Source organism: Pseudomonas sp. NPDC089530 (genome assembly GCF_050280705.1).
GTDB lineage: Bacteria > Pseudomonadota > Gammaproteobacteria > Pseudomonadales > Pseudomonadaceae > Aquipseudomonas.
This window is the reverse complement of record NZ_JBNNVU010000033.1, coordinates 1-55,713: the sequence shown is the minus strand read 5'-3', so window position 1 is coordinate 55,713 and position 55,713 is coordinate 1. Positions and strand designations below refer to the sequence as shown.

The 55,713-nt window shown below is 64.8% G+C and carries 50 protein-coding genes, 4 tRNA genes and 1 pseudogene (1 of these 55 only partly in view); 38 read left to right on the top strand and 17 right to left on the bottom strand.

What is annotated here, in order from left to right:
- The 3 genes in view from ACQKQA_RS14875 to ACQKQA_RS14865 are tightly spaced (at most 1 nt apart) and all read right to left on the bottom strand, a layout consistent with a single transcriptional unit that may run on beyond the window.
- Window positions 1-921, bottom strand: the start of a protein-coding gene (locus ACQKQA_RS14875; RefSeq protein ID WP_427558680.1) for an ATP-binding protein. 981 nt of this gene lie to the left of the window's left edge; 921 of the gene's 1,902 nt are visible here — the first part of the coding sequence; the start codon lies at window positions 919-921; the stop codon falls past the left edge of the window.
- Window positions 918-1,814, bottom strand: coding sequence for an ABC transporter substrate-binding protein (locus tag ACQKQA_RS14870; RefSeq protein WP_427558677.1), 897 nt, complete (start codon window positions 1,812-1,814; stop codon window positions 918-920). The genes ACQKQA_RS14875 and ACQKQA_RS14870 overlap by 4 nt, the downstream gene beginning before the upstream one ends.
- Before the next feature lies 1 nt (window position 1,815).
- Window positions 1,816-3,939, bottom strand: coding sequence for a TonB-dependent receptor plug domain-containing protein (locus ACQKQA_RS14865; protein WP_427558674.1), 2,124 nt, complete (start codon window positions 3,937-3,939; stop codon window positions 1,816-1,818).
- A gap of 194 nt (window positions 3,940-4,133) precedes the next feature.
- On the opposite strand from ACQKQA_RS14865, the gene ACQKQA_RS14860 reads away from it, so the two are divergent.
- The 10 genes from ACQKQA_RS14860 to ACQKQA_RS14815 all read left to right on the top strand — a co-directional run bounded on the left by ACQKQA_RS14860 (window position 4,134) and on the right by ACQKQA_RS14815 (window position 12,784).
- The gene (locus ACQKQA_RS14860) at window positions 4,134-5,159 is read left to right on the top strand and encodes an NAD(P)H-dependent glycerol-3-phosphate dehydrogenase (protein ID WP_427558671.1); all 1,026 of its coding nucleotides are present in this window, start codon (window positions 4,134-4,136) and stop codon (window positions 5,157-5,159) included.
- Between the two features lie 18 nt (window positions 5,160-5,177).
- Window positions 5,178-5,525 carry a DUF4389 domain-containing protein gene (locus ACQKQA_RS14855; RefSeq protein WP_007931570.1) on the top strand — a complete coding sequence of 116 codons (348 nt, stop codon included), beginning with the start codon at window positions 5,178-5,180 and terminating at the stop codon, window positions 5,523-5,525.
- Window positions 5,522-5,974 (top strand): phosphohistidine phosphatase SixA, encoded by a 453-nt coding sequence (gene sixA, locus ACQKQA_RS14850; protein WP_427558667.1) that lies wholly within the window; start codon window positions 5,522-5,524, stop codon window positions 5,972-5,974. The genes ACQKQA_RS14855 and sixA overlap by 4 nt, the downstream gene beginning before the upstream one ends.
- A 239-nt stretch (window positions 5,975-6,213) precedes the next feature.
- The gene (locus tag ACQKQA_RS14845) at window positions 6,214-7,881 is read left to right on the top strand and encodes an AMP-binding protein (RefSeq protein WP_427558664.1); all 1,668 of its coding nucleotides are present in this window, start codon (window positions 6,214-6,216) and stop codon (window positions 7,879-7,881) included.
- A 30-nt stretch (window positions 7,882-7,911) separates the two neighbouring features.
- A complete protein-coding gene (locus ACQKQA_RS14840; protein ID WP_427558661.1) occupies window positions 7,912-8,355 on the top strand; it encodes a hotdog fold thioesterase in 444 nt (147 codons plus the stop codon).
- A gap of 113 nt (window positions 8,356-8,468) precedes the next feature.
- Complete coding sequence (locus tag ACQKQA_RS14835; RefSeq protein WP_427558658.1) at window positions 8,469-9,275, top strand: alpha/beta fold hydrolase; 807 nt, start codon at window positions 8,469-8,471, stop codon at window positions 9,273-9,275.
- Complete coding sequence (locus ACQKQA_RS14830) at window positions 9,272-10,126, top strand: alpha/beta fold hydrolase (RefSeq protein ID WP_427558655.1); 855 nt, start codon at window positions 9,272-9,274, stop codon at window positions 10,124-10,126. Before ACQKQA_RS14835 ends, ACQKQA_RS14830 begins: the two co-directional genes overlap by 4 nt.
- Before the next feature lie 50 nt (window positions 10,127-10,176).
- A complete protein-coding gene (locus ACQKQA_RS14825) occupies window positions 10,177-10,836 on the top strand; it encodes a glutathione S-transferase family protein (protein ID WP_427558653.1) in 660 nt (219 codons plus the stop codon).
- 8 nt (window positions 10,837-10,844) lie between these two features.
- Window positions 10,845-11,651: a DUF4892 domain-containing protein gene (locus ACQKQA_RS14820; protein WP_427558650.1), complete on the top strand. Its 807-nt coding sequence runs from the start codon at window positions 10,845-10,847 to the stop codon at window positions 11,649-11,651.
- 80 nt (window positions 11,652-11,731) lie between these two features.
- The gene (locus ACQKQA_RS14815) at window positions 11,732-12,784 is read left to right on the top strand and encodes an AI-2E family transporter (RefSeq protein ID WP_427558647.1); all 1,053 of its coding nucleotides are present in this window, start codon (window positions 11,732-11,734) and stop codon (window positions 12,782-12,784) included.
- A 223-nt stretch (window positions 12,785-13,007) separates the two neighbouring features.
- On the opposite strand, the gene xopAW is transcribed toward ACQKQA_RS14815, so the two are convergent.
- The 3 genes from xopAW to ACQKQA_RS14800 all read right to left on the bottom strand — a co-directional run bounded on the left by xopAW (window position 13,008) and on the right by ACQKQA_RS14800 (window position 15,772).
- Window positions 13,008-13,847 (bottom strand): XopAW family type III secretion system calcium-binding effector, encoded by an 840-nt coding sequence (gene xopAW / locus ACQKQA_RS14810; RefSeq protein ID WP_427558644.1) that lies wholly within the window; start codon window positions 13,845-13,847, stop codon window positions 13,008-13,010.
- A gap of 114 nt (window positions 13,848-13,961) precedes the next feature.
- Entirely contained in the window at window positions 13,962-15,005 is a 1,044-nt protein-coding gene (locus tag ACQKQA_RS14805) for a sensor histidine kinase (RefSeq protein ID WP_427558642.1), read from the bottom strand.
- Window positions 15,005-15,772, bottom strand: coding sequence for a response regulator (locus ACQKQA_RS14800; RefSeq protein WP_427558639.1), 768 nt, complete (start codon window positions 15,770-15,772; stop codon window positions 15,005-15,007). The genes ACQKQA_RS14805 and ACQKQA_RS14800 overlap by 1 nt, the downstream gene beginning before the upstream one ends.
- Before the next feature lie 314 nt (window positions 15,773-16,086).
- Between ACQKQA_RS14800 and pyrF the strand changes: the two genes are divergently transcribed.
- Window positions 16,087-16,785: an orotidine-5'-phosphate decarboxylase gene (pyrF, locus tag ACQKQA_RS14795; protein ID WP_162237386.1), complete on the top strand. Its 699-nt coding sequence runs from the start codon at window positions 16,087-16,089 to the stop codon at window positions 16,783-16,785.
- A gap of 114 nt (window positions 16,786-16,899) precedes the next feature.
- On the opposite strand, the gene ACQKQA_RS14790 is transcribed toward pyrF, so the two are convergent.
- Window positions 16,900-17,907: an NADP-dependent oxidoreductase gene (locus ACQKQA_RS14790; RefSeq protein ID WP_427558634.1), complete on the bottom strand. Its 1,008-nt coding sequence runs from the start codon at window positions 17,905-17,907 to the stop codon at window positions 16,900-16,902.
- 233 nt (window positions 17,908-18,140) lie between these two features.
- Here ACQKQA_RS14790 and ACQKQA_RS14785 point away from each other — a divergent pair, with 233 nt between their 5' ends.
- The 3 genes and pseudogenes from ACQKQA_RS14785 (at window position 18,141) to ACQKQA_RS14775 (ending at window position 21,075) form a co-directional block, all read left to right on the top strand.
- Window positions 18,141-18,902, top strand: a complete 762-nt coding sequence (locus ACQKQA_RS14785) for an SDR family oxidoreductase (RefSeq protein WP_427558692.1) — start codon at window positions 18,141-18,143, stop codon at window positions 18,900-18,902.
- A 166-nt stretch (window positions 18,903-19,068) separates the two neighbouring features.
- A pseudogene (locus tag ACQKQA_RS14780) lies at window positions 19,069-20,211 on the top strand (HAMP domain-containing protein); the annotation flags it as partial.
- Window positions 20,194-21,075, top strand: coding sequence for a methyl-accepting chemotaxis protein (locus ACQKQA_RS14775; RefSeq protein WP_427558689.1), 882 nt, complete (start codon window positions 20,194-20,196; stop codon window positions 21,073-21,075). The pseudogene ACQKQA_RS14780 and the gene ACQKQA_RS14775, both read left to right, overlap by 18 nt.
- Before the next feature lie 103 nt (window positions 21,076-21,178).
- Here ACQKQA_RS14775 and ACQKQA_RS14770 read toward each other — a convergent pair whose 3' ends face one another.
- Entirely contained in the window at window positions 21,179-21,937 is a 759-nt protein-coding gene (locus ACQKQA_RS14770) for a hypothetical protein (protein WP_427558631.1), read from the bottom strand.
- 377 nt (window positions 21,938-22,314) lie between these two features.
- Here ACQKQA_RS14770 and ACQKQA_RS14765 point away from each other — a divergent pair.
- The 4 genes from ACQKQA_RS14765 to ACQKQA_RS14750 all read left to right on the top strand — a co-directional run bounded on the left by ACQKQA_RS14765 (window position 22,315) and on the right by ACQKQA_RS14750 (window position 22,725).
- A tRNA-Glu gene (locus ACQKQA_RS14765) sits at window positions 22,315-22,390 on the top strand.
- Window positions 22,391-22,392: 2 nt separating this feature from the next.
- Window positions 22,393-22,468 (top strand) — tRNA-Gly (locus tag ACQKQA_RS14760).
- A gap of 102 nt (window positions 22,469-22,570) precedes the next feature.
- A tRNA-Glu gene (locus tag ACQKQA_RS14755) sits at window positions 22,571-22,646 on the top strand.
- Window positions 22,647-22,649: 3 nt separating this feature from the next.
- Window positions 22,650-22,725: transfer RNA gene (locus ACQKQA_RS14750), tRNA-Gly, on the top strand.
- A gap of 167 nt (window positions 22,726-22,892) precedes the next feature.
- Here the strand turns inward: ACQKQA_RS14750 and ACQKQA_RS14745 are convergent.
- The gene (locus ACQKQA_RS14745; protein ID WP_427558628.1) at window positions 22,893-23,366 is read right to left on the bottom strand and encodes an RICIN domain-containing protein; all 474 of its coding nucleotides are present in this window, start codon (window positions 23,364-23,366) and stop codon (window positions 22,893-22,895) included.
- 466 nt (window positions 23,367-23,832) lie between these two features.
- The gene (locus ACQKQA_RS14740; protein WP_427558625.1) at window positions 23,833-27,036 is read right to left on the bottom strand and encodes an autotransporter outer membrane beta-barrel domain-containing protein; all 3,204 of its coding nucleotides are present in this window, start codon (window positions 27,034-27,036) and stop codon (window positions 23,833-23,835) included.
- A gap of 350 nt (window positions 27,037-27,386) precedes the next feature.
- Here ACQKQA_RS14740 and ACQKQA_RS14735 point away from each other — a divergent pair, with 350 nt between their 5' ends.
- From ACQKQA_RS14735 to ACQKQA_RS14725, 3 genes are all read left to right on the top strand, one after another.
- The gene (locus ACQKQA_RS14735) at window positions 27,387-27,839 is read left to right on the top strand and encodes a fimbrial biogenesis chaperone (protein WP_427558622.1); all 453 of its coding nucleotides are present in this window, start codon (window positions 27,387-27,389) and stop codon (window positions 27,837-27,839) included.
- 20 nt (window positions 27,840-27,859) lie between these two features.
- Window positions 27,860-28,072 carry a hypothetical protein gene (locus tag ACQKQA_RS14730; protein ID WP_427558619.1) on the top strand — a complete coding sequence of 71 codons (213 nt, stop codon included), beginning with the start codon at window positions 27,860-27,862 and terminating at the stop codon, window positions 28,070-28,072.
- A 247-nt stretch (window positions 28,073-28,319) separates the two neighbouring features.
- A complete protein-coding gene (locus ACQKQA_RS14725) occupies window positions 28,320-31,169 on the top strand; it encodes an ATP-binding protein (RefSeq protein WP_427558616.1) in 2,850 nt (949 codons plus the stop codon).
- A gap of 38 nt (window positions 31,170-31,207) precedes the next feature.
- Here the strand turns inward: ACQKQA_RS14725 and ACQKQA_RS14720 are convergent, their stop codons facing one another.
- From ACQKQA_RS14720 to ACQKQA_RS14710, 3 genes are all read right to left on the bottom strand, one after another.
- Complete coding sequence (locus ACQKQA_RS14720) at window positions 31,208-31,846, bottom strand: LysE family translocator (RefSeq protein ID WP_427558613.1); 639 nt, start codon at window positions 31,844-31,846, stop codon at window positions 31,208-31,210.
- Between the two features lies 1 nt (window position 31,847).
- Entirely contained in the window at window positions 31,848-32,618 is a 771-nt protein-coding gene (locus tag ACQKQA_RS14715) for a 2OG-Fe(II) oxygenase (protein ID WP_427558610.1), read from the bottom strand.
- A gap of 101 nt (window positions 32,619-32,719) precedes the next feature.
- Complete coding sequence (locus ACQKQA_RS14710) at window positions 32,720-33,346, bottom strand: alanyl-tRNA editing protein (protein ID WP_427558607.1); 627 nt, start codon at window positions 33,344-33,346, stop codon at window positions 32,720-32,722.
- Window positions 33,347-33,437: 91 nt separating this feature from the next.
- Here ACQKQA_RS14710 and ACQKQA_RS14705 point away from each other — a divergent pair, with 91 nt between their 5' ends.
- Window positions 33,438-34,421: a LysR substrate-binding domain-containing protein gene (locus ACQKQA_RS14705; RefSeq protein ID WP_427558604.1), complete on the top strand. Its 984-nt coding sequence runs from the start codon at window positions 33,438-33,440 to the stop codon at window positions 34,419-34,421.
- A gap of 75 nt (window positions 34,422-34,496) precedes the next feature.
- Here the strand turns inward: ACQKQA_RS14705 and ACQKQA_RS14700 are convergent, their stop codons facing one another.
- Both ACQKQA_RS14700 and ACQKQA_RS14695 read right to left on the bottom strand, forming a co-directional pair.
- The gene (locus ACQKQA_RS14700; RefSeq protein WP_007931642.1) at window positions 34,497-34,904 is read right to left on the bottom strand and encodes a PA2817 family protein; all 408 of its coding nucleotides are present in this window, start codon (window positions 34,902-34,904) and stop codon (window positions 34,497-34,499) included.
- Window positions 34,905-34,988: 84 nt separating this feature from the next.
- Window positions 34,989-37,436 (bottom strand): acyl-CoA dehydrogenase, encoded by a 2,448-nt coding sequence (locus tag ACQKQA_RS14695; RefSeq protein ID WP_427558601.1) that lies wholly within the window; start codon window positions 37,434-37,436, stop codon window positions 34,989-34,991.
- A 246-nt stretch (window positions 37,437-37,682) separates the two neighbouring features.
- Here ACQKQA_RS14695 and ACQKQA_RS14690 point away from each other — a divergent pair, with 246 nt between their 5' ends.
- The 4 genes from ACQKQA_RS14690 (at window position 37,683) to ACQKQA_RS14675 (ending at window position 40,849) form a co-directional block, all read left to right on the top strand.
- Window positions 37,683-38,342, top strand: a complete 660-nt coding sequence (locus ACQKQA_RS14690) for a transglutaminase-like domain-containing protein (RefSeq protein ID WP_427558598.1) — start codon at window positions 37,683-37,685, stop codon at window positions 38,340-38,342.
- Between the two features lie 42 nt (window positions 38,343-38,384).
- Window positions 38,385-39,008: a glutathione S-transferase family protein gene (locus ACQKQA_RS14685; protein ID WP_427558595.1), complete on the top strand. Its 624-nt coding sequence runs from the start codon at window positions 38,385-38,387 to the stop codon at window positions 39,006-39,008.
- 132 nt (window positions 39,009-39,140) lie between these two features.
- Entirely contained in the window at window positions 39,141-40,073 is a 933-nt protein-coding gene (locus tag ACQKQA_RS14680) for an ABC transporter ATP-binding protein (protein WP_427558592.1), read from the top strand.
- The gene (locus tag ACQKQA_RS14675) at window positions 40,070-40,849 is read left to right on the top strand and encodes an ABC transporter permease (RefSeq protein ID WP_427558589.1); all 780 of its coding nucleotides are present in this window, start codon (window positions 40,070-40,072) and stop codon (window positions 40,847-40,849) included. The genes ACQKQA_RS14680 and ACQKQA_RS14675 overlap by 4 nt, the downstream gene beginning before the upstream one ends.
- Before the next feature lie 48 nt (window positions 40,850-40,897).
- Here ACQKQA_RS14675 and ACQKQA_RS14670 read toward each other — a convergent pair whose 3' ends face one another.
- On the bottom strand, window positions 40,898-41,413 hold the full coding sequence (locus ACQKQA_RS14670; RefSeq protein WP_427558586.1) for a DUF2062 domain-containing protein: 516 nt from the start codon (window positions 41,411-41,413) through the stop codon (window positions 40,898-40,900).
- Between the two features lie 147 nt (window positions 41,414-41,560).
- On the opposite strand from ACQKQA_RS14670, the gene ACQKQA_RS14665 reads away from it, so the two are divergent.
- The 12 genes from ACQKQA_RS14665 (at window position 41,561) to ACQKQA_RS14610 (ending at window position 53,032) form a co-directional block, all read left to right on the top strand.
- The gene (locus tag ACQKQA_RS14665) at window positions 41,561-43,792 is read left to right on the top strand and encodes a DNA internalization-related competence protein ComEC/Rec2 (protein WP_427558583.1); all 2,232 of its coding nucleotides are present in this window, start codon (window positions 41,561-41,563) and stop codon (window positions 43,790-43,792) included.
- Window positions 43,793-43,894: 102 nt separating this feature from the next.
- Window positions 43,895-44,530, top strand: coding sequence for a MotA/TolQ/ExbB proton channel family protein (locus ACQKQA_RS14660; protein WP_427558580.1), 636 nt, complete (start codon window positions 43,895-43,897; stop codon window positions 44,528-44,530).
- Window positions 44,527-44,955 carry an ExbD/TolR family protein gene (locus tag ACQKQA_RS14655; RefSeq protein WP_427558577.1) on the top strand — a complete coding sequence of 143 codons (429 nt, stop codon included), beginning with the start codon at window positions 44,527-44,529 and terminating at the stop codon, window positions 44,953-44,955. The genes ACQKQA_RS14660 and ACQKQA_RS14655 overlap by 4 nt, the downstream gene beginning before the upstream one ends.
- Window positions 44,955-45,965 (top strand): tetraacyldisaccharide 4'-kinase, encoded by a 1,011-nt coding sequence (gene lpxK, locus ACQKQA_RS14650; protein ID WP_427558575.1) that lies wholly within the window; start codon window positions 44,955-44,957, stop codon window positions 45,963-45,965. Before ACQKQA_RS14655 ends, lpxK begins: the two co-directional genes overlap by 1 nt.
- Before the next feature lie 23 nt (window positions 45,966-45,988).
- Complete coding sequence (locus ACQKQA_RS14645) at window positions 45,989-46,174, top strand: Trm112 family protein (RefSeq protein WP_007931663.1); 186 nt, start codon at window positions 45,989-45,991, stop codon at window positions 46,172-46,174.
- The gene (gene kdsB / locus ACQKQA_RS14640; protein WP_427558570.1) at window positions 46,171-46,935 is read left to right on the top strand and encodes a 3-deoxy-manno-octulosonate cytidylyltransferase; all 765 of its coding nucleotides are present in this window, start codon (window positions 46,171-46,173) and stop codon (window positions 46,933-46,935) included. Before ACQKQA_RS14645 ends, kdsB begins: the two co-directional genes overlap by 4 nt.
- Window positions 46,935-47,399 carry a low molecular weight protein-tyrosine-phosphatase gene (locus ACQKQA_RS14635; protein WP_427558567.1) on the top strand — a complete coding sequence of 155 codons (465 nt, stop codon included), beginning with the start codon at window positions 46,935-46,937 and terminating at the stop codon, window positions 47,397-47,399. The genes kdsB and ACQKQA_RS14635 overlap by 1 nt, the downstream gene beginning before the upstream one ends.
- On the top strand, window positions 47,396-48,415 hold the full coding sequence (gene murB, locus ACQKQA_RS14630) for a UDP-N-acetylmuramate dehydrogenase (protein WP_427558564.1): 1,020 nt from the start codon (window positions 47,396-47,398) through the stop codon (window positions 48,413-48,415). Before ACQKQA_RS14635 ends, murB begins: the two co-directional genes overlap by 4 nt.
- A gap of 246 nt (window positions 48,416-48,661) precedes the next feature.
- A complete protein-coding gene (locus ACQKQA_RS14625; protein WP_427558561.1) occupies window positions 48,662-49,132 on the top strand; it encodes a (2Fe-2S)-binding protein in 471 nt (156 codons plus the stop codon).
- Window positions 49,129-51,447: a molybdopterin cofactor-binding domain-containing protein gene (locus ACQKQA_RS14620; protein ID WP_427558558.1), complete on the top strand. Its 2,319-nt coding sequence runs from the start codon at window positions 49,129-49,131 to the stop codon at window positions 51,445-51,447. Before ACQKQA_RS14625 ends, ACQKQA_RS14620 begins: the two co-directional genes overlap by 4 nt.
- Window positions 51,447-52,442 carry an XdhC family protein gene (locus ACQKQA_RS14615; RefSeq protein ID WP_427558555.1) on the top strand — a complete coding sequence of 332 codons (996 nt, stop codon included), beginning with the start codon at window positions 51,447-51,449 and terminating at the stop codon, window positions 52,440-52,442. Before ACQKQA_RS14620 ends, ACQKQA_RS14615 begins: the two co-directional genes overlap by 1 nt.
- Window positions 52,439-53,032, top strand: a complete 594-nt coding sequence (locus ACQKQA_RS14610; protein WP_427558552.1) for a nucleotidyltransferase family protein — start codon at window positions 52,439-52,441, stop codon at window positions 53,030-53,032. The genes ACQKQA_RS14615 and ACQKQA_RS14610 overlap by 4 nt, the downstream gene beginning before the upstream one ends.
- A gap of 121 nt (window positions 53,033-53,153) precedes the next feature.
- Here the strand turns inward: ACQKQA_RS14610 and ACQKQA_RS14605 are convergent, their stop codons facing one another.
- A complete protein-coding gene (locus tag ACQKQA_RS14605; RefSeq protein WP_427558550.1) occupies window positions 53,154-55,646 on the bottom strand; it encodes a ribonuclease E/G in 2,493 nt (830 codons plus the stop codon).
- Window positions 55,647-55,713: the final 67 nt, after the last annotated feature.

Below are 55,713 nucleotides of genomic sequence, written 5' to 3'. Positions count from 1 at the left end.
GGAGGCCAGCGCCGCGTACTCGCTCTGCTCATCGGTCATGTCGGTGGTTTCGAGCAGTTGCAGCATGCCCAGCACGCCGTTCATGGGGGTGCGCAGCTCATGGCTCATCATCGCCAGAAAGTCCGACTTGGCATTGTTGGCCCGTTCCGCTTCTTCGCGGGTCTGGATCAACTGGGCCATGGCCTGGTGCTGCTCGCGGCTGGCCTGTTCGAGGCCGGCGGCCAGGTTGTTGATATGCCGCGACAGGTCGCCCAGCTCGGCGTCGTCGACGATCGGCAGCGGGGTCTTGAAGTCACCCTGTTGAATGGCCTTGACTGCGTTGCCCATGGCGCTGATCGGTTGCGACAGGCTGGCCGCCAGGCGTCGGGCCAGGAGGAAGGTGAACAGCAGGGCGAACAGCGCCAGGATGCCGGCCTTGAACAGAATCTCCTGTTGGCGCTGGCTGAAGGCGTCGTTGGACATGCCGACGATCACCCGCCCCAGGTAATCCGCGTTGGGGGTAGCCCTGGCGCCCGGGTCGTCCTGGAAGAAATCGTTGCTGAGCTGGATGCGTTGCAGGCGCACCGGGGCCTGGAACACTTCCACCTGCTGCGAGCGGTTGTGGGTTTCCGAAGGCTGCTCGACGTACACCAGAATGTGGTTGCGGCTGTCCTGGACTTCGAGAAAGCGCACATGGGGCGTGGACAGGGTGGCCTTGAGCAGGCTTTCCAGGCCTTCGCTGTTGCCGGAAATCACCCCGTACTCGGTAGCCGGCGCCAGCTGGTTGGCGATCAACTGGCCGGTGTGGTTCAGCTCCTGGCGCAGGTCCTGGATCCGCACGAAGGTAAAGAAGCTGATCAGCAGCAGGGTCAGCAACAGGGCCGGGCCGAGACAGATGATCTGGGTGCGAGTACTGATGTCCCAACGGCGTCGGAAGGTCATGGGCGTTTTTCTCCTTCGGCCAGCTGGGTCGCCACCCTTTGTTCGTCAATCGGTTCGACACCCAGGGAGCGTGCCACTTGCGGGTTGCTCAGCACCTTGAACGGTTGCGGATACAGGGTCCGCGGCCAGTGGGCCGGCGGCCGATCGAGCAAGTCGTCGAGCACGTGCAGCCAGTCTTCCTGGTCGCTATAGGTGCTGGCCAGGCTGCCGGCCTTGACGAAGCCGGCATTCGGGCCGATCAGCGCCAGTTGCCGGGCATAGCTGCTCAGCAGCAGATTCTTCGCGGTTTTCGGGTTGTACAGCCGTGGGTCGTCCAGCCCCAGCAGGACGTCGCTGTTTTTTAGCAGGTTTTGCAGCGGACGGCTGTCGTTGGTGTCGTCCCAGCGCTCGGCGATTATTTCCAGCCCCAGGGGCTCGGCGGCCTGGTGCAGTTCCTTGAGCAGGAACTCGCTGTCGGCGCCATAGAGCACGCCGATCCGACGGGCCTGGGGCAGGATCTTGCGGATCAATTGCAATTGTCGATCCGGCGGCGGATCGCTCCACAGCAGGCTGAGCCGGGGCGGGACTGCTGCCCCCAGGCGCTGTTGCGCCTGGATGCGGCCGATGCGCAGCACCAGGGTGGCCGGGCCCTGGGCGTCCTGCTGGCGCCACTCCAGGCTGGCGGCGTCGAGCAGGATCAAGCGGGTGCCCACGGCCAATTGACCGGGGGCGGGTAGCGTGGCCAGGGCTTCGAAGCGCACCTCGTCCTGTGGTCGCTGGCGCGCCAGGGCCTGGGCAAAGGCCTGCACCCCGGGGCTGTCTTCGGCGCCAGTCAGCAATACCTGCGCCGCCCAGCTGGGGAAGGCTCCCCAGAGGCAACAGAACAGCAGCAGGCGAACCCAGGAGCGGCGCATGCTAGAACGTCAACTCCGCACTGACGTAGAGGACGTGGCGCGAGTCGTAATTATTGTCGACAAAGGTAGTGGGCTCATCGTCGAGTCGCTGCTGGAGGACACCCGCCAGCTCCAGGCTGCCCTTGCCCAGGGGAGTGCGCTTGGCGATACGGGTATCGACGCGCTCGAAGCGGTAACCGTTGAGCAGGCTGTCACCATAATAGAAGAGCGCGCTGGACCAGCCCCGGCCCCAGTCGCGCAACCAGCCGGCCGAGCCGCTGTGGCGCGCGGTCAGTTGCTGATCCAGCGGGTTGCTGGCCTCGGCGTCCACGTAGGCGTAGGTCAGGCGCAGCCGGTCCGCCGGGTTCAGGCGCCAGTCCAGCTGGGTTTCGCTGCCGGCGAAACGGGAGGTGTTGCTGTTGCTGGCGATGTACTGGTTGTTGCGCAGCGGCTCGCTGATCATTCCGTTGATTTCGTCGTAGAACAGCTTCACGTCGAGGCTCAGGCCGATGTCGGCGAAGAAGCCGTTGTAGCCCAGTTCCCGGGAGCGCATGCGTTCCTGCTCGAGGTTGCCGGGGCCGCGGGTCTTGACGAAATACTGGGCGCTGGATTGCCCGTAGGCGGTCGGGTTCAGATTGGTGACCCGGTAGCTCCAGTTGACGTTGTTCTCGAACATGTCCGGCGAGCGGATCGCTTCCGAATACACGGCCCGCAGGCCGTGGCGCGGGTTGATCAGGTAGTTGACCGCCAGGCGCGGGGTCAGCGAGCTGCCGCTCAGCTGCGAATCCTCGAACATGGCGCCGCCCTGCAGCAGCCAGTGCTCGCTGGCGCGCCACTCCAGCTGGCCGAAGGCCCGCCAGGTGTTGTCGTCGAGGGTGCCGTTGAAATAGGTCTGCGAGTCGGCGCGGTCGTAGCGGTAGTTCAGGCCGCTGACCAGGCGCACGCTGTCGGACAGGCTCAGGGTGTCCTGCAATTCGAGGTCGTAGCGCGATTCGCGGGCGCTCTGGTCGATGTCGCCGCAGACCGTGCGCTTGGCGCCGCCTTTCCATTGCGCCAGCACCTGGTTCGCCAGCGCCTGTTCGGTGGCCGTGCCGGGAGGGGCGCCAGAGCCGGTGAAGCTTTCCATGTGCCGGGCCAGCAGTTCGGTGTAGTTCGGGTTGAGCTGCCAGAGGCGGGTCAGTTCCGGGCTGAACGACACCTCGGCGTCGCAGGCGCGCCAGTTCTGCTGGCGGTCCCAATGCTGGGCCGAGCCCTGTATATAAAGGCTGTGGCCCGGGTCGATATCGAGGTTCCAGCGCAGCGAGCCGGCATAGTCCTTGGCAATCACGTCGGAGTTGTAGCCGGCCGAGGTAATCCCGGAGAACACGGGCCGGTAGGTATAAGGACGCTGGTTGCTGCCTTCCTTGGCGCTGAGCTGCCAGTCGATGCTCTGCCGCTCATCGAGCATCTGGCTCACCGACAGGCTGAAGCGGTTCAAGCGCCGGCTGTCGCGGTAGTCGGCGCCATTGCGGTCGCTGTCGAAGCCATCGTCCTCCTGCCCGGACAGCGAGAGGCGCAGGTCGCCGGTGTCCCAGCCGGTGCCCTGGCTGGCGTACCAGTCGCTGATACCGCGCTGGCCGCGGGTGACCTTGAGCCGTGTGCCGTGGCTGTTGGCGGGCGCGCGGGTGATGATGTTGACCACCGCCATCAGCGCGTTGGCGCCATAGCTGACGGTGTTGGGGCCGCGGAACACCTCGATGCGCTCGATGTCCTCCATGGCCACCGGAATGTCGCTCCAGTCCACGGTGGCCAGGCCCGCCCGGTACACCGAGCGCCCGTCGATCAGCACCTGCATGCGCCGCGCTTCGCTGGCATTGGTGCCGTGATAGTTCACCGCCGCCTGGTTGCCGCTGATATTGCCGACCATCATCCCCGGCACCAGGCGCAGCAGCTCGCTGATGTCCCGGGCGCCGCTGGCGTTGATCAGTTCGCTGTCGAGCACGGTCATGCTGCCGGGCACCGCCGCGGGAGACTGTTTCAGACGGGTGGCGGTGAGGATTTCCGGCAGCGGCTGGCTGTCCAGGAACAGGTCGTCGGCCAACACCGGGGTGCTGCAAAGCAGCGCCAGCAACAGCGATGAACGGGGGAGGGGAGGGCCAGGGTACACGGCACAGCCTTGATAACGGTGGATAGCCGCGCATGTTAACCGAGATGCTCGGGTTTTCCAGTCGATAACCCCGACAATCCATGTCAGGGCCGGCGTTTTCCCGGCATTTGTGCCTAATTGTTCACGGGGCTGGCCGCCGCAGGGCCGCCCCGTATAATGCCGCCATCGCCACTGTATGGATTGACGGATTGCATATGACTGAACAGCGCCCTATTGCGGTCCTGGGAGGCGGGAGTTTTGGTACCGCCGTGGCCAATCTGCTGGCCGAGAACGGTCATCGGGTGCGGCAGTGGATGCGCGACCCGGAGCAGGCGGAGGCCATTCGCACCCAGCGCGAGAATCCGCGTTACCTCAAAGGCATCAAGATTCATCCGGCGGTGGAGCCGGTGACCGATCTGCTGGCCACCCTGAACGACAGTGACCTGTGTTTCGTCGCCTTGCCCTCCAGCGCCTTGCGCGCGGTGCTGGCGCCCCATGCGCAGCTGCTCGCCGGCAAGCTGCTGGTCAGCCTGACCAAGGGCATCGAGGCGCAGACCTTCAAGCTGATGAGCGAAATCCTCGAAGACATCGCCCCGCAAGCGCGGATCGGCGTGCTGTCCGGGCCGAACCTGGCCCGCGAAGTGGCCGAGCACGCCCTGACCGCTACCGTGATCGCCAGCGAAGACGAAGAACTCTGCCAGCGGGTCCAGGCGGCCCTGCATGGCCGTACCTTCCGCGTCTATGCCAGTGCCGACCGCTTTGGCGTCGAGCTGGGCGGGGCGTTGAAGAACGTCTACGCGATCATCGCCGGCATGGCGGTGGCGCTGGGCATGGGGGAAAATACCAAAAGCATGCTGATTACCCGGGCCCTGGCGGAAATGACCCGTTTCGCTGTCAGCCAGGGCGCCAACCCCATGACCTTTCTTGGCCTGGCGGGAGTGGGCGACCTGATTGTCACCTGCTCGTCGCCCAAGAGCCGCAACTATCAGGTCGGTTTCGCCCTGGGGCAGGGCCTGAGCCTGGCGGAGGCGGTGGATCGCCTCGGCGAAGTGGCCGAGGGCGTGAACACCCTCAAGGTGCTCAAGGTCAAGGCACAGGAAGTGGGCGTATATATGCCGCTGGTGGCCGGGTTGCATGCCATTCTGTTTGAGGGGCGCACGCTGAACCAGGTCATCGAGCTGCTGATGCGCGGCGAGCCGAAAACCGACGTCGACTTTATCTCCACCAGTGGTTTCAACTGAGCAGGACAGGAGCGAGACATGAACGATACGAATTCCGAAGCCAAGTACGAATCCATCCTGCTGCGGGTGTTGTGGATGCTGGTGTTCGTGCTGGTCTGGCAAGTGGCGCAATTCATCCTCGGCGCGCTGGTGCTGGTGCAACTGATCTACCGGCTGATCTACGGCTCGCCGAGTGCCAGCCTGATGAACTTCGGCGACAGCCTGAGCCAGTTCCTGGCGCAGATCGGGCGTTTCGGCAGTTTCCACACCGACCAGAAACCTTGGCCGTTCGCCGACTGGCCGGCCCCGCGGGCCCCTGAAGGCGAAGCGCCGCACGTGGTGCCACCGGCGCCCCATCCGGTGCGCGACGAGGAGCCCAAGCTGTGAAGCTCTGGGTGCTGCGCCACGGTGAAGCCGAACCCCATGCGCGCAGCGATGCCGAGCGCAACCTGACCGACCATGGCCGCGAGGAGGCGCTGCGCAGCGCCGCGCACCTGATCGGCCAGCCGCTCAGTGCGATCATCGCCAGCCCTTATGCGCGGGCGCAGCAGACGGCGAAGCTGGTGCGCGAGGCCCTGGGGTTCGAAGGGGAAGTCCGGACCGTGGCCTGGCTGACCCCGGACAGCAATCCGCTGGCGGTGGTCGCCCAGCTCGACGACTCGACGGACAACGTGCTGCTGGTCAGCCATCAGCCGCTGGTGGGCAACCTGATCGGCTTTCTGCAGCACGGTCATCTGCGCACCCCCCAGCCGATGCATACGGCAGGCCTGGCGGAGCTCGAAGGCGACTGGCCGCTGGCCGGCCTGATGACCCTCAACGGCATCCGGAACCCCTGAGCCCTGTAGGAGCAGCCGGTCGACGCTCGATTGCTCGCGATGAACGATGACGCGGTGCGCCAGACGTTCCGCGGCGTGGCCATCGCGGGCAAGTCGGACCGCAGCCCGCTCGCTCCTACGGGGTCGTCTTTCGCTACATTTCTTAACTTGCGGCGTGCCTTTGTGCGTGGAATAGTCGCCCGAGCAAGTGCTTGGTTGGCTAGTTTCACGATCAGAACAAAAACAAAGGAGCGCGTCGTATGTCTGCCGCTTTTCGTTTGCCGCTGGAAGTGTTCTACGAGCGCGAAGCTCGTCATCCCCGCCAACGTTTCCTGGTCCAGCCCCTGGGCGGTGGCCAGGTCGAAGAGCTGACCTGGGCCGATGTCGGCCACCAGGCCCGCTGCGCCGCCCACTGGCTGCGTGCCCGCGAGCTGCCGCCGGGCAGCCATGTCGCGATCATTTCCAAGAACTGCGCCCACTGGATCATCGCCGACCTGGCGATCTGGATGGCCGGTCACGTCTCGGTGCCGCTGTATCCCAACCTGAGCGCCGATTCGGTGGCCCAGGTGCTGGAGCATTCCGAGTCGGTCCTGGCGTTCATCGGCAAGCTCGACGACTGGCCGTCGATGGCGCCCGGGGTGAAGCCCGGGCTGCCCACCATCAGCCTGCCGCTCTGCCCCGAAGGGCGCTTCGATTTCACCTGGGACGAGCTGCAGCAGTGCTCGCCGATCCAGGACGACCCGAACCCCGCCGCCGAGCAACTGGCGACCATCATTTACACCTCGGGCACCACCGGCCTGCCCAAGGGCGTGATGCACAGCTTCGGCACCCTGGGCTTCGCGGCGACGCAAGGCACCCACCTGTTCGGCCTGGGGCCGCAGGACCGGCTGCTGTCCTACCTGCCGCTGTGCCATGTGGCCGAGCGCATGTTCGTCGAGCTGGCGGCGATCTATACCGGGCAGACGGTGTTCTTCGCCGAGAGCCTGGACACCTTTCTCGCCGACCTGCGGCGGGCGCGGCCCACGGCGCTATTCGGCGTGCCGCGGATCTGGACCAAGTTCCAGATGGGCGTGTACGGCAAGGTCCCGGCCAAGCGCCTGGATTTCCTCCTGGGCCTGCCCATCATCGGCAAGCGGGTCGGGCACAAGGTCCTGGCCGGGCTCGGGCTGGATGCCCTGCGGGTCGCCTTGTCCGGCGCCGCGCCAGTGCCGCAGGCCTTGTTGAACTGGTACCGGCGCCTGGGCCTCGACGTGCTGGAGGTGTACGGCATGACCGAAAGCTGCGGTTATTCCCATATCGGCCGCAGCGGCCAGCACATGCCCGGCTGGATCGGCCGGCCCTGCCCGGACGTCGAGGTACGGATCGACGAGGCCGGCGAGGTCCAGGTGCGTAGCGGGGCAACCATGCTCGGCTACTTCAAGGACCCGGAGAAAACCGCGGAAACCGTCACCCCGGACGGTTTCCTGCGTACCGGCGACAAGGGCGAGCAGGACGCCGACGGCAATCTGCGCCTGACCGGGCGGCTCAAGGAAATCTTCAAGACCAGCAAGGGCAAGTACGTGGCCCCGGCGCCGATCGAGAACCGGCTGGCGGTGCATTCGCGGATCGAGCAGGTGTGCGTGGTCGGCGACGGCCTGAGTGCGCCGCTGGGCCTATGCGTATTGTCCGCGGCCGGATTGCAGGACGCCGCCGGTGGCGCCCGCGGTGGCCTGCACGCCAGCCTGGAAAGCCTGCTCGACGAGGTCAACGGTGCGCTCGACAAGCATGAGCGCTTGCACCGCCTGGTGGTGGTGAAAGACAGTTGGGCAGTGGAAAACGGCTTTCTGACCCCGACCCTGAAGATCAAGCGCAATGTCATCGAAGCCACTTACGGCGAGTGCTTCAAAGAGTGGAGCGAGCGCTCCGAAGCGGTGCTGTGGCAGGATTGAGCGCGGATAACCCCCCAGAAGGATGCAGTGATGAGCCTATGGCGTACCACCCCGAACCTCGAGCAACTGAACGCGATCCAGAAAAACACCATCGGTGAGGTGCTGGACATCCGTTTCGAATCTTTCGACGACGAGTCGCTGACCGCCAGCATGGTGGTCGACCATCGTACCCATCAGCCCTATGGCCTGCTGCATGGCGGTGCCTCGGTGGTGCTGGCGGAGTCGGTCGGCTCCATGGCCAGTTACCTGTGCATCGACGCCAGCCAGTTCTATTGCGTGGGGCTGGAGATCAACGCCAACCACCTGCGCGGCCTGCGTTCCGGGCGGGTGACGGCGGTGGCCAGGGCGATCCATATCGGACGTACCACCCATGTCTGGGACATTCGCCTCTGCAGCGACGAAGGCAAGGCCAGTTGTGTCTCGCGCCTGACCATGGCGGTGGTGCCTCTGGGGCAGATGCCGCCCGCCCGCTGAAGCCATCCCCATAGGCTGACATGGAGTGTCATCATTCTTGTCCGTTACTGTCATTGCCGTTGGCTGGTGGCATGCGGACAATCAGCCATCGTTTCGTTCATGAGTTTGCCGGTATGTCGCAACAGGTGTTTTTCGCTCACGCCAACGGATTTCCCTCGGGAACCTACGGCAAGTTGTTTGCCGCCCTGGCGCCCGAGTATCAGGTGGCGCATTTGCAGCAGCATGCCCACGATCCGCGCTTTCCGGCGGACGACAACTGGCTGAATCTGGTGGACGAGCTGATCCACCATCTGCAACAGCAGGCCGAGCCGGTGTGGGGCGTCGGCCATTCCTTCGGCGGGGTCCTGCACCTGCATGCGGCGCTACGTTGCCCCGAGCTGTATCGCGGCGTGGTGATGCTCGATTCGCCGGTACTGACCCGCGCCGATCAATGGGTGATCCGCGCCGCCAAGCGCTTCGGCTTCATCGACCGCCTGACCCCCGCCGGCCGGACCCTGGGTCGCCGCGAGGAGTTCAGCGACCTGGACGCGGCGCGCAAGTACTTTGCCGGCAAGACCCTGTTCCGTGGTTTCGACCCCGAGTGTTTCGACGCCTACCTGCAACACGGCCTGCATCAGGTCGACGGCCGTCTGCGGCTGCGCTTCGACCCGGCCACCGAGATCAGCATCTATCGTGGCGTACCCCACACCAGCCCGGGCCGCCCACGGCAGTTGAAGGTGCCGCTGGCGGTGGTGCGCGGGCGCCAGAGCCGGGTGGTGATGAAGCACCACGCCAGCAGTGTCGGGCGCCTGCCCCATGGCGAGTCCCTGAGCATGCCGGGCGGCCACATGTTCCCGCTGGAGCGACCGCAGGACACCGCGGCCCTGTTGAAAAACCTCTTCAGCCGCTGGGAAGCCCGCAGCGAACGGAGCTGCGCGTGAGCACCGCGGTGGAGGAAGTCCGTCTGAGCCTGCCGCATATCGAACTGGCGGCGCATCTGTTCGGCCCGGAGGACGGCTTGCCGGTCATCGCCCTGCATGGCTGGCTGGACAACGCCAACAGCTTCGCGCGGCTGGCGCCCAGGCTGCACGGTTTGCGCATCGTGGCCCTGGACATGGCCGGGCACGGTCATTCCGGGCACCGGCCGTTGGGCGCGGGTTATGCCCTCTGGGACTACGTGTATGACGTGCTGCAGGTCGCCGAGCAACTGGGCTGGAAGCGCTTCGGCCTGCTCGGGCATTCCCTGGGGGCGATCGTGTCGCTGGTGCTGGCCGGCTCTTTGCCCGAGCGGGTGAGCCACCTGGCCTTGATCGACGGGGTGATCCCGCCGACCGCCGCGGGGGAGAATGCCGCCGAGCGCATGGGCATGGCCCTGCAGGCCCAGTTGGACCTGCGGGACAAGCGCAAGCCGGTCTACGGCACCCTCGACCGCGCCATCGAAGCGCGGATGAAGGGCCTGGTGGCAGTCAGCCGCGAAGCCGCCGAGCTGCTCGCGCAGCGCGGCCTGATGCCGGTGCCGGGGGGCTACACCTGGCGCAGCGACAGCCGTCTGACCCTGGCTTCGCCATTGCGCCTGACCGAGGCGCAGGCCATGACCTTCGTGCAGCGCCTGGCCTGTCCGGCCCATCTGGTGGTGGCGGCCGACGGCATGCTGGCCAAACACCCGGAATTGCTGGAGCGGCTACCCTTCAGTCGGGAACAGCTGCCCGGTGGCCATCACCTGCACCTGAACGACGAGGCCGGCGCCACCCTTGTTGCAGACTGTTTCAATAGGTTTTTCGCCGTTTCTTGACTTGCAGCGGGCAACTGTCGAGGCTGGGCGGGTTGAAATGGGAGACAACCATGATAGATCTCTACACCGCAGCGACCCCGAATGGCCACAAGGTCTCTATCGTGCTCGAGGAACTCGGCCTGCCTTATACGGTGCATGCCCTGAGTTTCGACAAGAAGGAACAAAAGGCTCCAGGCTTTCTCAAGATCAACCCCAACGGCCGGATACCGGCCATCGTCGACCGCGCCAACGGCGATTTCGCCGTGTTCGAGTCCGGCGCGATTCTCATCTATCTGGCTGAATTGACCGGACAACTGCTGCCCAGCGACCCCAAGGGGCGTTCGCGGGTGCTCCAGTGGCTGATGTTCCAGATGGGCGGCATCGGCCCGATGCAGGGCCAGGCCAACGTGTTCTTCCGCTATTTCCCGGAAAAGCTCCAGGGCGCCATCGACCGTTACCAGCATGAAACCCGGCGCCTGTACGAGGTGCTCGACACGCGGTTGCAGGAGGCCGAATTCCTCGCCGGCGACTACAGCATTGCCGATATCGCCACCTTCCCGTGGGTGCGCGGCCATGAGTGGTCCGGGGTATCGGTGGACGGCCTGATTGCCCTGCAACGCTGGATGGCGACCCTCGAGGCGCGTCCGGCGGTGCAGCGCGGGCTGCTGGTTCCGCAGCGTATGGATGACGCCAACGTCATCAAGGGCGCCCAGGCCATGCTGATCCGATGAGAGCCCCCATGCGTTCAATCAGTGTCCTGCTGCTGGCCGGTGCCAGCCCCTTGCTGTTCGCCGCCGACGTCCCCGGCAGCCATGACTTGCCCATCGTGCCGCGCATGACCGACGCACAGATCGTCGACTACCGTCCGCCGGCCGAGATGGAGCGGATCTACCCCATGGGCTCGATCCGCAAGATCAGCGGTCAGCTGCGTTTCGATGGTCAGGTCGGCGCTCGCGGCACCGCGACCTCGGTGACCTACGAACTGCCACCGGAGCATTCCTCGACCGAAGCCTTTACCGCCGCCCGCGAAGCCTTGCAGGGGCAGGGCGCCGAGCTGTTGTTCTGGTGCCAGGCCCGGGATTGCGGGGAAAGCAGCCTGTGGGCCAACGAAGTGTTCGGCAACGCCAAGCTGTATGGCGCCGATGCCCAGCAGGCGTATCTGTTGCTGCGCCTGGCCGCACCCAACGACCATTCGCTGGTGGCCCTGTACAGCATCACCCGGGGCAATCGCCGGGCGTACCTGCATGTCGAGCAATTCAACGCCAGTAGCCCCCTGGGGGAGTTGTTGCCGACTTCGGCCACCCTGTTGCGCCAGCTCAAGGACACCGGCGAGCTGGACCTGCCCAAGCTCGCTGGCGACCCTCAGCCGACCTGGCTGACCTTGCTCTCGCGCGGGCTGAACCTGGATACCACGTTGCGGGTCAGCGTCTCCGGGGCGAATGCCGAAGCCTGGCGCCAGGCCCTGATCGGCCAGGGCGTGCGTGCGGCGCGCATGGAAACCGGCGGCGGCCAGGCCCCGGGCCTGCGCCTGGAATTGCTGCGCTGAGCGGCTGTATTGAGGTGTGGGCGAACGCGGGAGCCGCCGTTCGCCTACGCTTGGTGAGTTGACCTTTTTCGAGATGCCACATGCCCAATAATGATCGTCTGCTGGTGCAGATCCTGCTTCTGGTGCTGTTCGGCGCCAGCTTCTGGGTCATGGCGCCGTTCTGGTCCGCGTTGTTCTGGGGGGCGGTGCTGGCGTTTGCCAGTTGGCCGCTGATGCGCCTGCTGACCCGCTGGCTCAACGGGCGTGAGTCCCTGGCCGCGGCGCTGCTGACCCTGGGCTGGATGCTGCTGGTGGCGGCGCCGCTGGTCTGGCTCGGCTTCAACCTGGCCGACCATGTGCGCGACGCCACGGCCTTTATCAAGGACGTCCAGGTCGATGGCCTGCCCGAAGCGCCAGCCTGGCTGGGTACGCTGCCCTTTGTCGGTGGGCGGCTGGTGGGGCTGTGGAACAGCATCGACCAGCAGGGGGCGGCCTTGATCGTGGCGGCCAAGCCCTACCTAGGGCAGGTCGGCAACTGGCTGCTGGCCCGCAGTGCGCAGATCGGCGGCGGGATTCTCGAGCTGACCCTGAGCATCGTCTTCGTGTTTTTCTTCTATCGCGACGGCCCGCGCCTGGCAGCGTTCGTCCACGGATTGCTGGAGCGCCTGATCGGCGATCGCGCCGGCTACTACATCGAGCTGGTGGCCGGCACGGTGCAGCGGGTGGTCAACGGTGTGATCGGCACCGCGGCGGCGCAGGCGGTCCTGGCCCTGATCGGTTTCCTGATCGCTGGGGTGCCGGGCGCGCTGGTGCTGGGGATCGTCACCTTCCTGCTCAGCCTGATTCCCATGGGCCCGCCGCTGGTGTGGATTCCCGCCACCGCCTGGCTGGCCTGGAGGGGCGAATACGGGATGGCGGTGTTCCTCGGGATCTGGGGCACCTTCATCATCAGTGGCGTCGACAACGTGCTCAAACCCTACCTGATCAGCCGCGGCGGCAACCTGCCGCTGGTGATCGTCCTGCTCGGGGTCTTCGGCGGCCTGATCGCGTTCGGCTTTATCGGCCTGTTCATCGGCCCGACCCTGCTGGCCGTGGCCTACAGCCTGCTCACCGACTGGAGCGCCAGCCAGGCGCGGGTGGAAGAAAAACGCTGACCTGTAGCCCTGTAGCCGCTGCCGAGCCTGCGAGGCTGCGCTCGAGCGCGCAGCGCTCGCAAACCCAGGCAATGCATTCCTTCAGGCAAGAATGAGGGCCTACAAACCCCATGCAGGCGGTCAGCAGGTAAGGAAGGCGTCGTCTGATTTGCGACCGCTGCGCGGCCGATCGCAGCCTCGCTGCGCTCGGCAGCGGCTACGGAGGCTGCGGCTACGGTGGAGATCAGGCGGCGACGTTGACGCTGCTGCCGACGCTGCTCGTCACGTTATCCAGTTGATACTGCTTGCTCAGGTTGGCGATCATCTTGCTCAGGGCCTCGGTCACCCGGGCCTGATCGTTTTGCCTGCCGTGGTCCTGGCCACGCCCGGCCTGCAGGGCGGCCTTGAGTTCGTCGCTGCTGACGCCGCCACTGCTGTCACTGTCGAGCGCCTTGAGCAGGGCCGCGCTGGTGTCGGTGCTGGTGCTGCCGGTACTGGCCTGCAGGGCGCTGGTCAGCTCGTCCGAACTGATGCTGCCGTCGCCATCGGTGTCGAGCTGGCTGAACAGCTCCTCACTGGAAGCGCGCTGCGGTGGCGGTGGGGTGAGGCTGGCGACCAGCTCGTCCTGGCTGACGGTGCCGTCCTGGTTCTTGTCCAGGGCCGAGAAGATCTGCTTGCTGTCGGCGTTACTGCCGGCGCTGGTCAGGCCGCTGCTCAGCTCGTCGCTGCTGATGGCGCCGTCGCCATCGCTGTCCAGCGCGCTGATCAGGGCGTCGGCCAGTTCGGTGCTCGGCGGCTGGTCCCGGGGCGGTGGTGGAGGCGGGGCCATGGCAGCCATTTCTTCGCTGCTCAGGCTGCCGCTGGCGTCACTGTCCAGGTCGCCGAAATTCTTGCTCAGGCTGACCAGGATACCGTCGTTGTTTTTCTGCGAGAGGGCGCTGCTCAGTTCATCCTGATCGACCGAACCGTCGCTGTTGCTGTCGAGCCTGGCCAGCAGTTCCTTCTGGAATTGCCGGCCGCGGGCGCTTTGGGTGCTGGTGCTGGAGCTGATGTAATTCGAGTAGTGACTGACGCTGCCAATCATGGGGCTCACTCCCTGGGGGTGGACAAGGCCGGTGGGGGTACCGGCTCATGCAGCCTCGGGCGGCCAGGTGTCGTGGGTATGTGAAGTTTGTACCGGGCGGTACACACGCGAGGTTCAGGCGCGGGGCAGGCGTACCACGGTGGTCAGGCCGCCGCCGGGGGTTTCTTCCAGGTGCAGGTGTCCGCCCAGGCGTTCGGCGGCTTCGCGGGCGATGGTCATGCCCAGGCCGACGCCACCGGAGTTGCGGTTGCGCGAACCTTCCAGCCGATAGAAAGGTTCGAACACCGCTTCGCGCTGGTCCTCGGCGATGCCGGGGCCGTGGTCGATGACCCGGATCAGCACCTGTTCGCGGCTGTCCTGCAGGTTGATGCGGGCATGCCCGGCGTAGCGCAGGGCGTTGTCCAGCAGGTTGTTCAGGCAGGAGCGCAGGGCCATCGGCTGCACTTGCAGAGGCGCGCAATGGCCGCTGGTCTGCACGTCGGCGCCCTGGTCCTGGGCGTTTTCACAGAGCGACTCCACCAGTGCCTGCACATCCATCCATTGCAGGGCCTCGCTGGTGCGCTGTTCATGCAGGTAGCTCAGGGTCGCATCGAGCATGCCGATCATGTCGTCGAGGTCCTGGCGCATCTGCCCCTGCAGCTTGTTGTCCTCGATCTGTTCCAGTCGCAGCTTGAGGCGTGACAGGGGCGTGCGCAGGTCATGGGAGACTGCGCCGAGCATGCGCCCGCGCTGCTTGACCTGTTCGCGGATGCGCTGCTGCATCAGGTTGAAGGTGTGGGCCGCCTGTCGTGCTTCCCGCGGGCCGGATTCCTCCAGCGGCGGGCTGTCGAGGTCTTCGCTGAGGCGCTCGGCGGCGTCGCTCAGGCGCTGGATTGGCCGGGTCAGCAGCTTGGCGCCGTACCAGGCGGCGATGATCAGCGAGATGAACTGAAAGGTCAGTGGCACGATCGGCCCGCCGAACCAGGGGCGTGGTGGCCGGGGCTCGAAACGCCCGTGGCCGGGGGGCGGCTGGCCGCTGAACTCGCCGGCCGGTGGGCGCGGCGGCGGTGGCGGGCCGTAGAGGCGGAACCAGAAGAAGGCGAGCAGGTGGGCGAGCACGATCGCGATCAGCAGCACCCCGAACAGGCGGCCGAACAGCGTATCGAAGCGCCCGCGCATCAGCCGATGTCTCGGGCGTCGAACAGGTAGCCTTCACCGCGCACGGTCTTGATCAGCTGTGGCGATTTCGGGTCGTCGCCGAGCTTCTGTCGCAAGCGCGAGACCAGCAGGTCGATACTGCGGTCGAAGGCTTCGATGGAGCGGCCGCGGGCGGCGTCCAGCAACTGTTCGCGGCTCAGCACCCGGCGCGGGCGTTCGATGAACACCCAGAGCAGGCGGAACTCGGCGTTGGACAGCGGTACCACAAGACCCTCGGCGGAGATCAGCTGGCGCAGCACGCTGTTCAGGCGCCAGTTGTCGAAACGGATGTTGGCCCGCTGTTCGCTGCGGTCGTCACGGACCCGGCGCAGGATGGTCTGGATCCGCGCCACCAGTTCCCGTGGCTCGAAGGGCTTGGCCATGTAGTCGTCGGCCCCCAGTTCCAGGCCGATGATCCGGTCGGTGGGCTCGCAACGGGCGGTGAGCATCAGGATCGGGATGTCCGATTCGGTGCGCAGCCAGCGGCACAGGGACAGGCCGTCCTCGCCGGGCAGCATCAGGTCGAGCACCACCACATCGAAGTGTTCCGCCTGCAATGCCTGGCGCATCGCCGCCCCGTCGGTCACGCCGGTGGCGTGGATATTGAAGCGGGCCAGGTAGTCGACCAGCAGCTCGCGGATCGGTACATCGTCGTCGACGATCAGCGCCCGGGTGTTCCAGCGCTTGTCGTCACCGCTGGTGCCGGGTGCTTTCTGATCGTCGTTGAGGGGAGCTGGAGTGTTGTGCATGCGTGCGATCATCTGCCAGGTAGGCTGCCACCACAAAGAGGGGCGGCGGGGGGATGGCTTCAGCATAGGCGTCCGGCCCTGGGGCTGGAAGTGCTGTTCGGGGGTGTTGCGGCTGGCGAGGGTAGCCGGGCTGGTTGTTGTCGGCGTGTCGGAAGTGTATCGGGCCCGACACAATCGCCGCCAGAGGCGGTAGCGCGGCGATTCTGGCGGTGCGCAACCTGCCGTTGGCGACGAATTACCGATCATCGGGTCCCGGAGTGTCGTCGCTTGCGCTACAATCCGCGCCGATTTCGACTTGCCTGAGAGCCCCCTTCATGTCCGCTTGCCAGACTCCTATCATCGTCGCCCTGGACTTCCCCACCCGCGACGCCGCACTGAAACTGGCCGATCAGCTGGACCCCAAGCTGTGCCGGGTCAAAGTCGGCAAGGAACTGTTCACCAGTTGCGCGTCGGAAATCGTCGGCACCCTGCGCGACAAGGGTTTCGAGGTGTTCCTCGACCTGAAATTTCATGACATCCCCAACACCACCGCCATGGCCGTCAAGGCCGCCGCGGAAATGGGCGTGTGGATGGTCAACGTCCATTGCTCCGGCGGCCTGCGCATGATGGCGGCCTGCCGCGAAGTGCTGGATCAGCGCAGCGGCCCGAAACCGCTGCTGATCGGCGTGACCGTGCTGACCAGCATGGAGCGCGAGGACCTGGCCGGCATCGGCCTGGATATCGAGCCCCAGGAGCAGGTGCTGCGCCTGGCCGCCCTGGCGGAAAAGGCCGGCATGGACGGCCTGGTCTGTTCGGCCCTGGAAGCCCAGGCCCTGAAGACCGCGCACCCGTCGCTGCAACTGGTGACCCCGGGGATTCGTCCGGCGGGCAGCGCCCAGGACGACCAGCGGCGCATCCTAACCCCGCGCCAGGCGCTGGATGCCGGCTCCGATTACCTGGTGATCGGCCGTCCGATCAGCCAGGCGGCGGACCCGGCCAAGGCGCTGGCGGCCGTGGTGGCCGAGCTGGCGTAAGCCGTAGAGACAATCGCGGGCAAGTCGGATCGCCGCCCGCTCGCTCCTACAGAAGAAGATTGCGTGCTTCTGTAGGCGCGAAGCTTGCCCGCGATGCTTTTCAGCCTTCGATGATCAATCGACCTTCAACACCAGCTTGCCGAAGTTCTCGCCGCTGAACAGTTTCATCAGCGTCTCCGGGAACGTCTCCAGTCCCTCGACAATATCTTCCTTGCTCTTGAGCTGCCCCTTGGCCATCCAGCCGGCCATTTCCTGTCCGGCGGCGGCGAACCGGGCGGCATAGTCCATCACCACAAAACCTTCCATGCGCGCGCGGTTGACCAGCAGCGACAGGTAATTGGCCGGGCCCTTGACCGCTTCCTTGTTGTTGTACTGGCTGATGGCGCCGCAGATCACCACCCGGGCCTTGAAGTTCAGGCGGCTAAGCACGGCGTCGAGAATGTCGCCGCCGACGTTGTCGAAATACACATCGACGCCTTTCGGGCATTCACGCTTGAGACCGGCCAGGACGTCCTCGCTCTTGTAGTCGATGGCCCCGTCGAACCCCAGCTCGTCGATCAGGTACTGGCATTTGTCCTGGCCGCCGGCGATGCCGATCACCCGGCAGCCTTTGATCTTGGCGATCTGCCCGGCAATGCTGCCCACCGCGCCGGCCGCCCCTGACAGCACCACGGTGTCGCCGGCCTTAGGTGCGCCGACGTCCAGCAGGGCGAAATAGGCGGTCATGCCGGTCATGCCCAGGGCTGACAGGTAGCGCGGCAGCGGCGCCAGTTGCGGATCGACCTTATAGAAGCCGCGTGGCTCGCCGACGAAATAGTCCTGCACCCCCAGGGCGCCGTTGACGTAGTCGCCGACGGCGAAACCGGGGTTGTTCGAGGCGATCACCTGGCCCACGCCCAGGGCGCGCATGACTTCGCCGATGCCTACTGGCGGGATATAGGACTTGCCTTCGTTCATCCAGCCGCGCATGGCCGGGTCGAGGGACAGGTACTCGTTCTTCACCAGGATCTGGCCCGCCGCCGGTTCGCCGACGGGAACCTGCTGATAGGTGAAAGTCTCGCGGGTCGCCGCGCCCACCGGGCGTTTGGCGAGCAGGAACTGGCGATTGGTCTGGCTGGTCATGGCAGGCACTCGAGGGTCAATGGAGCTTTAGTTGATAGACCCTGCGGTGCCAGGTCGCAAGGTTTACCGATGAAGCGAATAGGCGCCGATCCAGGGGTGTGATGGTGGTGCCGGGCCGTTCATCACTGGCGCGCATAAGGCGGCAACCGGTGGCCTGATAGTGCTGCCGCGGGCCCGGCGGCTGTGCCTAGACTGGGCGCATCCTATCCATGCATTCCATCGAGGGCATCACCATGAGCATGACGTTTTCCGGCCAGGTCGTTTTGGTCACCGGCGCCGCAGCCGGCATTGGCCGGGCCACGGCCCTGGCCTTCGCCGCGGAGGGACTGAAAGTGGTGGCGGCCGACCTGGACGTCGCCGGGGGCGAGGGCACGGTGCAATTGATTCGTGCCGCCGGCGGCGAGGCGCTGTTCGTGCGCTGCAACGTCACCGACGAGGCGGATGTGCAGAACCTGATGGCGCAGGTGATGAGCCATTACGGGCGCCTCGACTATGCCTTCAACAACGCCGGGATCGAGATCGAGAAGGGCAGGCTGGCGGAGGGCACCCTGGACGAGTTCGACGCGATCATGGGGGTCAACGTCAAGGGCGTGTGGCTGTGCATGAAGTACCAGTTGCCGCTGATGCTCGCCCAGGGCGGCGGGGCCATCGTCAACACGGCGTCGGTGGCCGGCCTCGGCGCAGCGCCGAAGATGAGTATCTACGCCGCCTCCAAGCATGCGGTGATCGGCCTGACCAAGTCGGCGGCCATCGAATACGCGAAGAAGAACATCCGCGTCAACGCGGTATGCCCGGCGGTGATCGATACCGACATGTTCCGTCGTGCCTACGAGGCCGATCCGAAGAAAGCCGAGTTCGCCGCGGCCATGCACCCGGTCGGGCGGATCGGCAAGGTCGAGGAAATCGCCAGCGCGGTGCTGTACCTGTGCAGCGACGGTGCCGCCTTCACCACTGGCCATGCCCTGGCGGTCGACGGTGGCGCCACCGCCATCTGAGGCTGCCGCGCCTCAGGTTCAGGCCCTGGTGAACGCTGGTTGCCAGGGCTGTCCCGGATCGACCTCGAGCATCCTGAAAACGACCGGCGCGTAGCTTTTTGCCATTATTCCGACGCCAGAGACTTGTGCTCCAGTACAGCCCGTTGCGAACCTGCAAAACTGGACAATGGCCCTGTCGCCATTGGGGACTGGAAGGGGACTGAGCGCAATGAATTCGGCCACGAACGGACGTTTTGCCAACCTCGGCATGGCGAAGAAACTGGGTGTCGGTTTTACCTTGGTGTTGCTGCTGACGGCACTGGTGGCCGCCATCGGCGTCTGGTCCCTGCAAACCATCAGCCAGCGTTTCGACGACCTCAAGCAGATGTCGTCGCTCAACAGCGGCCTGCTCAAGGTTCGCTTGCTGGAACAGAACTATGCCCTGCACGGCGATGCCAAGACTGTGGATGCCTTGCATGAGGGCGTCGACGGCCTGTTGGCCCTGGCGGCGCAGCTCAAGGAGCGTTCGGCGGCGAACGTCCCGGCGATGACCGAGGTCGAGCAGGCGCTGGGGGCTTACCGCAAGGCCTTCGACGAGTTCGTCGAACTGACCCAGGCCAAGGACCTGGCGCTGGAAATGGCCAGTTGGTCGGTGTCCAGTGTGGCCAACAACCTCGACGTGCTGCAGGCCGGCCTGGCCGACGACGGGACCTATACCCTCAAGGATTCCGCCGGCAATGAGGGCAGCGAATTCATCGAGCAGGCCAATCAGGTCAGCCAGGTGTCGCGCCTGATGCTGCAAGCCATGAACGAGGCCCGCGTACGCCTGGACCAGAGCCGCAAGGGCGAGGAAGAAGGCGAGCAGGGCAAGATCGAGCAGGCCGACCAGGCCCTGGCCCAGGCCGAGCAACTCAAGACTCTGGTCAAGGACCCCGGTTATCAGACCGTACTCAATGAAGTGGTCGGGCATATCGGCGGCTTCAGCGAAAAGCTCGCCGAGTACACCGGTCTGCTGGCGCAGGAGAAAAAGGTCTACCAGCAGTTGCATGAGCGCGCCGGGCAAGTGATGGGGCGGGTCGACCAGGCCTATGGCGCGCAGGATCAGGCGATGCAGGCGGAACTGAACAAGAACTCGCTGCTGATCGTCGCGTCGTCGGCCCTGGCCTTGCTGGTCGGCCTGCTGGCGGCGTGGCTCATTACCCGTTTGATCGTCACCCCGCTGCGCAGCGTGATGCGTGTGGCGCAGCAGATCGCTGCCGGCGATCTGAGCGCGACGGTGGAGGTGACGCGCCGGGACGAAATCGGCCAGCTGATGCTGGCGATGCAACAGATGGGCAGCGGCTTGAGCGGCATTGTCAGTGGCCTGCAGGCCGGGATCGAGCAGTTGGCCAGTTCCGCCCAGTCGCTGTCGGCGGTGACCGAGCAGACCAACCTGGAGGTCAGCACCCAGAAGGAAGAAACCGAGCAGGTGGCCACGGCGATGAACCAGATGACCGCCACCGTGCACGATGTCGCGCGCAATGCCGAGGAGGCGGCACTGGCCGCGCAGACCGCCGACGACAAGGTCGACAGCGGCCAGCGGGTGGTGCGCCAGAGCATGCAGCGCATCGAGCAACTGGCTGATTCGGCGACCAGCGCCAGTTCCAGCATCGAAAGCCTGAGCGCGGAGATTCAGAATATCGGCACCGTACTCGGGGTGATCAAGAGTGTCGCCGAGCAGACCAACCTCCTGGCGCTGAACGCGGCCATCGAAGCGGCCCGTGCCGGCGAGCAGGGCAGGGGCTTCGCGGTGGTTGCCGACGAGGTGCGGGCCCTGGCCAAGCGCACCCAGCAATCCACCGAAGAAATCGAACGCCTGGTCAGTGCCTTGCGGGCGGCGGCGCAGTCGTCGGTGCAGCAGATCCAGAGCAGCGGCGAGCTGGTCAAGCTGGCGGTCAGCGACGCCTTGCAGACCGAAAGCGCTCTGGGCAGTATTGCCGCGGCGGTGTCGCTGATCCAGCAGATGAACCAGCAGATCGCCGCGGCCGCCGAGCAGCAAAGCTCGGTCGCCGAAGAGATCAACCGTAGCGTCACCAGCATTCGCGCCAGCGCCGATCAGTCGTCAATGGCCATGCAGGGCAACGCGGCGTCGAGCATCGAGCTGGCGCAGTTGGGAGCGGAGTTGAAGGGGATGGTCGGGCATTTCCGGTTGTAATACCGCGGATGTTCGTTGAAGGCTGCGCCGCCAGGGGCGCAGCTTTGCTTGAGGACCGTGCCGCGCGAATGGTTCGCGCGGCAGCCGCAAGTCGGGGAACGGCTCAGTCGTAAATCGCTTTCTTCTTCCAGTCGGCGTCGGCGTCGGCGACTTTCAGGCCTTCGGTCAATTGGTTGACTTCGCCTTCCACCGCCTGGGTGCTGGCCGAGACCATCGCATTGGCGCGGGCCAGGAGTTTCTCCATGTACTCCAGTTGTTCGCGATACATCGCTGGGTCCTGTTGCTTGCGCAGGTACTGCGTGCCGCGTTCGAACGCCAGGCGGGCCTGGCCGGGCTGTTCCTGCTGCAGGGCGTACTGGCCGAGGTTGTTGAAGAACTCGATGTGCAGCAGCACCAGGATGTGGCGGATTTCCCGGATCCATTGCTTGGCTTCGTTGGTCGGCAGATAACCGTCCTGGGCGGCGCGGGTCACCTGGCCATGCAGGGCTTCCAGGAGAAAGCGCACGTCCTTGGCCTTGGCTTCGGTCTGGATCGGGCAGGGCGGGTTGTTGACCGGAATCGATTCGCCCTGGCCGACCAGGGCACTCAACTCGGTGATGCGGGCCTTGAGCGCGGCATCGGACTTGCTCAGGTTGAGCAGGCGCTGAACGACATTGAGTTCCAGTCGGGTCAACAGCAGCTTGAGTGCCGGCGACATGAACTGGCCAGGGAAGGTTTCGGTGATTTCGCCGCAGCGGCGCAGGCGGTCATTGAGTTCGACCTTGGTACGGGCCTTTTCCAGTTTATTGTTTTCCACCACATGGTTCATGTAGCCAATGGCGATCAGTATTACGATCCCGGCTATTACTAGCAGGGTGATCATGAGTGGTGTCACCGTGTAAGACCTCTTTCTGGGGTTCGCGTGCGAGTTGCGAGTGTAGTGACTTAGCCTTGGGGCGCCTAGCGCAGGTCGACGAGCAGAAACAGGCCGATTCTCTGCTTATATAGGAAATGTCTGGCTGGTTTCATATTGCCATCACCTAAGGATGTGGACTATAGCGTCTTGTCGAGTGTCAGAATATAGGCGTCAAGGCTCAGTCTGCACAAATGCCCGAAAGGGCCGGCAAACCACCCCGAAGTCATTGATTTAAATAAATTTATCTCAGGGGGTTGACGACCCTCCAAACCATCCATAGAATGCGCGCCACTTGCAGCGTAAAGCACACAGCGAAACGCGGCAGGGAGTGAATGTTGTAGCGTGTCCCCTTCGTCTAGTGGCCTAGGACACCGCCCTTTCACGGCGGTAACAGGGGTTCGAGTCCCCTAGGGGACGCCAATGCGGGAATAGCTCAGTTGGTAGAGCACGACCTTGCCAAGGTCGGGGTCGCGAGTTCGAGTCTCGTTTCCCGCTCCAATTTTAAGCAGCTTGGCCTTCGGGCGAAGTTGAGTGAAACCAGGAAGCATCTTCGGATGTATTTCTGGAACTGAAACACTACACCATGGTGTTTCAGGCAGTGTCCCCTTCGTCTAGTGGCCTAGGACACCGCCCTTTCACGGCGGTAACAGGGGTTCGAGTCCCCTAGGGGACGCCATTTGCGGGAATAGCTCAGTTGGTAGAGCACGACCTTGCCAAGGTCGGGGTCGCGAGTTCGAGTCTCGTTTCCCGCTCCAAATATGCGTCCATGGAATTCAATCGAATTCGGTGGAAAAGAAAAAAGGACCTTCGGGTCCTTTTTTCGTTTCTGCAGTATTTACCCAAGTCCGCTGTTTTCAAGAGCGCCGCGGGCAGTGGTAAAGCAGAACTGCCAATAGCTCCTGCCCAACTACTGGGATCAAGCTCATATCGGATTGAATTGCCACTGCTGGTAGCTGTCCTCGCTGGTCTGATTGCTCCATTGAATGCAGTAGTGGTCGTTTGCCGTGCTTCGACCCTGCGGACCGATATATTTCTCCGAGTTGAGGTTGCGTATCAGCCAATTGCCGTTGGGAAGCTGCTTGAAGTCCCACTCTTGGAACGCCTGGCCCTGAGTGTGGTATTGAATGACAGTGGCCCCATCGTCGGTGCTGCGACTGCGAATGCAGGCGACATTCATACTGTACTGATTGAACAGGACCCACGCGGCGCTGCGGAACTGGATGATATGCCAGACCTGCGGGCTTTCCAGTACCGGTTTGTTGAGCTTGTCGCGAATGGTCAGGCTGGCGCCATCTTCCGACCAGTTCGAGGCATCACCCTCGATGCTCAGATAACGGCCGCTTTTGATGTTTTGTATCATCACCCTGGTGTGGGCTTGTCTAGGGTCGATAGCCATTTCAATTTACCTTCCTGGTGAGTGACCACGTTGCCAGTAGCAAGGCCCTGCCCGTGGTCACTGTTGGCAGGGTGTTACTTGATACATCGAACAAGCCGTCGGGCCTTGCCCTGGCGATAAGCATTGAAAGGAGCGTGACGAGACGCCGCTGTTTTCGCCTTCTCGCAAGACAAAAACAAAGGGTTCTCTATGGGGAATGGGCTATTGCCTTGGATGGGGACGTACCGAGCAGATTGCGTGCTGGCGCTGAGTGCGTGGCTCTCCTTGGCACGAATGCCCCTACAACCTCCTTGTCCGATGCGCGACTCAGATTAGCGCCGTCTGGAGTATCGACTCATATTGTTTCGGACTAAGGCTCATTTCTGGATGTTGCCGCCGACCAGGCGCTCCGGACTCAGCTGTCGAACAAGACTGGTTCCAGAGCGCTCGCCGATAGACGAGATGGGAGGGGGCGTGGCGCAGCGGCTCACCATGAATAGCGGTAGCCCGCGCTGACGGCCCAGGGTTTTTCCTGCCTTGAGCCGTTGGCGTATTCGTAGTCGGCATACAACTGATGCCGGTTGCCGAGCGAGGCGGCAACGCCCAGGCCCAGTTCCGTCCGGCCACCTGACAGGTCGGTCCGGGTGGCGATGCCGTTGGTGCGCACGGTGCTCTTGCCGTCGAACTCCTGGACCTGACCCAGTTTGACGTAGGGTTGAACCGCACCCCCGCCGGGCAAATCATAGCGCCGGCCGAACCGCGAGCCGATGCGCAACTGCGTCGAGTCGCCACTGCCGGCATCGACCCGCAGGCCGTTGCTGGCGTGGTAGTGGGCGCCGCTTGCATGAATCATCGATGCCCCGACCTGCGGTTCGACGAACCAGCCTTGGCCGAGCGCTATCTGGCGTCCGGCCTCGAGCGACAGGCCGATGGCGGTTTGATGAGTCCTGGCTTTCACGGGCTGGCCGTCGGTGGCGACTACCTTGAAGTCCTGTTGAATGCGACTGGCCTTGATCGTGCTGTCCACATACCAGCCGCTGTCATCCAGCCTGGTGGCGTAGGCACCGAAGTGGTAACCGTCGGCACTGCCTTTGCCGTCGCTGGGGAAGCGCCGGTCGACGCTGCCGGTGCCGGTCATGCCGCCGAGGTACCAGCGCCCGCCGTCGACCGCCAGAACCCGGTCGATGCCGACCTGCAGGCCGTTGACGGTCTGCTCGAACCCGCGCCCGCCCCGGTTGTCGAGCCTTTGCCGTTCGCCGAAACCGCGTATCCAGACCCCGCCCTGGTCCTTGCCCTGACGCAACTCGCCCAGGCGTCTGACCAGCGAGGCCTGTTCGGCCTGCCAGATTGCCTGCACCGTGCTGGCGGCAGAAGTATTGATCGCGGCGTTGGCGGCGGTGGAAAGACTCTCTGTCGCAGGCGGGGCGACCGGGCCCGGTGCTGGTTCGGGAATGGGGTCTGGATCCGGGGTCGGTGGCTGTCGGCTGGTATTGAACAGGCTCCAGTCGCCAGGGCGGCCGCCGGCGGTGTCGTTGCTTTTCAGCGAATAACGATAGGTGCCGGCATCGACCACCTGGTCGCGGTTGGCCAGTTCGAAAGTGCCCGGGCCCCCTTCGGACTGGACGATCTTCAGGCTACCGCCATCGATCGGCGGTTCCGCGCCGCTGTTGCTGACCAATAGGCGATGCCTGCCCTCGACCGTGCCGCCGATGCGCAGCAGGTCGCCCTGGCCGGCGCCCAGGTCTGTACGCATCTCGAACAGGCCGCCGCCGCTGAGGTTGCCGCTTACGTCCAGTACCTTGAAGGCGCTGTCCGGGGTGACGAAAGACACCATGCCGCCGTTGTCCAGCCGGGCCACCCTGGAGTTCTCGCGCATGCGCCAGAGGCTGCTGTCGTCGAGGCTCATTCGGTCCAGCGTGCGCCCGGCGTTGTCGAGCAGAGCGCCGGTCAGCAGCGAATGGTCGCGCAGGGCAATGCCGGCCGAGCCGCTGTCGAGCAGCACGTCGCCTTCCAGGCGGCTGCGCTGGGCATTGAGCTGTACATCCCGGGCGGCGGTCGCCCCCATATCCTTGACGTTGAGCAGCATGCCGTCGCCCGTAGCGGACTTGCCGATGATCGTGCTGTCGGCCACCTCCGCGGTGAAGCCGCTGCCGTTGACGGCAATGGCTGCACCGTCCGCGGTCTCGATATGACTGTCACGGATGTCCAGCCGGTTATCGACACCGGCCTCAGAGGCGTAAGCCATGATCCCGACCGAATCCGTGCCGCTGGTCCGTAGGTCGACCCGGTCCAGGGTGACCGCCGCGCCCCGGTTACCCATTCGCAGCCCGGGGGCCGAAGCGCCGAAGGTACGCACCCGGGTGCCGTCGAGCTCCAGCCGCGCGGAGTTGGCGAGCAGGCCGTAGGCGCCCTTGCCATGAGTGATGACCGAACTGTCTTGCAGTACGGTCTTGGCCCCGGAGGCCCGCGAGATCACCCCGGCGGCCAACTCGCCAAAGGTCTCGATCGCCACGTTGCGCACCCTGCTCGTGGCGCTGGAGCTATTGCCGTCCGGGTCGTAGAACGACGTATACAGACCGTGGGCATTGGTGCCGCGGGTGGTGATCGAGCCGCCGTCCTGGGTGAAGACGCTGGCGCGGTTGCTCACTCCCACGCTGTTGCGTCCACTGGTTTCGATGCTGCTGTCCTTGGTGTCGACGACGCTGTTGGCGCCCGGTATCCAGATGCCGGCGACATTGTTGCCCTCGGCCAGGATCGCGACCCGTTCCAGGGTGGCCCGGGTGTTGTCGCTGTTGGCGTTCAAGCCGAAGGCCGTCGCGGAACGCAGCCGCACATCGCGCAACTCGACGCTGGACAAGGGTGGCAGCGTGCCGCCGGGGTAGGAGGGCGTGGTGAGGTAGACCGCGTCGGTGTGGGCGTCGACGGTACCGTCGGAGAACCGTACGCTACCGCCGGAAACGTCGATGCCGGCGCCCGCGCTCGAGACGATATGGCTGTGAGTGGCTGTCACCGAGCCGCGGGTGGCGACTATGCCCTTGCCGCCCCAGCGAGCGGAGGTATCGCTGGACTCGATCCGTGCCCGGTCCAGGGTGATGTTGGCGCCGTCCTCGGCGTGGACCGCGACGGAGCCATGGCCGAGCACGTTGATGTGCAGGTCGCCGGCGTCCATGCTGCTGCCCTGGCCGGTCGCATACAGCCCCTCGGAGCGCTCGCCGCGGGTGATGACCGAACCGCCTGTTATCTCGACGCGCGCCCCGTTGCTGGCCTGCAGTGCGTGGGAGAGCACCCCTTCGGTTTCCAGCGTGGTGTTGTCCAGCACGGCCTTGCTGCCTGCATCCCGCACCGTGAGGGCTTGGGCCTGGCTGGCGCCCAAGGCGCTGACATGGCTGTCCGACAAGCCCAGCGAGCCGCCGGAATCGACCGTCACGCCCAGGGCGCCGCTGCCGATGTCGGCGACGCCCGAGCGGACGCTGATGCCACTGCCCGAGAGGGCATTGTTGACTCCGCTGATGGTGACGGCCGTGCCGTTGCCCGTGTGGGCGACGGTATCGCCGGGGAGCAGCGTGCGGTTTTCCCCTGTGGGGGACGATAGGTCGAGGTTGTAATAGTCCGCGGCGAGCGCGGTGATGGGCAGTGTTGGAAACAGCGCGCTCAGGAGGGTGAGCGGTATTCGGGCATTGGGCATTTTCATGGCTCGGCGTCCTGTTGGCGCCCTTTGGAACGAAAGCCCTGGATCAAGATCGGATCGTGAAACGGACGGCATTCGCGCCCAAGGGGGCCGGGCGGTTGAAGGAATAAAACTCGGCAAGCCGGGCCATTTTTGGTACGCCATTCCACTGCCTGAATAAGACAAAACTTAAAGTGCGGTGGTCTTACCGTTCATAGAGAAGACAGAACTTTTTTTTAAGAATCCTCCTACAGCCAATAGAGTCGGTGCCCTGTTCTTTGCCGGTGCTCGTTCTTTTCGAGCGTCATGGATTCCCGTACATCCGTAACCTTGTGCCACGTTGTGCGACTGCCTGGCCGAGGGATGAGAAGGGCTTGCAAAGTGCAGCGGCGGGAATCTGTCTTTTCGCTTCCCGAGGGCTCTTCACCATGAAAACTCCAGTCGTCGCCGGGCCGCTCCTGGCCGGTTTTCTTTTGTGTTTTTCCGTTGCCGGCAACGCCGCCATCAACCTGAGCGGCACCCGCGTGGTGCTGGCCGCGCCGGCCAAGGAAGGTTCGCTTCAGCTGCAGAACAGCGCGCAGGAGGAGTTCATGCTCCAGGCCTGGGTCGAAGCGAACGCGGCGGGGGCGGCACCCTTTGCCGTGACCCCGGCGCTCGAGCGGTTGCGCAGCGGCGAGAAGAAAACCCTGCGCATCCTGTATTACGGAGAAGGCCTGCCGACGGACAAAGAGTCGGTGTTCTGGCTGAACGTGCAGGAAGTCCCGCAAAAGCCCAAAGCCGAGAACATTTCGAGGGCAGTTCCTCGGGAGATGGCCTGCTCAAACTGACTAATCAGGGCCAGGCCGGTGTGGCCTCGGGAGTCGGGATTTCCGTGGTCAACGACAAGGGCGTCAAGCTGCCGTTCGATATCGCCCGCTCCATCAAGCTGGACTGGGACCGCTCGACCGCGGATGGCGAAATCCATCACTTCGCCGGCAAAGCGAAATATGTGCCGACCACGGGCCAGATGACGCCGGGCAAGGCGGACGGGACCATGAACTTCGTGCTCGATTACAACTGAGCGCAACGAGTCATGGGCACCAAGAGCCCCACAAGGTTCAAGAGTGTGACAGCCCACACACTGACCTGCCGTCGATAGCGTTTTTCCCAAGCGCCGCTGCCCGGCTAGAATACCTTCGGATTTTTCTGATCCATCCCCATCGCCGCAGACCGAAGCGTTGCTCTCCACAAGAGGGTGACGTTGTCGTTCGTGGGGCAGCGGCCGATTTGCGCTGGTTATCGGGGTTCGATTCTAAGGAAGGTATTCCATGATTCCAGCGTGTTGCCGGGCTGTCGTGCTTTGTCTGTTGTTGGCGCCAGCGCCGCTGCTGTTTGCCCAGGAGCAGGCCATTTCCCTGGTCGGGCGGGTGGCGGTGAGCAGCCGGCCCTGGCTGAGCGAGGAGGACCGGCAATGGCTGGCCAGTCGGGGGCCGCTCAGGGTTGGGGCGACGACGCCCGACTATGCGCCGCTGGAGATGTTGGGCGGCGATCGTTTCCAGGGGATTGCCGCGGATTATCTGGCCCTGCTGTTCGAGGCGAGCCCCAGGGTGCGCCAGTATCCTTCCCGGCAAGCGGCGCTGACCGCCCTGCGCGAGGGCGAAATCGACCTGCTCGGCAGTGGTACCGCACTGGAAGCCAGGGACAACGACCTTCAGCTGACCAATGCCTACGAGCCCGATCAACCCGCACTGGTCACGGCCGACGATCGTCCTTTCGATCCGCAGCAGCCGGGTACGACCCTGGCGGTAGCGACCGGTTATATCCCCCAGGAGCAGCTAGCCGCGGCCTACCCGAACAGCCGCTTCCTGATGTTCGCCACGCCCAAGCATGCGCTCGAGGCCTTGAGCCTGGGCGAGGTCGACGGCGTGATCAACGATGCGGTCTCCACCCATTTCCTGATCAACATCAACTATCTGCTGAACCTGCGGATCGAGAACTTCGCGCCCCTGGACAGCCGTGGCTTCGGTTTCCTGCTGCGCGCCGGCGACACCCGGTTGCGCGGGGTGATCGAGCGGGCCCTGCCGTCCATCCGGGCGCGCCACGGCGAAAGCATCCTGCGCGGCTGGAGAGCGGGGCGCAGCCTGCACCTGATTCAGCGCCGGGTGACCCTGACGCCCACCGAGAATCGCTGGCTGGCCGCGCACCCGGAAATCCCGGTGATCGTCAACGACTCCCTGGGGGCCTTGGGGCAGTTGGACAGCGGCGGACGGATACAGGGGATCGGCCCCGACTATCTCAAGCTACTCGCCCGGCGCAGCGGCCTGAGGTTCCGTATGGTGCCCGTGCAGAACTATGCCGAGATGAAAGCGCAGATGGGCGATGGCAAGGCCATCATGACCTCCATCGTGTCCACGGACCCCGATACCGAGGCGGATATCGAGCTCTTGCGGCCCTATTTGAGGAGCTCGGTGGTGCTGATGAGCGCCCAGAGCGCAGCGGGCGCCGCCCACAGCCTGAAGGACCTGCAAGGCAAGCGCCTGGCCAGCGTTGCCGGGTACTTCATCAACCCGATCATCGAGCAGGACTATCCGGATATCCGCCTGCAGGTCTATCCCAACTTCGTGGAGGCCATGCGCAGTGTCGACGAAGGGCGTAGCGACGCGCTCGTCACCGGGGACTACACCGGTCGTTTCATGTCGGCGCAGCGCTTCAACAACCGCTTGGGGGTGAGCGCCATTCTCGACGAGTTTTCCCGGCCGATCAGCCTTGGCGTGCTCAAGGGCCAGGATGAACTGCGCAGCATCCTGGAGAAGACCCAGGTCGCCATCGCGCCGGAGGAAGTGGCGGAAATCGTGGCCCAGTGGCAACCGCGGTTCTCCACCTCCGGCAGCCACTTCTGGCGCGACCATCGCAGCAATATCCTCAGGCTCGGCGGGGTGTTCGGCTTGCTGGTCCTGCTCTCGCTGGTCTGGGGCTTCTACCTGACCCGGCAAGTGCGCAAGACCCGCCAGGCCGAAGCCGAGCTGGCACTGGCGCGGGAGAAGGCCGAAGCCGCCAACGAGGCCAAGAGCGTCTTCCTGTCCACCATGAGCCATGAGATCCGTACTCCGCTGAACGCCATCATCGGCCTGCAGGAAGTGGTGCAGCAGAAGGCCGAACAGGGCGAGCTGGACCTGCCGTCGCTAGCGGTCGCCCAGGAAGCGGCGCAGGGCTTGCTGTTGCTGCTGGGCAATGTGCTCGACCTGAACCGCATCGAGTCCGGCATGATCGATTCCGCGCCGGAGGCGGTGCTGCTCAAGGCCCAGATCGAGGCCATCGCGCCCTTGGTGGTGGGCATGGCCCGGCAGAAGCAGCTGGCGTTCGAGATGCAGTTCGCGGGCGACATGGAGCAATGGGTGTCGATCGACCCGCTGCATCTGAAGCAGGTGCTGTTCAACCTGCTGAGCAATGCCATCAAGTTCACCGCGCAGGGCAGGGTGACGCTGCGGGCCTCGGGGAGCCGGGAGGGCGAGCGCCTGAACCTGCTGCTGGAAGTCATCGACAGCGGCATTGGCATCTCGGCACAGGATCAGGCCAGGCTGTTCCAGCCGTTCTCCCAGGTCGACTCGGCCCAGGCCGGACAAACCTTTGGCAGCGGGCTGGGACTGAATATCACCCGGCGGCTGGTGGAACTCATGGGCGGCAGCATCGCCCTGAGCAGCGAGCCGGATATCGGCTCCTGTTTCAGCGTGACCCTGCAACTGCCGCTGGCCGAGGCCCCCGCCGCAGCCATGGCACCAGTGCCGGAGACAAGCAGCGCGGAGCAGCCGGCGTTGAGGGTTCTCGTCGCCGAAGACAATGCCTTCAGTCGGCTGACGCTGGAGGAACAACTGCTGGTGCTGGGCCATCGGGTGACGCTGGCCGAGGATGGGCAGGCGGCACTGGAAGCCTGGCAAGCGGCCGAGTACGACGTGCTGATCACCGACAGCCAGATGCCGCGCCTGGGGGGCTATGACCTGACCCTGCGCATTCGTGAGCTGGAGCGGGAGAGCGGCCGCCGGCGTTGCTGGATCCTCGGCGCGACGGCCAGTGCCGAGGAGGCGGAAGTCCAGCGCTGCCTGGCCGCCGGGATGGATGAAGTGGTGTTCAAGCCCCTGACCCAGCAGGTGTTGCGGCAGGCGCTGGAGAATGTCGTTTAGCCAGGACGCTGGTGCGGGCGCCTGGCCGACGACGGGGTTTACATCGACAGGATCAGGCGCCCGGCGAACAGGATCAGGATCACCCCCATGGTCCGCTCGAACCAGTGGCCCATGCGCATAAACAGCAGGCGTACCCGCGGGCTGGAAAAGAACAGTGCCACGATCACGAACCACAGGGCGTTCACGCCACACATCCAGAGACCGTAGAGCGCCTGCACCTTGAGCGGCGTGCTGGCGCTGATCACCGTGGTGAAGATCGCCAGGAAGAACAGCGTGGCCTTGGGGTTGGTGGCGTTGGTCAGGAAGCCGGTCATGAAGGCTCGGGGCAAGCTCTGCCGCTGCGCCTGGTCGCCGACCCCGTCGCTGCCTTCGAACGAGGTCCTGGGTTTGCTGCGCAGCAGGCTGACCCCGAGATAGAGAATGTAGGCACCACCCACCACCTTGGCCACGTTCAGCAGCCAGGGCGTGGCGTGCATCAGCGCGCCCACGCCCAGCAGGGTGTACAGCACATGTACGGAAATCCCCGCGCCGATGCCGATGGCCGTGCACAGCCCGACCACCCGGCCAAAGCGCACGCTCTGGCGGATGGTCACGGCGAAGTCCGGCCCCGGGGCTACCACGGCAAGAAAGTGGATGGTGGCCAGGGCCAGGAATTCGCCTAGATAGTTGGAAAGCATTTCAACTCCAGAAGGTCAGGGGGGACGAGCTGCCGCGATAGCCGACAAAAAAGGACAGGCTCAGGCGCGGGTTGGCCACCCCCGGGGTGACCGCGTGCATGCGCCGTGAATTGAACATGATGAAGTCCCCGGGCTCCGGGCGGACTTCCAGGGCGGGGGTGCCGAGCAGCTCGGGATCGATGCCGTAGCTGTCGCCGCGCATGTCGTCGAACTGGTCCGGCGAAATATCGTGATCCCACATCTGCAGGGCGCCGCCGGCGTCGGGCATGTTCAGGTAGAGGTTGCAGGCGAACTGCGCTTCCAGGCTGTGGGCCTGGAAACTGTCCGGGGCGTCCTTGGCGAAAATGTCGTGGTGGGCGAGGAAGCACACGCCGGGTTTCACCACGCGGGACAGGCCGACGTACATCTTGCGGCCGTAGAGGTTTTCCAGGTGGGCGCCGGCCGGCCAGGACTCGTCGAGCATGCAGCGCAGGGTGTCGACGGGGGAGGCGTAGGGCGCGCAGCGCGCGCGCAGTTCGGCGATATTGGCGGTGGCGTGCTCGAAATAGTCTTCGATCAGCGGCGGCTGGTTTTCCGCTTCATAGAACGCCATGCCGATCCGCCCGATGCTGGGGGCGTTGATATAGCCTTCGAAGCCGGGGGTGAGAATCTTGTCGCCCAGCTGGAGCGCCTGGGTGTGCGGCAAGAAGTTCTTGATGCGCAGGGCGAGCACTTGCTCATGGGCCAGTTTTTTTATGCACGTCTCATCGAGACGCTCGACGTCAAGCATCATCTGCAGATCCCTCTATCCGATAATCGTCGAACCCGCGCACGCGGGTTTTCTCTGTTTCGGGCGATGCGTCGCGTGATGCGCAAGGCGGCATCGCCGATGAATCAGTCCACGCTGTAGTGAACCGAAAGCACGCCTTTCTTTTGCGAGAGCGAAGCGATGGTGACGTTGCCCAATTCCTTCAGGCGCTTGACGTGAGTACCACCGCAGCCGTAGGCGGGCAGCTCGCCGAAACCGATTTCCCGCGCGCCTTCGCGCAGCGAGACCAGGCGCGGCAGGTCGGCGGCGATCCAGTGATCGATGCCGTGTTGCAGGCTGTCGACATCGAATTCCTGCGGGTGGTCGCCGGGCTTGAAGGACACGCGCCCTTCGCCGGGCCAGTGATGGGCCTTGATCGGCGTCCAGCCGCGGGATTCGCCGAAATGGCCGATCAGGTGCCCGGCCGAGTGCATGCGGGTATTGAACTGGCGACGCTGTTCGTCGACCAGTACCTGGACCATGCCGGGGTTCACCGGCTGGCTGACGTAATGCACGATCCGCTCGGGTTCCTGGACCACGCGCAGCACCTGGCTCTCGCCGATCCAGCCGGTGTCGCAGGGCTGGCCGCCGCCCTGGGGATGGAAGGGGGTGGCCCGCAGGATCACCGCGAACTCGTTGTCCTGCGGGGTGCACTCGAGCACTTCAACGTTGGCCTTGAGTTCATCATTATGAAAAAAGAGGCGAAGCGTCATATTCCGTGCCCTTATTAGAATGAATTTTTTAATTATATGGCGCAGCGGAATTGCGTGATAATCCGTTCAAACCTCAAAGGACTGTTGCGCCGTGAGCATAAATCTTCCCCTTCCGCTGCTGGGTGAAATGGCGATTTTCGTCAAGGTCGTCGAAGTCGGCAGCTTCTCCGAGGCCGCGCGCCAGCTAGGTTCTTCGCCGTCGGCGGTGAGTCGCAGCATCTCCCGCCTGGAAAAGGCGCTGGCGATTCGCCTGTTGCAACGCACCACGCGCAAGCTGCGCTTGAGCGAAGGGGGCGAGGAAGTGTTCAAGCGCTGCAGCGAGATGGTCTGCGCCGCCAAATCGGTGATGGAAATCAGCGGCCAGTTCACCCAGGAGGCCGAAGGGCTGGTGCGGGTCAGCGTGCCCAAGGCCGTGGGGCGTTTTGTCGTGCATCCCTATATGCCCGAGTTTCTACGGCGCTATCCCAAAGTCGACGTCGAGCTGTTGCTGGAAGATCGCAACATCGACTTGATCGACGATAACGTCGACCTGGCCATCCGCATCACCGATCGGCCGCCGCCGGGGCTGGTGGGGCGCCAACTGCTGACCATCGACCACCTGCTGTGTGCCACGCCGCAATACCTGGCCGAACACGGGACACCGAGCCATCCTCAGGATCTGCTCAACCACAGTTGCATTTACCTGGGCGAAACCCCCAGCGATGCCCGCTGGAAGTTCAAGAAAGGCAGCAAGCAGGTGACCGTCGGCGTGCGCGGGCGTTATGCGGCCAATCACACCGGGGTGCGCCTGGGGGCGGTGCTCGAACATATCGGCATCGGCAGCCTGCCGTACTTCACGGTCCGCCATGCCCTGGAGCAGGGCCTGCTGGTGCAGGTGCTGCCGGACTGGACGTTTCTCGCCTCCTACCATGGCGGCGCCTGGTTGCTGCACTCGCCGACCCGTTACCTGCCGCCGAAGCTGCGGGTATTCATCGATTACCTGGTGGAGTGCCTGGCCAAGGAGCCGACCTTGAGCCGGCAGGGCAAGCAGACGGCGAAAGGCTACGAACAGCCCGAAGACAGTGGCGCAGCTTGAGCCCGCCGGCGTTGAGCAGAAAAACAAAAGGCCCGCCGGTGAACCGTGCGGGCCTTGTTCATTTCCGGGCCGGACTCAGTGCTTGCTGTCCTGGGCGGAGAGCGCCAGCAGCTGCTTTTCCTGGTTCCAGTCGAACGGTTCATCGTTCTGCTCGGCCTCGTAGCGGCGTTCTTCCAGGGCCTGATACAGGTCGATTTCTTCGTCGGGCATGTAGTGCAGGCAATCCCCGGCGAAGAACCACAGCAGATCCCGCGGCACCAGGTGCGCCACTTGTGGATAACGTTGCATCACCTGGCACAGCAGATCCTGGCCCAGGTACTGGCTTTCGATCGGGTCGATCGGCAGCGAGGCGCGCAGTTCGTCGAAGCGTTCCAGGAACAGGGCATGGCTTTCTTCGGGAACCTGCTCGGCTTCGCCCACGGCGACCAGGATACTGCGCAGGTGGTCGAGCAGGACGAGATGATCGGCAACGACGTTGGACATGGCATGAGTCCTCAACAGCAAAACGGGCGCGGGAGTATATAGCCCCCGCGCCCGGTTTCATAATCCGCCTGGCGGTCTTGTGGCCTAGCGGGTTTTCCCTGCGCCCAGGGTCAGCTCCTCCTTGGCGAAGTCATCGACGTCGATGACTTTGCGCCGGGCGGCTTCAGCTTCGCGCAGGGTCTGGGCTTCCACGGGTTGCAACACCCCGGCCTCCAGCGCGGCGTCGATCACCTGTTCGCCGGCGACGGGTTTGAGCTGGCCGCTTTTCAGCGCCTCGTGCAGTTTTTTTTGCAGCGGGTGGCTGGCGTTCAGCAGGTCGCAGGCGTGTTGCAGGGCGCCGACCGGATCTTCCGTCGATTGTGGGCGGTAGCAGCCGGCCAGCAGTTCTTCCAGGGTCGGGTCGCCCTTGGCCCGGCCGATGACCGCGGCGACCTCGGCGTCCAGCGCATCGGACGGCCCCTTGTGACGGCGGCCGAACGGGAACACCAGCGCGCGCAGCAGGCAACCCAGCACCCGGTTCGGGAAGTTGTCGAGCAACTGGTCCAGCGCCCGTTCCGACTGGCCGAGGCTTTCTTCCATGGCCCAGGTGAACAGCGGCTGCAGATGCTCCGGCGAATCCAGGTCGTGGTAACGCTTGAGGGCTGCGGAGGCCAGGTACAGGTGGCTGAGCACATCGCCGAGGCGTGCCGACAGGCGTTCGCGGCGTTTCAGTTCGCCGCCCAGCAGCATCATGCTCAGGTCGGCCAGCAGGGCGAAGGCCGCGGCCTGGCGGTTGAGCGCGCGGAAGTAACCCTGGCTGAGCTTGTCCCCCGGCGCGGGTTCGAAGTGCCCCAGGCCCAGGTTCAGCACCAGGGTGCTGGCCGCGTTGCTCACGGCAAAACCGATGTGCTTGAGCAGCAGGCCGTCGAACTCCACCAGCGCCTGGTCATGGTCCTCACGACCGGCCAGGGCCATTTCCTTGAGCACGAACGGATGGCAGCGAATGGCGCCCTGGCCGAAGATCATCAGGTTGCGCGAAAGGATGTTCGCGCCTTCCACGGTGATGAAGATCGGCGCGCCTTGCCAACTGCGACCCAGGTAGTTGTTCGGGCCCATGATGATGGCCTTGCCGCCGTGCACGTCCATGGCGTGGCTGATGCACTCGCGCCCGCGTTCGGTCAGGTGATACTTGAGGATGGCCGACAGCACCGAGGGCTTTTCCCCCAGATCGACGGCGTTGGCCGTGAGCATGCGCGCGCTGTCCATCAGCCAGGCGTTGCCGCCGATGCGGGCCAGGGCCTCCTGGATGCCTTCGAAAGCGCTGAGGGGAACGTTGAACTGTTCCCGTACCTGGGCATATTGGCCGGTCACCAGGCTGGTGAACTTGGCCGCGCCGGTACCGACCGCCGGCAGGGAAATGGAGCGGCCGACCGACAGGCAGTTCATCAGCATCATCCAGCCCTTGCCGAGCATTTCCTGGCCGCCGATCAGGAAGTCCAGGGGGATGAACACGTCCTTGCCGGCGTTCGGGCCGTTCATGAAGGCGGCGCCGAGGGGCAGGTGGCGGCGGCCGATTTCCACCCCGGGGGTATCGGTCGGCACCAGCGCCAGGCTGATGCCCAGGTCTTCCTCGTCGCCCAGCAGGTGGTCCGGGTCATAGGCCTTGAAGGCCAGGCCGAGGAGGGTGGCCACCGGACCCAGGGTGATATAGCGCTTTTCCCAGTTCAGGCGCAGGCCGATGGTTTCCTCGCCCTGCCATTGGCCTTTGCAGATCACCCCGGTGTCGGGCATGGCGCCGGCGTCGGAACCGGCCAGCGGGCCGGTGAGGGCGAAGCATGGGATATCGTCGCCGCGGGCCAGGCGCGGCAGGTAATGGTTGCGCTGTTCGTCGGTGCCGTAATGCAGCAGCAACTCGGCCGGGCCGAGGGAGTTGGGGACCATCACGGTGGAGGCCAGGTCGCCGCTGCGGGTCGCCAGTTTCATCGCCACCTGGGAGTGGGCGTAGGCGGAGAAGCCTTTGCCGCCGAACTCCTTGGGGATGATCAGGGCAAAGAAGCCGTGCTGCTTGATGTGTTCCCAGGCTGCGGGCGGCAGGTCCATCTCCTGGCCGACCTGCCAGTCGCTGACCATGGCGCACAGCTCCTCGGTGGGGCCGTCGATAAAGGCTTGTTCCTCTTCGCTCAGTTGCGCCTTGGGATAGGCCAGCAACTTGTTCCAGTCAGGACGGCCACTGAACAGTTCGCCGTCCCACCAGACCGTGCCGGCATCGATGGCGTCGCGCTCGGTTTGCGACATCGGCGGCAGGACTTTCTGGAACCAATCGAACAGCGGCGCGCTGAAGTATTTGCGGCGCAGATCGGGCAGCAGCAAGGGCGCGGCCAGCGCCGCCAGCAGTACCCAGAAGATCAGCAGCAGCCAGCCCGGTGCACGGCTGAAGGCGCCCATGGCCAGCAGATAGATGGCCACCACGCCGAGGGCGTGCTGGGGTGCGGTGCGGCGGTGGGCGAGGTAGGCGATACCGACCAGCAGAACCAGTATCCACAACAACAGCATATTCAATCCTCCGTGAAGCCAGGGGCAAAATCACCCACAGAGCTTAGTCGGCATCCGACAAAAGGGGTGACAGGGCAGTGCGCTTGAATCGGTCAGAAGAAGCGGACACAGGGCGTCAGGCATCGGTTCAGCAGTTCGTCGATCTTGTAGGGCTCGAAGCCGCAGCCTCTGATGTTTGGCCGAAACGCCGTTATCGCTGGAACGGGGCCGTCGTTAGACTCCAGACTCCACTCGGAGATCATCCCCATGCACGAGTACTTGAGCCCCAGCCGCTTCATCGATAGTGACCACCCCGCGGTGGTGGAGTTCGCCGAAACTCATCGTGGTGCCAGCCGCGATCCGCTGGACCAGGCGGTGAGCCTCTATTACGCGGTACGCGAAGCCGTGCGCTACAACCCCTACACCTTCAGCCTCGACCCCGGGACCCTGCGCGGCAGCCATGCCCTGGCCACCGGCGAGAGCTACTGCGTGCCCAAGGCCACCCTGCTTGCCGGCTGCGCGCGGCATTGCGGGATCGCCGCGCGGATCGGCCTGGCGGATGTGCGCAATCATCTGTCGACCCCGCGTTTGCTGGAGCTTTTGCGCAGCGACGTTTTTGCCATGCACGGCTACACCGAGCTGTACCTGCAGGGGCGCTGGGTCAAGGCCACGCCGGCGTTCAACCAGAAACTCTGCGAGTTGTTCGACGTGGCGCCGCTGGAATTCGATGGCCGCCGCGACAGCGTGTTCCATCCCTTCAACCGCCAGGGCGAGCAGATGATGGAGTACGTGCTGGACCACGGGCAGTTCGCCGATGTGCCCGAGACGTACTTCTTCAAGCACCTGGAACAGTGCTACCCGCACCTGTTCGGCGGGCAGATGCCGGCGCTGCTGGGCGACATGCAGAGTGATTTGAGCCAGCTCTGATCCGGCGTAGACTGCCTCGGCATTCATCACTGAGGAGCGGTCATGCTGAAGATCTGGGGGCGGAAAAACTCGTCGAACGTCAGGAAAGCATTATGGTGCGCCGAGGAGCTCGGCCTGACCTACGAGGCGGTGGATGCCGGTGGCGCCTTCGGCGTGGTGGACACGCCGGCGTATCGGGCGATGAATCCCAACGGGCGGATTCCGCTGATCGAGGATGACGGCTTTGTGTTGTGGGAATCCAACACCATCGTGCGTTATCTCGCCGCGCGCCACGCCGCCGGTACGTCCTGGTACCCGAGCGATGTACAGGCGCGGGCCTCGGCCGAGAAGTGGATGGACTGGACCACCTCGACCTTCGCCGAACCCTTCCGCCACCTGTTCTGGGGGGTGCTGCGCACGCCGGCGGAGCAACAGGACTGGGACAAGATCGGCGCTGCGCTGAAGACCTGCGGCGAACTGCTGGCGGTGGTGGACCAGGCGCTGGCCGAACAGCCTTACTTGTCCGGTGCCGAAATCGGCATGGGCGACATCCCCCTGGGCAGCTTCATCTATGCTTGGTTCGAAATGCCCATCGAGCGTGTGCGATTGTCTAATCTGCAAGCCTGGTACGAACGCCTGCAGCAGCGTCCGGCCTATCGCAAGGCGGTGATGACCGCGTTGACTTAATACTGACTATCAATACAGGTGACTGTACTTGTGCGGCGTCGGCAAGCACCATTGGGTGGATCCGGCGCCGTTGCAATGCAGGCGGTCCGCCCTTACCTATAACGTTCTCCCTTCTTGGTGCGTAAATCCGATATGAGTTCCGCTCTGTCCATCCGGCAGCTAACCAAAACCTACGGCAACGGTTTCCAGGCCCTGAGTGGTATCGATCTGGATGTCGCCGAAGGTGACTTCTTCGCCTTGCTCGGCCCCAACGGCGCCGGCAAATCCACCACCATCGGCATCCTCTCGACCCTGGTGAACAAGACCAGCGGCACGGTGAATGTCTTCGGTCATGACCTGGACCGCGAGCCCGCCGCGCTCAAGCGCTGCATCGGCGTGGTGCCCCAGGAATTCAACTTCAACCAGTTCGAGAAGACCTTCGATATCGTCGTGACCCAGGCCGGTTATTACGGCATTCCGGCGAAAGTCGCCAAGGAGCGGGCCGAGCAGTACCTGACCCAGCTCGGGCTGTGGGACAAGCGCGATGTGCCTTCGCGTTCGCTGTCCGGCGGCATGAAGCGGCGCCTGATGATCGCCCGCGCCCTGGTGCACGAGCCGCGCCTGCTGATCCTCGACGAACCGACCGCTGGCGTGGATATCGAGTTGCGGCGTTCGATGTGGACCTTCCTCACCGAGCTCAACCAGAAAGGCATCACCATCATCCTCACCACCCATTACCTGGAGGAGGCTGAGCAGCTGTGTCGCAACATCGGCATCATCGACCATGGTGCCATCGTCGAGAACACCAGCATGCGCAATCTGCTCAGCCAGTTGCATGTGGAAACCTTCCTGCTCGACCTGAAGACCGAAATGAAGGAGGCGCCGAAACTGCTCGGCTACCCGAGCAAGCTGGTCGACAGCCATACCCTGGAAGTCCAGGTCGACAAAGTGGTGGGCATCACCGCGCTGTTCAGCCAACTGGCCCAGCAGAACATCGAGGTGCTGAGCCTGCGTAACAAAACCAATCGCCTTGAGGAGTTGTTCGTGTCCCTGGTGGAGAAAAATCTGTCGAAGGTGGCGGTATGACGTCCGAGCTACGGCCCAACCTGGTCGCGATGAACACCATCGTCTATCGCGAAGTCCGGCGTTTCACCCGGATCTGGCCGCAGACCCTGCTGCCGCCGGCGATCACCATGGTTCTGTACTTCGTGATCTTCGGCAACCTGATCGGCCGGCAAATCGGCGACATGGGTGGTTTCACCTACATGGAGTACATCGTGCCGGGCCTGATCATGATGTCGGTGATCACCAACTCCTACGGCAACGTGGTCTCGAGCTTCTTCGGCAGCAAGTTCCAGCGCTCCATCGAGGAGCTGATGGTGTCGCCGGTGTCGCCGCACACCATCCTCATCGGCTACACCCTGGGCGGGGTCCTGCGCGGCCTGGCGGTGGGGGTGATCGTGACGCTGCTGTCGCTGTTCTTCACCCAGTTGCAGGTGCACCATCTGGGCATCACCTTGCTGGTGGTGGTCCTGACCGCGACCATCTTTTCGCTGCTGGGCTTCATCAATGCGGTGTTCGCGCGCAACTTCGACGATATCTCGATCATCCCGACCTTCGTGCTGACCCCGCTGACCTACCTGGGCGGCGTGTTCTACTCCATCACCCTGCTGCCGCCGTTCTGGCAGACGGTATCGCTGGCCAACCCGGTGCTGCACATGGTCAACGCCTTCCGGTTCGGCATCCTGGGGGTTTCGGACATCCGGATCAGCGTGGCCATTACCTTCATGCTGGTGGCCACCGTGGTCTTGTACTTCGGTTGTGCCCGCCTGCTGGTGAGCGGTCGCGGCATGCGCCAGTAAGCTCGCGCGCCAATGAAAACGGCCTCCCTCGGGAGGCCGTTTGCGTTTCTACAGCCGGCTTTGCCGGCGGCGGCGCCACTGCCGGCTGACCCACCAGCGCCAGTACAGCATGGTCAGGCAATAGGCGAGGGCGCCCAGGGCCAGGCCGGCCACCACCGAACCCAGCAGGAAGGGTTGCCAGAGGGTCGAGAGTTCGCCGCTGATCCACTCCCAGGTCAGTTCGTCGGGCAGGCTGCGCGGTGGCACGTTCATCAGCCAGGCGCCGACCTGATAGGTGCAGAAGAAGACCGGCGGCATGGTGATCGGATTGGTCAGCCAGACCAGGCTCACGGCAATCGGCAGGTTGCCGCGTATGGAAATGGCCAGGACAGCGGCCAGCAACATCTGCGCGGGGATCGGCATGAAGGCCGCGAACAGGCCGACCGCCATGGCACGCGCCACGGAGTGTCGGTTGAGGTGCCAGAGGTTGGGATCATGCAGCAGCGTGCCAAGAAAGCGTAAGGACTTGTGTTCCCTGATGCTGGTCGGGTCTGGCATGTAACGTTTGAATAGGCGCCGGGGCATAAGGCTTCTCGGTCAGTTCAGGCGGCAAGTATGCCCGGATTCTAAAAGGCGCCCATTCAGACTTTGTGACAAATGATAAAGCTGGCGCCCGGTCCGTTGAGCTAAGCCGGAGAGTGGGAACACTCGAGAATGCTCAAGGACGGGCTTATGCGTACGGCCATGCTGGCGTTGGCGGCGGGGTTGTTGACCCTGCGTTTTTTGCCGGTGCTGCCAGCCTTCGGATGGTTGGTGGTGTTGGTGGTGCTGGCCTTGATGTTGCTGCCGTTTCGCACCTATCCCGTGGCGTTGTTCCTGCTGGGGCTGGTCTGGGCTTGTGTCAGCGCGCAATGGGCACTGGATGATCGCTTGGCGGAATCTCTCGACGGCCAGACCCGCTGGCTCGAAGGCCGGGTGGTGGGGCTGCCGCGGCAGGCCGAGGGCATGGTGCGTTTCGAGCTGGAAGGCGCACAGGCGCGGCGCGAGCGGATTCCCCAGCGCCTGCGCCTGGCCTGGTATGGCGGGCCGCCGCTGCACAGCGGCGAGCGCTGGCGCCTGGCGGTGAAACTCAAGCGGCCGGTCGGCCTGGTCAATCTGCAGGCCTTCGACCATGAGGCCTGGCTGCTGGCCCAGCGCATCGGCGCCACGGGTACGGTCAAGGACGGGCAACGGCTGGTCGCCGCGGAAGGGAGCTGGCGGGCGCGTATTCGTCAGCGCCTGCTGCAAGTCGAGGCCCACGGACGCGCCGGTGGCTTGGCGGCCCTGGTGCTGGGCGACGGTTCGGGGTTGAGTGCTGAAGACTGGCGAGTCCTGCAGGACACCGGGACTGTGCACCTGATGGTGATTTCCGGGCAGCACATCAGCTTGCTGGCCGCCGTGATCTATGCCCTGGTGGCGGGGCTGGCCCGTTACGGCCTGTGGCCCGCTCGCTGGCCCTGGCTGCCCTGGGCCTGCGGGCTGGCGTTCGCCTCGGCCCTGGGCTACGGCTTGCTCGCTGGGTTCGATGTGCCGGTGCGGCGCGCCTGCGTGATGGTCGCCCTGGTACTGGTCTGGCGTCTGCGCTTTCGTCACTTGGGCGCCTGGTGGCCGTTCCTGCTGGCGCTCGATGCGGTGCTGCTGTTCGAGCCGTTGGCCAGTTTACAGCCGGGGTTCTGGCTGTCCTTTACCGCGGTGGCGGTGCTGATCCTGATTTTTGGCGGACGCCTGGGCGGCTGGCGCTGGTGGCAGTCCTGGACCCGCATCCAATGGTTGATCGCCATCGGCCTGTGCCCGGTGCTGCTGGCGCTGGGCCTGCCCATCAGTCTCAGCGGGCCTCTGGCCAATCTGTTGGCGGAGCCTTGGATCAGCCTGCTGGTGTTGCCGCCGGCACTGCTTGGCACCCTGCTCCTGGCGGTGCCTTATCTGGGCGAAGGCTTGCTCTGGCTGGCCGGTGGTTTGCTGGATGTGTTGTTCCGCGGCCTGACCCTGCTGGCCGCCCGATGGCCCGCCTGGATAGCGCCGGCCATACCACTCTGGGCCTGGGGCATCAGCGCACTGGGGGCCTTGCTGCTGTTGCTGCCCGCCGGTGTGCCGCTGCGGCCGCTGGGATGGCCGATGCTGCTGTTGATGGTGTTTCCACCGAAAAATACGCTGCCGTATGGCGAGGCGCAGGTCTGGCAATTGGATGTCGGCCAGGGCCTGGCGGTGCTGGTGCGCACCCGCGAGCACGCGCTGTTGTATGACGCCGGTCCGCGTTTCGGCGATTCCGACCTGGGCGCCCGGGTGGTGCTGCCGTCCTTGCGCAAGCTGGGCGTCGAGCGCCTCGACCTGATGCTGCTCAGCCATGCCGATGCCGATCATGCCGGTGGCGCCGATGCTGTCCGGCGCGGGCTGCCGGTGGCCAGGCTGCTCAGCGGCGATCCCGAAGGCTTGCCGGCCTCTCTGCCGGCCCAACCTTGTGCCAGCGGCGAGCAGTGGCAATGGGACGGCGTGAGTTTTTCCATGTGGCAATGGGCGGATGCGCGGACCGGCAACCAGAAGTCCTGCGTGCTGCAGGTCGAAGCTCGGGGCGAACGCTTGCTGCTGACCGGGGATATCGACGCCCTGGCCGAGCGCGCCTTGCTGGACACCCCGTTGGCTGTCGGGACCCATTGGCTGCAGGCGCCGCACCATGGCAGCCGCAGCTCGTCATCGCCGGCCCTGCTCAAGACATTGGCGCCGTCGGCGGTGTTGATTTCCCGCGGGCACGGCAATGGATTCGGGCATCCGCACCCGCAGGTCGTCGAGCGTTATCGACAGCAGGGAAGCGCCATTTACGACAGCGCGCAGCATGGCGCATTGCGAATAACGCTGGGTGCCTACGCCGAACCGATGAGCCTGCGGGGGCAGCGGCGCTTTTGGCGCAAATGGCCACTATCTCCTTAAATAACCGAGAGTTATTAAAGCCGGGAGGCATGCGACATCAGGTTCTTCGGTGCATTCGGCCCCTATGTTAGAGTGGCGCACTTTTTCGAGGGGACTGTCACTGTGTGGGAATTGGTCAAATCCGGCGGCTGGATGATGTTGCCGATCATTCTGAGTTCCATTGTCGCGGTCGGCATCGTTGCCGAACGCCTGTGGACGCTGCGGGCCAGCCGCGTTACCCCGCCGCACCTGCTGGGCCAGGTCTGGCGCTGGATCAAGGACAAACAGCTGAACAAGGACAAGCTCAAGGAACTGCGCGCCCATTCGCCCCTGGGGGAAATCCTCGCCGCCGGCCTGGCCAACTCCAAGCATGGCCGCGAGATCATGAAGGAGTGCATCGAGGAAGCCGCGGCCCGGGTCATTCATGAGCTGGAGCGTTACCTCAACGCCCTCGGCACCATCGCCGCCATGGCCCCGCTGCTGGGCCTGCTGGGTACGGTGCTGGGCATGATCGATATTTTCAGCTCGTTCATGGGCTCGGGTATGACCACCAATGCCGCGGTACTGGCCGGTGGTATTTCCAAGGCCCTGATCACCACTGCGTCCGGCCTGATGGTCGGTATTCCGGCGGTGTTCTTCCACCGTTTCCTGCAGCGCCGGGTCGATGAGCTGGTGGTGGGCATGGAGCAGGAAGCCATCAAGCTGGTCGAAGTGGTGCAGGGCGACCGCGACGTCGACCTGGCCGAGGGCAAAGCGTGAAATTTCGCCGCAAGCCACGGGAAACCATCGATATCAACCTCGCGTCGTTGATCGACGTGGTGTTTATCCTGCTGCTGTTTTTCGTCGTGACCACTACCTTCACCCGGGAAACCCAGCTGCGCGTCGAATTGCCGGAGGCCGTCAGCGGCTCGCCGGCCGAAGACCAGCAGACCAAGCAGCTGGATATCGCCATCAGTGCCGACGGGGTGTTTTCGGTGAATAACCAGGTGCTGCCCAAGAGCGACCTGGCCAGCCTGATCGACGCCTTGCAGAAGGAGTCGGCCGGCGACACCAACATGCCGTTGTCCATCAGTGCCGACGGCAAGACCCAGCATCAGGCGGTCGTTACCGCGATGGACGCCGCCGGCAAGCTCGGCTTCAGCCATCTGCGCATGACCACCGTCGAGGCGGCGCCGGCACCCTGATGGCCATGTCCGATCGTCTGCTCGCCGCCTGGTACGACGGCCATCGCGCGTTGAAGCTGTTGCAGCCCCTGGAGTGGCTCTACCGGCGGGTGGTGGTGCGCAAGCGCGAACGCTTCCTGGCCGGCGAGGGCACTGTCTACCAGCCACCGGTGCCGCTGGTGGTGGTGGGCAATATCACCGTGGGCGGCACCGGCAAGACGCCACTGATCCTGTGGATGATCGAGCATTGCCAGCGCCACGGGCTGCGGGTCGGTGTGGTCAGCCGCGGTTACGGCGCCAAGCCGCCGCAGTTGCCCTGGCGGGTGGCCGCCGAGCAGAGCGCGGAGGTCGCCGGCGACGAACCCTTGCTGATCGTCCAGCGCACCGGCGTGCCGCTGATGATCGACCCCGACCGCAGTCGTGCCGTGCAGGCCTTGCTGGCCGCCGAGCCGCTGGACCTGATTCTTTCCGACGACGGCATGCAGCACTACCGCATGGGCCGCGCTCTGGAACTGGTGCTGATCGATGCCGCGCGCGGGCTGGGCAACCGGCGCTGCCTGCCGGCCGGTCCGCTGCGCGAACCCGTCGAGCGTCTGCAAAGCGTCGACGCGGTGCTGTTCAACGGCGCCAGCGAGGATCGCGAGGAGGGCTTCGCCTTTCGCCTGGCGCCCACTGCCCTGGTCAACCTGCAGAGCGGCGAGCGCCGCGGGCTTGAGCACTTCGCACCGGGGCAGGCGTTGCACGCGGTGGCCGGTATCGGCAATCCGCAACGTTTCTTCACTACCCTTGAAACGCTACACTGGCGGCCTGTCCCGCATGCTTTCGCCGACCATGCCGAATACAGCGCGCAGGCGCTGAGTTTCACCCCGTCGCTGCCGTTGGTCATGACCGAAAAGGATGCGGTGAAGTGCCGTGCCTTCGCGGCTTGCGACTGGTGGTACCTGGCGGTGGATGCTGTGCCATCCCCGGCCTTCGTGGCCTGGTTCGATACGCAGCTGACGCGCCTGTTGCCTGCTCGTCTTTTGCCTTAAACGCTTCTATCCAGGGAACTCTCATGGACACCAAATTGCTCGATATCCTCGCTTGCCCGATCTGCAAGGGACCGCTGAAGCTCAGCGCCGACAAGACCGAGCTGATCAGCAAGGGCGCCGGCCTGGCCTATCCGATTCGTGATGGCATCCCGGTCATGCTGGAAAGCGAAGCCCGTACCCTCAGCACCGACGAGCGCCTGGATAAATGACCACCGTCTTTACCGTTGTCATTCCCGCGCGTTTCGCCTCCACCCGGCTGCCGGGCAAGCCACTGCAACTGATCGCCGGCAAGCCGATGATCCAGCACGTCTGGGAGCAGGCCCGCAAGAGCAGTGCCCAGCGCGTGGTCGTGGCCACTGATGACGCCCGGATCGTCGAGGCCTGCCAGGGCTTCGGCGCGGAAGTGGTGCTGACCCGCGAGGACCACAACTCCGGCACCGACCGCCTGGCGGAAGTCGCCAGCCAGCTGGGGCTCGCCGCGGACGCCATTGTGGTCAATGTCCAGGGCGACGAGCCGTTGATCCCGCCGGCGGTGATCGACCAGGTCGCCGCCAACCTGGCCGCGCACACCGAGGCGCGCATGGCCACCCTGGCCGAGCCGATCGAAGACGTCGAGACCCTGTTCAACCCGAACGTGGTCAAGGTGGTCAGCGACCTCAACGGCCTGGCCCTGACCTTCAGCCGCGCCACGCTGCCCTGGGCGCGGGACGCTTTTGCGCAAGACCGCAGCCAGCTGCCGGCCGGCGTGCCTTATCGCCGCCATATCGGGATCTACGCCTACCGCGCCGGTTTCCTGCATGACTTCGTCAGCTGGGGCCCGTGCTGGCTGGAAAGCACCGAGGCCCTGGAGCAACTGCGGGCTTTGTGGCACGGCGTGCGGATCCATGTCGCCGATGCCCTGGAAGCGCCGCCCGCCGGTGTCGATACCGCCGAAGACCTCGAGCGCGTCCGTCGCTTGCTGGAGGCCTGATGCGGGTTCTGTTTGTCTGCCTGGGCAATATCTGCCGTTCGCCGACGGCGGAGGGTGTGTTGCGCCACAAATTGCGCGAAGCGGGGCTGGCCGAGCGGGTCGAAGTCGCGTCCGCGGGGACCGGCGACTGGCACATCGGCAAGGCGCCGGACAAGCGCAGCCAGCGCGCGGCCCTGCTACGCGGCTATGACCTGTCGGCCCAGCGTGCCCAGCAGGTCGGCAGCGCGGACTTCGCCCGCTACGACCTGATCCTGGCCATGGACGAAAGCAACCTGCGCAACCTCAAGGCGCTGCAGCCGGCCCAGGGCAAGGCCGAGTTGGACCTGTTCCTGCGTCGCTACGAAGCGGCGCTGGACGAGGTGCCGGATCCTTACTACGACGGCGAACAGGGCTTCGAGCAGGTGCTGGATCTGATCGAGTACGCCTGCGACCGGCTGGTGATCGAGCTGAAGGGGCGGCTATGAGTCTGGATATGCAGTCCCAGGTGTCCCTCAAGCCCTACAACAGTTTCGGCGTCGATGTGCGAGCGCAGCTGTTCGCCGAGGCCCACAGCGACGCCGACGTGCGTGAGGCCCTGGCCTATTCGGCCGCGCACCGGCTGCCGCTGCTGGTGATTGGCGGTGGCAGCAACCTGCTGCTGACGGCCGATATCCAGGCGCTGGTATTGCGCATGGGCACCCGCGGCATTCGTCTGCTGAGCGACGACGGCCAGCGGGTGGTGGTCGAGGCCGAGGCCGGTGAAACCTGGCACCCGTTCGTGCTGTGGACTCTGGAGCAAGGGCTGTCGGGCCTTGAGAACCTCAGCCTGATTCCAGGCACCGTGGGCGCCGCGCCGATGCAGAACATCGGCGCCTATGGGGTCGAGATCAAGGATGTGTTCGCCGGCCTGACCGCGCTGGATCGGCAGAGCGGCGAGTTGCGGGATTTCAGCCTGGAGGAGTGCCAGTTCGCCTACCGCGACAGCCTGTTCAAACAGCAGGCCGGTCGCTGGCTGATTCTGCGGGTGCGTTTTGCCCTGGCCCGCAGCGAGCACCTGCATCTGGAGTACGGCCCGGTACGCCAGCGCCTGAGCGAGCAGGGCGTCGAGCATCCGACGGCCACTGATGTCAGCCGCGCCATTTGCAGCATCCGCAGCGAAAAACTGCCGGACCCGACGGTGCTGGGCAATGCGGGCAGCTTCTTCAAGAACCCGGTGGTGCCCGCCGCCCTGGCGGCCGAGATCCGGCAGCGGCATGCGGGGCTGGTGGGTTATCCGCAGCCGGATGGGCAGGTGAAGCTGGCGGCGGGCTGGCTGATCGAGCAGGCCGGCTGGAAGGGCTTTCGCGAGGGCGATGCCGGCGTTCATCGCTTGCAGTCGCTGGTGCTGGTCAACCACGGCCAGGCCACAGGCTTGCAGCTGTTGAGCCTGGCACAGCGGATCCAGAGGGACATCGCCGAGCGTTTCCAGGTGCAGTTGGAGATGGAACCCAATCTCTATTGAGACCACCTGGGCTACGCTGAGCGCACCCTTGAAAAGCCTTGCACGGTTGACGCCTGCAAGGCTTTTTTATCAATCGAGGCTTAACTTAGCTTCCTAACAATGTATATCTTTGTCCCCAAAGGCCCGGTGAAGACGCCTGCGTCTTCATAAGAGAGCCCATTAGCCTGAGTCGATCTGCTTGCGCAAGTCGTTGTACTCAACGGCAGATTGCTCGACCCCATAAACGGAAAATATGCGGGCGTGCCCATGATTACTCTGAAACTCAACGGTCAAGATCATCAACTGGATGTCCCCGAGGACATGCCGCTGCTCTGGGCTATCCGCGATGTGGCGGGTTACAACGGCACCAAGTTCGGGTGCGGCATGGGCCTGTGCGGCGCGTGCACCATCCATATCGACGGCGCCCCGGCGCGCAGTTGCATCACGCCGATCGGCTCGGTGGTCGGGCAGAACGTCAGCACCATCGACGACCTGCACAGCGACCCGGTCGGCAAGGTCGTGCAGCAAGCCTGGCTGGACAGCGCGGTGGCCCAGTGCGGCTACTGCCAGGGCGGGCAGATCATGTCGGCCACAGCCTTGCTCAAGGTCAACCCCAACCCCAGCGACGAGCAGATCGAAGAGGCCATGGTCGGCAACATCTGCCGCTGCGGCACCTACAACCGGATCAAGACTGCGATCCGCCAGGCGTCCACCCATCTGCAGGAGGCCAAGGCATGAGCCGGTTGCCGAATGATTTTGCCTTGAGCAACCTCAGCCGCCGTGGCTTCCTCAAAGGCGTCGGTGCCACCGGTGCGCTGGTGCTGGCGGCCAGCTGGGGTTGGCAGGAGGCGTTTGCCGAAGAACAGAAGTTCGGTGCCGACGGCATGCCCCATGGCTGGGTCGATGACCCGAAGGTGTACGTGAGCATCGCCGCCGATGGCAGCGTGACCGTGCTCTGCAACCGTTCGGAAATGGGCCAGGGTGTGCGCACCAGCCTGAGCATGGTGGTCGCCGACGAACTGGAGGCCGACTGGGCGCTGGTGAAGGTCAGGCAGGCGCCGGGCGACGAGGCGCTGTTCGGCAACCAGGACACCGACGGTTCCCGCAGCATGCGCCACTGGTACGAACCGATGCGGCGTTGCGGCGCGGCCGCGCGGACCATGCTCGAACAGGCGGCGGCCGACCAGTGGCAAGTCCCGGTGACCGAATGCCGGGCCCAGCTGCATAAAGTGCTGCACCAGCCGAGCGGTCGCGAGCTGGGCTACGGTGCCCTGGCGGCCGCGGCGAGCGCCCTGGCGGTGCCGGCCCGGGATAGCCTGCGGCTCAAGCAGCCCGGCGAATTCCGCTATATCGGCAAGGAAGGCAGCCGTGCCATCGACGGTGCCGACATCGTCAACGGCCAGGTGGTCTACGGCGCTGACGTGCATATCGACGGCATGCTCTTCGCGACGGTGGCGCGCCCGCGGGTGTATGGCGGCAAGGTCAAGTCCTTCGACGACAGCGCGGCGCTGAAGGTCCCGGGCGTGATCAAGGTGGTGCAGATCGACAGCCGTCCGCTGCCTTCGGAGTTCCAGCCCCTGGGTGGGGTGGCGGTGCTCGCCAGCAACACCTGGGCGGCGATCAAGGGCCGCGAGGCGCTGAAGATCGAATGGGACGACGGCGCCAACGCTGGCTACGACTCGATTGCCTATCGCCAGGAGCTGGAAGCCGCGGCGCGCAAACCGGGCAAAGTGGTGCGCAGTACCGGTGATCTCGACCAGGCCATGAGCAGTGCCGACAGCAGCCTGGAGGCCTCCTACTACCTGCCGCACCTGGCCCAGGCGCCGATGGAGCCGATGGTCGCCGTGGCGCGCTTCCAGGACGGCCACTGCGAAGCCTGGGCGCCGAGCCAGGCGCCCCAGGTGACCCGCGAGCGCATCGCCGAGCGTCTGGGGATCCCCTTCGACAAGGTGACCGTCAACATCACCTTGCTCGGCGGTGGTTTCGGCCGTAAATCCAAGCCCGACTTCGTCCTCGAAGCCGCGATCCTGGCCAAGGAAGTGCCGGGCAAGGCGGTCCGCGTGCAGTGGACCCGCGAGGACGACATTCACCACTCCTACTTCCACACCGTGTCGGCGGAATACCTCAAGGCCAGCCTGAACCAGGACGGCATGCCGTCCGGCTGGCTGCATCGCACCGTGGCGCCGAGCATCACCGCGTTGTTCGCTCCAGGCATGAACCATGCGGCCGCCTTCGAACTGGGCATGGGCTTTACCAACATGGCCTATGCGATTCCCAACGTGCGCCTGGAGAACCCCGAGGCGGCTGTGCATACCCGAGTCGGCTGGTACCGCTCGGTGTCGAACATCCCCCACGGCTTCGCCATCCAGAGCTTTGTCGACGAACTGGCCCACAAGGCCGGGCAGGACCCATTGAAGTACCAGCTCAAGCTGCTCGGGCCGGATCGGCAGATCGACCCGCGGACCTTGAGCGAAGAGTGGAACTACGGCGAGTCCCCGGAGCGCTACCCGATCGACACCGCGCGGATGCGTGGCGTGCTGGAGACGGCGGCCAAGGCGGCGGGCTGGGGGCGCAGCCTGCCCAAGGGCCGCGGCCTGGGGCTGGCGGTGCACTACAGCTTCGTCACCTACGTGGCGGCGGTGATCGAGGTCGAGGTCAAGGATGACGGCACCTTGATCGTGCACAAGGCCGATATCGCCGTGGACTGCGGTCCGCAAATCAACCCCGAACGTATCCGTTCGCAGTTCGAAGGCGCCTGCGTGATGGGCCTGGGCAACGCGGTGGTGGGGGAGATCAGCTTCAAGGGCGGCAAGGTCCAGCAGGACAACTTCCATATGTATGAAGTGGCGCGCATGTCCCTGGCGCCGAAGGAGGTCGCGGTGCACCTGGTGACGCCGCCGGGCGAGGTGCCGCTGGGCGGTGTCGGCGAACCGGGCGTGCCGCCGATCGCGCCGGCCCTGTGCAATGCGATCTTCGCCGCCACCGGCAAGCGCATCCGTAACCTGCCGGTGCGCTACCAACTGCAAGGCTGGCGGCAGGCGGCCAAGGCCTGATGGACAGCGTCGACCTGAATGTCCTGCGCAGCGTGCTGGAGTGGCGCCGCGCGGGGCAACGCGTGATGTTGTACAGCGTGGTCCAGACCTGGGGCAGCGCGCCGCGACCACCCGGCGCCATGTTGGCGCTGCGTGGCGACGGTGTGGTGATCGGCTCGGTTTCTGGGGGCTGTATCGAGGACGATCTGATCGCCCGGTTGCACGATGGCCGCCTGCCTGAGGACGGGCCGCCGGTGCAACTGGTGACTTATGGGGTGACCCGCGAGGAGGCCGCGCGTTTTGGCCTGCCTTGCGGCGGCACTTTGCGCTTGGCCGAGGAGCGGGTCGGCGACCCGGCCTGGGTCGCCGAATTGCTGGCCCGTTGCGAAGCCCATGAGATCGTTGCCCGGGAATTGAACCTGGGCAGCGGCGAAGTGTTGTTGAAACCGGCCAGCAAGACCGACGGGCTGATGTTCGATGGCGATACCCTGCGGGCGATCTACGGTCCGCGCTGGCGCCTGCTGTTGATCGGTGCCGGGCAGTTGTCGCGGTATGTGGCGGAGATGGCGCGCCTGCTGGATTTCGAAGTGCTGATCTGCGATCCGCGCAAGGAGTTCGTCCATGGCTGGGAAGAGCAGCACGGACGTTTTGTGCCGGGTATGCCCGACGACGCGGTGCTGAGCATCGAGACCGACGAGCGCACGGCCATTGTCGCGCTGACCCATGACCCGAGGCTGGATGACATGGCGCTGCTGACCGCGCTCAATTCCCGGGCGTTCTACGTTGGCGCCCTGGGCTCGCGGGTCAACAGTCGGAAACGCCGGGAGAACCTGGCCCAACTGGGGCTGGAGCCCCAAGCCATCGAACGCCTGCATGGCCCCATCGGTCTGCCTATCGGCAGCCATACGCCAGCGGAAATCGCGCTGTCGGTGATGTCGGAGATCGTCGCCATCAAGAACGGCATCGATCCGTTGCAGAAAAAAACCTCCCCGGCGGCCGTGCAGGTGAGCGCGTGAGCCAGTCGCCGTGCGTGGTGATCCTGGCGGCAGGGCAGGGCAGCCGTTATCGGCAGGTGGCGGGGGCCGGGCAAGACAAGCTGCTGGCGCCCTGCCTGGGGCGGGATGCGGTGGTCAGGCCGGTGATCGAGCAAGTGTTGTCGAACCTGCCGGCATCGCTTGCCCGCAGGGTCCTGGTGACCACGGCCGAGCGGCTTGAGGTGATTGCTCTGGCCCAGGCTTATGGCTGCCAGGTGCTGCTCCTGGATTCACCGGGCATGGGCGACAGCATTGCCGCGGCCGTCGAGGCCTGTGCCGATGCCGGTAGCTGGCTGGTGGTGCTGGGGGATATGCCTTTTATCCTGCCATCGAGTATCGAGAGCGTGGCGCAGGGGCTGGGTGAGGGGATGATCCGGGTGCCTGTGCATGACGGGGCCTATGGTCATCCGGTGGCCTTTGGCGCGGCCTTTGGGCCAGCGTTGCAGGGGCTGTCCGGGGATCGAGGGGCCAGGCCATTGTTTGCCCTGGGGCACGTCGTTGAAGTACCGCTGGCCGATGCCGGCGTGTTGTGGGATGTGGATGTGCCGCAGGCGTTGGTCTTTAGCGGTTGAGAGTGTTATCGCGAGTAGTCGAGCGTCGACTGACCGTTCCGGCAGGAGAGGAATGAAAGAGCTGCAGATATGAAAAAGCCCCGCCTGGGTGACCAGGCGGGGCTTTTTATCGGCTCAGGAATCAGACGAGGGGTTTAGGCTCGTGCTCTTCTTCCAGGGCCTTGGGCTTGTGCTCTACCACTTCTTCGACGGCACGCGGGGTTTCGTCGACGACCGGGGCAGGTTGCTCGATGGCTGGCTCGGCAGCAGGAGCGGCCTCGACAACCTCGGCAACGACCGGCGCAGGCTCGGCAGCCGCTACGGCTTGCGCCGGAGCTTCAGCGGCGGCAGCGGCAGCCAGTTCGGCTTCCTTCTGCAGGCGCTCGGCTTCGCGCTTGCGACGACGCACTTCACGTGGGTCGTTTGGCGCGCGGCCGTTGCTGGTCAGGGCGCTGACAGGAGCGGTTTCGACAACCGGCGCGACCACTTCGGCGGCAGGTGCTTCAACCGGAGCGGCGATCACGGGTTCCACTGCTACAGGAGCAACAACCGCTGGCTCCTCGGCTACCGGTGCGGCCACGACTTCTTCGACCACGGCTTCTACGACTGGCGCAGGGGCTTCTTCGGCAGCAACTACCTCGGCGGCACGTTCGAAGGCGCGAGGCGCTTCCTGGGCTGGCTCTGCTGCTGGCTGCTCGGCGACTGGCGCTTCGACTGCCGGCTCGGCGGCCACTACAGGTTGCTCTGCAACCACCACAGGCTCTGCGGCTGGTTCTTCACGAACTTCGGCGACTTCAACAGCAGGTACCACTGGAGCGATGACCGCCGTGGTGGCTTCGACTGCCGGTGCTTCGACGGTCGGAGCGGTTTCCTGGGTTGCTGCGGTGGCACGTTCGGCCTGCTCGTGAGCCTGGGCTTCGGCAGGGGCGCTGATCACGCTGCCGGCAACGGCGGCGGTGACCGCCAGGCCTGCGGCCAGATCGGCGCTGCTTGGTTCTTCGGCGTTGTCTTCCGAGCCTTCGATCACATTGCCGTTGGCATCGCGTTGACGCTCACGACGGTTGCTGCGACGACGCTGGCCACGGGAGCGGCGGCGTGGACGATCGCCCTCGGCGTTCTCCTGACCGTCTTCCAGCAGTTGCTCTTCGTTCGGCAGCAGCTCTTCTTCAGCGACGGCCGCGACCTGTTCGGTACGTGGTTGGCGCTCTTCACGCGGTGGACGCGGCTGACGCTCTTCCCGTGGCTGGCGAGCCGGACGCTCTTCAGCGGTAGGGGCTGGAGCGGCATCCAGCGGTTCGCGCAGTTCGCGGACGCGTTCTTCACGCTCGCCACGTGGCTTGCGCTCTTCGCGCGGAGGACGAGGTTGACGCTCTTCCCGTGGCGGGCGTGGGGCGCGTTCTTCGCGAGCGGTAGCCTGGACTTCCTCACGGGCTTCGCGGACTTCACGCGGCTGACGCTCTTCGCGTGGGGCACGTTCTTCACGAGGTGCGCGTTCTTCACGAGGCGCACGTTCTTCGCGCGGCTTGCGCTCTTCGTCGCGACGACCGCTACGGTTGCGGCTCTGCTGACGACCGTTGCGGCGCTCTTCGTTGCGCGCAGGACGCTCGGTGACCGGCTTCTCGACCACGACCGGAGCGGCTGGCTCTTCCTTGCTGGCGAACAGGCTGACCAGGGACTTCACCAGGCCCTTGAACAGGCTTGGCTCGGCAACGGCGACTGGAGCGGCCACTGGGGCAGCAGGGGCTTCGGTTGGGACCGGCGCGTTGGCGCGGGCTGGAGCAGTCTTGACGGCCGCTTCCTGGCGAACCAGGGTACGGGTCGCGGCGGCTGGCTGGGCTTCTTCGGCCTCGGCGGCGGCAGCGGCGATTTCGTAGCTGGACTGGTTGTTGGCGGCTTCCGGGCTGTCATCGCGCAGGCGCTGCACTTCGAAGTGCGGCGTTTCGAGATGGTCGTTCGGCAGAATGACGATACGGGCGCGGGTGCGCAGTTCGATCTTGGTGATCGAGTTGCGCTTTTCATTGAGCAGGAAGGCGGCGACCGGAATCGGCACTTGGGCGCGAACTTCGGCAGTGCGGTCTTTCAGGGCTTCTTCTTCGATCAGGCGCAGGATGGCCAGCGACAGCGATTCGACGTCGCGGATGATGCCGGTGCCATTGCAGCGTGGGCAGACGATGCCGCTGCTTTCGCCGAGCGATGGACGCAGGCGCTGACGGGACATTTCCAGCAGGCCGAAGCGCGAGATGCGGCCAACCTGGACGCGTGCGCGGTCGGCTTCCAGGCATTCGCGGACTTTTTCTTCCACGGCGCGCTGGTTCTTGGCGGGGGTCATGTCGATGAAGTCGATGACGATCAGGCCGCCGATGTCGCGCAGGCGCAGCTGGCGAGCGATTTCTTCCGCTGCTTCCAGGTTGGTCTGCAGGGCGGTTTCTTCGATGTCGCTGCCTTTGGTGGCCCGGGCCGAGTTGATGTCGATGGACACCAGGGCTTCGGTCGGATCGATGACGATGGAGCCGCCGGAAGGCAGTTCGACGACACGCTGGAAGGCGGTTTCGATCTGGCTTTCGATCTGGAAGCGGTTGAACAGCGGCACGCTGTCTTCGTACAGCTTGATTTTGCTGGCGTACTGCGGCATCACCTGGCGCCGGCCTGTACAACCTCTACGGCCCGACGGAAGCGGCCATCGACGTGACCCACTGGACCTG

Coding starts and splice junctions, on each gene's coding strand:
- ACQKQA_RS14870 (WP_427558677.1), bottom strand. CDS start 1,814: ATGCGCCGCTCCTGGGTTCGCCTGCTGCTGTTCTGTTGCCTCTGGGGA.
- ACQKQA_RS14860 (WP_427558671.1), top strand. CDS start 4,134: ATGACTGAACAGCGCCCTATTGCGGTCCTGGGAGGCGGGAGTTTTGGT.
- ACQKQA_RS14855 (WP_007931570.1), top strand. CDS start 5,178: ATGAACGATACGAATTCCGAAGCCAAGTACGAATCCATCCTGCTGCGG.
- ACQKQA_RS14845 (WP_427558664.1), top strand. CDS start 6,214: ATGTCTGCCGCTTTTCGTTTGCCGCTGGAAGTGTTCTACGAGCGCGAA.
- ACQKQA_RS14840 (WP_427558661.1), top strand. CDS start 7,912: ATGAGCCTATGGCGTACCACCCCGAACCTCGAGCAACTGAACGCGATC.
- ACQKQA_RS14835 (WP_427558658.1), top strand. CDS start 8,469: ATGTCGCAACAGGTGTTTTTCGCTCACGCCAACGGATTTCCCTCGGGA.
- ACQKQA_RS14825 (WP_427558653.1), top strand. CDS start 10,177: ATGATAGATCTCTACACCGCAGCGACCCCGAATGGCCACAAGGTCTCT.
- ACQKQA_RS14820 (WP_427558650.1), top strand. CDS start 10,845: ATGCGTTCAATCAGTGTCCTGCTGCTGGCCGGTGCCAGCCCCTTGCTG.
- ACQKQA_RS14815 (WP_427558647.1), top strand. CDS start 11,732: ATGCCCAATAATGATCGTCTGCTGGTGCAGATCCTGCTTCTGGTGCTG.
- xopAW (WP_427558644.1), bottom strand. CDS start 13,847: ATGATTGGCAGCGTCAGTCACTACTCGAATTACATCAGCTCCAGCACC.
- ACQKQA_RS14805 (WP_427558642.1), bottom strand. CDS start 15,005: ATGCGCGGGCGCTTCGATACGCTGTTCGGCCGCCTGTTCGGGGTGCTG.
- ACQKQA_RS14800 (WP_427558639.1), bottom strand. CDS start 15,772: ATGCACAACACTCCAGCTCCCCTCAACGACGATCAGAAAGCACCCGGC.
- pyrF (WP_162237386.1), top strand. CDS start 16,087: ATGTCCGCTTGCCAGACTCCTATCATCGTCGCCCTGGACTTCCCCACC.
- ACQKQA_RS14790 (WP_427558634.1), bottom strand. CDS start 17,907: ATGACCAGCCAGACCAATCGCCAGTTCCTGCTCGCCAAACGCCCGGTG.
- ACQKQA_RS14785 (WP_427558692.1), top strand. CDS start 18,141: ATGAGCATGACGTTTTCCGGCCAGGTCGTTTTGGTCACCGGCGCCGCA.
- ACQKQA_RS14775 (WP_427558689.1), top strand. CDS start 20,194: ATGCTGGCGATGCAACAGATGGGCAGCGGCTTGAGCGGCATTGTCAGT.
- ACQKQA_RS14770 (WP_427558631.1), bottom strand. CDS start 21,937: ATGATCACCCTGCTAGTAATAGCCGGGATCGTAATACTGATCGCCATT.
- ACQKQA_RS14745 (WP_427558628.1), bottom strand. CDS start 23,366: ATGGCTATCGACCCTAGACAAGCCCACACCAGGGTGATGATACAAAAC.
- ACQKQA_RS14740 (WP_427558625.1), bottom strand. CDS start 27,036: ATGAAAATGCCCAATGCCCGAATACCGCTCACCCTCCTGAGCGCGCTG.
- ACQKQA_RS14725 (WP_427558616.1), top strand. CDS start 28,320: ATGATTCCAGCGTGTTGCCGGGCTGTCGTGCTTTGTCTGTTGTTGGCG.
- ACQKQA_RS14720 (WP_427558613.1), bottom strand. CDS start 31,846: ATGCTTTCCAACTATCTAGGCGAATTCCTGGCCCTGGCCACCATCCAC.
- ACQKQA_RS14715 (WP_427558610.1), bottom strand. CDS start 32,618: ATGATGCTTGACGTCGAGCGTCTCGATGAGACGTGCATAAAAAAACTG.
- ACQKQA_RS14710 (WP_427558607.1), bottom strand. CDS start 33,346: ATGACGCTTCGCCTCTTTTTTCATAATGATGAACTCAAGGCCAACGTT.
- ACQKQA_RS14700 (WP_007931642.1), bottom strand. CDS start 34,904: ATGTCCAACGTCGTTGCCGATCATCTCGTCCTGCTCGACCACCTGCGC.
- ACQKQA_RS14695 (WP_427558601.1), bottom strand. CDS start 37,436: ATGCTGTTGTTGTGGATACTGGTTCTGCTGGTCGGTATCGCCTACCTC.
- ACQKQA_RS14690 (WP_427558598.1), top strand. CDS start 37,683: ATGCACGAGTACTTGAGCCCCAGCCGCTTCATCGATAGTGACCACCCC.
- ACQKQA_RS14685 (WP_427558595.1), top strand. CDS start 38,385: ATGCTGAAGATCTGGGGGCGGAAAAACTCGTCGAACGTCAGGAAAGCA.
- ACQKQA_RS14680 (WP_427558592.1), top strand. CDS start 39,141: ATGAGTTCCGCTCTGTCCATCCGGCAGCTAACCAAAACCTACGGCAAC.
- ACQKQA_RS14675 (WP_427558589.1), top strand. CDS start 40,070: ATGACGTCCGAGCTACGGCCCAACCTGGTCGCGATGAACACCATCGTC.
- ACQKQA_RS14670 (WP_427558586.1), bottom strand. CDS start 41,413: ATGCCCCGGCGCCTATTCAAACGTTACATGCCAGACCCGACCAGCATC.
- ACQKQA_RS14665 (WP_427558583.1), top strand. CDS start 41,561: ATGCGTACGGCCATGCTGGCGTTGGCGGCGGGGTTGTTGACCCTGCGT.
- lpxK (WP_427558575.1), top strand. CDS start 44,955: ATGGCCATGTCCGATCGTCTGCTCGCCGCCTGGTACGACGGCCATCGC.
- ACQKQA_RS14645 (WP_007931663.1), top strand. CDS start 45,989: ATGGACACCAAATTGCTCGATATCCTCGCTTGCCCGATCTGCAAGGGA.
- kdsB (WP_427558570.1), top strand. CDS start 46,171: ATGACCACCGTCTTTACCGTTGTCATTCCCGCGCGTTTCGCCTCCACC.
- ACQKQA_RS14635 (WP_427558567.1), top strand. CDS start 46,935: ATGCGGGTTCTGTTTGTCTGCCTGGGCAATATCTGCCGTTCGCCGACG.
- murB (WP_427558564.1), top strand. CDS start 47,396: ATGAGTCTGGATATGCAGTCCCAGGTGTCCCTCAAGCCCTACAACAGT.
- ACQKQA_RS14625 (WP_427558561.1), top strand. CDS start 48,662: ATGATTACTCTGAAACTCAACGGTCAAGATCATCAACTGGATGTCCCC.
- ACQKQA_RS14620 (WP_427558558.1), top strand. CDS start 49,129: ATGAGCCGGTTGCCGAATGATTTTGCCTTGAGCAACCTCAGCCGCCGT.
- ACQKQA_RS14615 (WP_427558555.1), top strand. CDS start 51,447: ATGGACAGCGTCGACCTGAATGTCCTGCGCAGCGTGCTGGAGTGGCGC.